The organism is Pseudomonas sp. Marseille-Q1929, from assembly GCF_017316265.1.
Classification (GTDB): Bacteria; Pseudomonadota; Gammaproteobacteria; order Pseudomonadales; family Pseudomonadaceae; genus Aquipseudomonas.
The window spans coordinates 1-55,503 of the sequence record NZ_JAFLWU010000033.1; the positions used below are offsets into that span (position 1 = coordinate 1).

At 62.0% G+C, this 55,503-nt stretch carries 39 protein-coding genes; 18 read left to right on the forward strand and 21 right to left on the reverse strand.

Annotated elements, in window-relative coordinates; translation table 11 throughout:
* Positions 1-269 precede the first annotated feature (269 nt).
* On the reverse strand, positions 270-1,175 hold the full coding sequence (locus J1G37_RS25145) for an AraC family transcriptional regulator (protein ID WP_207046087.1): 906 nt from the start codon (positions 1,173-1,175) through the stop codon (positions 270-272).
* A gap of 72 nt (positions 1,176-1,247) precedes the next feature.
* A complete protein-coding gene (locus tag J1G37_RS25150) occupies positions 1,248-2,537 on the reverse strand; it encodes a glycosyltransferase (protein ID WP_207046089.1) in 1,290 nt (429 codons plus the stop codon).
* A 159-nt stretch (positions 2,538-2,696) separates the two neighbouring features.
* Between J1G37_RS25150 and tpx the strand changes: the two genes are divergently transcribed.
* The 7 genes from tpx (at position 2,697) to J1G37_RS25185 (ending at position 15,564) form a co-directional block, all read left to right on the forward strand.
* Entirely contained in the window at positions 2,697-3,197 is a 501-nt protein-coding gene (gene tpx, locus J1G37_RS25155) for a thiol peroxidase (protein ID WP_207046091.1), read from the forward strand.
* A 232-nt stretch (positions 3,198-3,429) separates the two neighbouring features.
* Entirely contained in the window at positions 3,430-4,734 is a 1,305-nt protein-coding gene (locus J1G37_RS25160) for an MdtA/MuxA family multidrug efflux RND transporter periplasmic adaptor subunit (protein ID WP_207046093.1), read from the forward strand.
* Complete coding sequence (locus J1G37_RS25165; protein WP_207046096.1) at positions 4,731-7,832, forward strand: MdtB/MuxB family multidrug efflux RND transporter permease subunit; 3,102 nt, start codon at positions 4,731-4,733, stop codon at positions 7,830-7,832. Before J1G37_RS25160 ends, J1G37_RS25165 begins: the two co-directional genes overlap by 4 nt.
* On the forward strand, positions 7,829-10,936 hold the full coding sequence (locus tag J1G37_RS25170) for an efflux RND transporter permease subunit (protein WP_124529570.1): 3,108 nt from the start codon (positions 7,829-7,831) through the stop codon (positions 10,934-10,936). Before J1G37_RS25165 ends, J1G37_RS25170 begins: the two co-directional genes overlap by 4 nt.
* Positions 10,933-12,384 carry an efflux transporter outer membrane subunit gene (locus tag J1G37_RS25175; protein ID WP_207046098.1) on the forward strand — a complete coding sequence of 484 codons (1,452 nt, stop codon included), beginning with the start codon at positions 10,933-10,935 and terminating at the stop codon, positions 12,382-12,384. Before J1G37_RS25170 ends, J1G37_RS25175 begins: the two co-directional genes overlap by 4 nt.
* Positions 12,385-12,666: 282 nt before the next feature.
* On the forward strand, positions 12,667-14,763 hold the full coding sequence (locus tag J1G37_RS25180; protein WP_207046101.1) for an EAL domain-containing protein: 2,097 nt from the start codon (positions 12,667-12,669) through the stop codon (positions 14,761-14,763).
* Between the two features lie 54 nt (positions 14,764-14,817).
* Positions 14,818-15,564 carry an SDR family oxidoreductase gene (locus J1G37_RS25185; RefSeq protein ID WP_124529576.1) on the forward strand — a complete coding sequence of 249 codons (747 nt, stop codon included), beginning with the start codon at positions 14,818-14,820 and terminating at the stop codon, positions 15,562-15,564.
* Positions 15,565-15,686: 122 nt separating this feature from the next.
* Here the strand turns inward: J1G37_RS25185 and mapR are convergent, their stop codons facing one another.
* The 4 genes from mapR to J1G37_RS25205 all read right to left on the reverse strand — a co-directional run bounded on the left by mapR (position 15,687) and on the right by J1G37_RS25205 (position 20,191).
* Entirely contained in the window at positions 15,687-17,096 is a 1,410-nt protein-coding gene (mapR, locus tag J1G37_RS25190) for a GntR family transcriptional regulator MpaR (RefSeq protein WP_124529578.1), read from the reverse strand.
* A 159-nt stretch (positions 17,097-17,255) separates the two neighbouring features.
* Complete coding sequence (gene ccoG / locus J1G37_RS25195; protein WP_207046108.1) at positions 17,256-18,671, reverse strand: cytochrome c oxidase accessory protein CcoG; 1,416 nt, start codon at positions 18,669-18,671, stop codon at positions 17,256-17,258.
* A 214-nt stretch (positions 18,672-18,885) separates the two neighbouring features.
* Positions 18,886-19,830, reverse strand: coding sequence for a M10 family metallopeptidase C-terminal domain-containing protein (locus tag J1G37_RS25200; RefSeq protein ID WP_207046110.1), 945 nt, complete (start codon positions 19,828-19,830; stop codon positions 18,886-18,888).
* A gap of 202 nt (positions 19,831-20,032) precedes the next feature.
* Complete coding sequence (locus J1G37_RS25205; protein ID WP_207046112.1) at positions 20,033-20,191, reverse strand: hypothetical protein; 159 nt, start codon at positions 20,189-20,191, stop codon at positions 20,033-20,035.
* 204 nt (positions 20,192-20,395) lie between these two features.
* Between J1G37_RS25205 and J1G37_RS25210 the strand changes: the two genes are divergently transcribed.
* The 5 genes from J1G37_RS25210 (at position 20,396) to J1G37_RS25230 (ending at position 33,796) form a co-directional block, all read left to right on the forward strand.
* The gene (locus tag J1G37_RS25210) at positions 20,396-22,393 is read left to right on the forward strand and encodes an alpha-1,4-glucan--maltose-1-phosphate maltosyltransferase (RefSeq protein WP_207046113.1); all 1,998 of its coding nucleotides are present in this window, start codon (positions 20,396-20,398) and stop codon (positions 22,391-22,393) included.
* Between the two features lie 148 nt (positions 22,394-22,541).
* A complete protein-coding gene (treS, locus tag J1G37_RS25215) occupies positions 22,542-25,889 on the forward strand; it encodes a maltose alpha-D-glucosyltransferase (protein WP_207046114.1) in 3,348 nt (1,115 codons plus the stop codon).
* Complete coding sequence (gene glgB, locus J1G37_RS25220; RefSeq protein WP_207046115.1) at positions 25,886-28,117, forward strand: 1,4-alpha-glucan branching protein GlgB; 2,232 nt, start codon at positions 25,886-25,888, stop codon at positions 28,115-28,117. The genes treS and glgB overlap by 4 nt, the downstream gene beginning before the upstream one ends.
* A 217-nt stretch (positions 28,118-28,334) precedes the next feature.
* Positions 28,335-32,510 carry a hypothetical protein gene (locus tag J1G37_RS25225; protein ID WP_207046116.1) on the forward strand — a complete coding sequence of 1,392 codons (4,176 nt, stop codon included), beginning with the start codon at positions 28,335-28,337 and terminating at the stop codon, positions 32,508-32,510.
* A gap of 119 nt (positions 32,511-32,629) precedes the next feature.
* A complete protein-coding gene (locus J1G37_RS25230) occupies positions 32,630-33,796 on the forward strand; it encodes a sensor domain-containing diguanylate cyclase (protein ID WP_207046117.1) in 1,167 nt (388 codons plus the stop codon).
* Between the two features lie 4 nt (positions 33,797-33,800).
* Here the strand turns inward: J1G37_RS25230 and J1G37_RS25235 are convergent, their stop codons facing one another.
* The 6 genes from J1G37_RS25235 to J1G37_RS25260 all read right to left on the reverse strand — a co-directional run bounded on the left by J1G37_RS25235 (position 33,801) and on the right by J1G37_RS25260 (position 41,680).
* Positions 33,801-35,987, reverse strand: a complete 2,187-nt coding sequence (locus J1G37_RS25235) for a GAF domain-containing protein (RefSeq protein WP_207046118.1) — start codon at positions 35,985-35,987, stop codon at positions 33,801-33,803.
* Between the two features lie 143 nt (positions 35,988-36,130).
* Positions 36,131-36,979 (reverse strand): CAP domain-containing protein, encoded by an 849-nt coding sequence (locus tag J1G37_RS25240; RefSeq protein WP_207046121.1) that lies wholly within the window; start codon positions 36,977-36,979, stop codon positions 36,131-36,133.
* A gap of 82 nt (positions 36,980-37,061) precedes the next feature.
* Positions 37,062-38,387 (reverse strand): MFS transporter, encoded by a 1,326-nt coding sequence (locus tag J1G37_RS25245; RefSeq protein WP_207046123.1) that lies wholly within the window; start codon positions 38,385-38,387, stop codon positions 37,062-37,064.
* A 58-nt stretch (positions 38,388-38,445) separates the two neighbouring features.
* Positions 38,446-39,639: an L-2-hydroxyglutarate oxidase gene (gene lhgO, locus J1G37_RS25250; protein WP_207046125.1), complete on the reverse strand. Its 1,194-nt coding sequence runs from the start codon at positions 39,637-39,639 to the stop codon at positions 38,446-38,448.
* 103 nt (positions 39,640-39,742) lie between these two features.
* The gene (locus J1G37_RS25255) at positions 39,743-40,453 is read right to left on the reverse strand and encodes a FadR/GntR family transcriptional regulator (RefSeq protein ID WP_207046127.1); all 711 of its coding nucleotides are present in this window, start codon (positions 40,451-40,453) and stop codon (positions 39,743-39,745) included.
* Positions 40,454-40,507: 54 nt separating this feature from the next.
* A complete protein-coding gene (locus J1G37_RS25260) occupies positions 40,508-41,680 on the reverse strand; it encodes an MFS transporter (protein WP_207046129.1) in 1,173 nt (390 codons plus the stop codon).
* Positions 41,681-41,793: 113 nt separating this feature from the next.
* Here J1G37_RS25260 and J1G37_RS25265 point away from each other — a divergent pair, with 113 nt between their 5' ends.
* On the forward strand, positions 41,794-42,702 hold the full coding sequence (locus J1G37_RS25265) for a LysR family transcriptional regulator (RefSeq protein WP_207046131.1): 909 nt from the start codon (positions 41,794-41,796) through the stop codon (positions 42,700-42,702).
* 21 nt (positions 42,703-42,723) lie between these two features.
* A complete protein-coding gene (locus tag J1G37_RS25270; protein WP_207046133.1) occupies positions 42,724-43,401 on the forward strand; it encodes a GNAT family N-acetyltransferase in 678 nt (225 codons plus the stop codon).
* Positions 43,402-43,523: 122 nt separating this feature from the next.
* On the opposite strand, the gene J1G37_RS25275 is transcribed toward J1G37_RS25270, so the two are convergent.
* Positions 43,524-44,120: a TetR/AcrR family transcriptional regulator gene (locus tag J1G37_RS25275; RefSeq protein WP_207046135.1), complete on the reverse strand. Its 597-nt coding sequence runs from the start codon at positions 44,118-44,120 to the stop codon at positions 43,524-43,526.
* Between the two features lie 69 nt (positions 44,121-44,189).
* Here J1G37_RS25275 and J1G37_RS25280 point away from each other — a divergent pair, with 69 nt between their 5' ends.
* Positions 44,190-44,789: an NAD(P)H-dependent oxidoreductase gene (locus tag J1G37_RS25280; RefSeq protein ID WP_207046137.1), complete on the forward strand. Its 600-nt coding sequence runs from the start codon at positions 44,190-44,192 to the stop codon at positions 44,787-44,789.
* A 1-nt stretch (position 44,790) separates the two neighbouring features.
* Here J1G37_RS25280 and J1G37_RS25285 read toward each other — a convergent pair whose 3' ends face one another.
* The 3 genes from J1G37_RS25285 to J1G37_RS25295 form a co-directional block, all read right to left on the reverse strand.
* The gene (locus J1G37_RS25285; protein ID WP_207046139.1) at positions 44,791-45,180 is read right to left on the reverse strand and encodes a hypothetical protein; all 390 of its coding nucleotides are present in this window, start codon (positions 45,178-45,180) and stop codon (positions 44,791-44,793) included.
* Between the two features lie 32 nt (positions 45,181-45,212).
* On the reverse strand, positions 45,213-46,469 hold the full coding sequence (locus tag J1G37_RS25290) for a 3-phosphoshikimate 1-carboxyvinyltransferase (RefSeq protein ID WP_207046141.1): 1,257 nt from the start codon (positions 46,467-46,469) through the stop codon (positions 45,213-45,215).
* Between the two features lie 91 nt (positions 46,470-46,560).
* Complete coding sequence (locus J1G37_RS25295) at positions 46,561-47,115, reverse strand: UPF0149 family protein (RefSeq protein ID WP_207046143.1); 555 nt, start codon at positions 47,113-47,115, stop codon at positions 46,561-46,563.
* 171 nt (positions 47,116-47,286) lie between these two features.
* On the opposite strand from J1G37_RS25295, the gene J1G37_RS25300 reads away from it, so the two are divergent.
* Together J1G37_RS25300 and nudC are read left to right on the forward strand one after the other, a co-directional pair.
* Positions 47,287-48,099, forward strand: a complete 813-nt coding sequence (locus tag J1G37_RS25300) for a crotonase/enoyl-CoA hydratase family protein (protein WP_207046145.1) — start codon at positions 47,287-47,289, stop codon at positions 48,097-48,099.
* Between the two features lie 5 nt (positions 48,100-48,104).
* Positions 48,105-48,938 carry an NAD(+) diphosphatase gene (gene nudC / locus J1G37_RS25305; protein WP_207046147.1) on the forward strand — a complete coding sequence of 278 codons (834 nt, stop codon included), beginning with the start codon at positions 48,105-48,107 and terminating at the stop codon, positions 48,936-48,938.
* On the opposite strand, the gene J1G37_RS25310 is transcribed toward nudC, so the two are convergent.
* From J1G37_RS25310 to J1G37_RS25320, 3 genes are all read right to left on the reverse strand, one after another.
* On the reverse strand, positions 48,906-49,685 hold the full coding sequence (locus J1G37_RS25310) for a TSUP family transporter (RefSeq protein ID WP_207046149.1): 780 nt from the start codon (positions 49,683-49,685) through the stop codon (positions 48,906-48,908). The genes nudC and J1G37_RS25310 overlap by 33 nt on opposite strands.
* A gap of 184 nt (positions 49,686-49,869) precedes the next feature.
* Positions 49,870-50,586: a phosphatidylcholine synthase gene (pcsA, locus tag J1G37_RS25315; RefSeq protein ID WP_207046151.1), complete on the reverse strand. Its 717-nt coding sequence runs from the start codon at positions 50,584-50,586 to the stop codon at positions 49,870-49,872.
* Between the two features lie 148 nt (positions 50,587-50,734).
* Complete coding sequence (locus J1G37_RS25320; protein WP_207046153.1) at positions 50,735-51,649, reverse strand: class I SAM-dependent methyltransferase; 915 nt, start codon at positions 51,647-51,649, stop codon at positions 50,735-50,737.
* A gap of 190 nt (positions 51,650-51,839) precedes the next feature.
* Here J1G37_RS25320 and mdeB point away from each other — a divergent pair, with 190 nt between their 5' ends.
* Positions 51,840-54,500 carry an alpha-ketoglutarate dehydrogenase gene (mdeB, locus tag J1G37_RS25325; RefSeq protein ID WP_207046155.1) on the forward strand — a complete coding sequence of 887 codons (2,661 nt, stop codon included), beginning with the start codon at positions 51,840-51,842 and terminating at the stop codon, positions 54,498-54,500.
* A gap of 123 nt (positions 54,501-54,623) precedes the next feature.
* On the opposite strand, the gene J1G37_RS25330 is transcribed toward mdeB, so the two are convergent.
* A complete protein-coding gene (locus tag J1G37_RS25330; RefSeq protein WP_207046156.1) occupies positions 54,624-55,112 on the reverse strand; it encodes a DUF1289 domain-containing protein in 489 nt (162 codons plus the stop codon).
* Between the two features lie 149 nt (positions 55,113-55,261).
* A partial coding sequence (locus J1G37_RS25335) for a ribonucleotide-diphosphate reductase subunit beta (protein WP_021491295.1) occupies positions 55,262-55,503 on the reverse strand: 242 nt, incomplete at its 5' end.

Here is a 55,503-nt window from a genome sequence, read left to right on the forward strand (position 1 = left end):
GCTTGGGCGGGCCGGATACTGTCTTGGGCAAGTATTCGCCGTCGGGATTGGGTTCGCAGTGGTCGTGGTGGTGTTCGTGGTTATTCGGTTCTTGGGGTCGACGGGACATAACAATACGCTCCTCGCAAATGGGAACGCGTCAGAACTGCGGCGCGCGGTGGCAAGGAAATCAGACACTCGCGAGGGGGGGGCGTCTAGCTGTGAGAATTGACAGTGCCGACGAAAGGGGGCGGCTTTAAACGGCGGGTCAAGTGTTGCTGCAGATGCGTTCAGCCAATGTTTTGTTCGGTCAGGCGTTGTACCACTAATCGTCGGTAGTGGGACGGTGTCATACCTTTGAGCTGCTGGAAGCGCCGGTTGAAGTTGGAGATGTTGTTGAAACCGGACTCGAAGCACACATCCGTCACCGCTTTATCACCATCAGCCAGCAACTCGCATGACTTGCTGATACGCAAGCGGTTGACGAACTCGATAAACGTGCGCCCGGTGGCCTGTTTAAACACCCGTGAAAAATACGTCGGCTTCATTCCCAGGTATTCCGCCACTTCCTCCAGCGACAATTCCCGCGCGTAGTGGGCAAAGATGTAGTCCACCGCGCGGTTGGTGCGGTCGATGCTGTGCTCATCGGCCAACTGTGGCGTCGTCGCGCCCGACAGCAACTGGTAGTTCTCACACGCGCTCAACACTTCCAGCAGGATAAAGAAGTGCCCCAGGCGCGCCATGCCCTGGGCGTCCTCGATGCGTTGCATCAAGGTCATGGCTTGGGCGATGGTCTTTTTACAGCGGAATTCGATGCCGTACTGCGCGCGCTCCAGCAGCGGCGCCAGGCTTTTCAGTTCGGCGAAGATATGGCTGCCGCTCTCAAACAGTTCATCGGTGAAGTTCACCAGCATGTCGCGTTTGGGCACCACCTCGTCTTCTTCTACTTGGCTGATCCAGTTGTGGGGCAGGTTGGGGCCGGTGAGGAACAGACTTTCCGGGTAGAAGTTGCCGATATAGTCGCCGATAAACACCTTGCCGGAGCTGGCGACGATCAGGTGCAGCTCGTATTCCTTGTGGAAATGCCAGCGCACCAGCGGGCAGGGGAAGCCGTGTTGGCGATAGATGATGGACAGACCGTTGTGATCGTCCATCAGCTCGTAGGAAGGGTCGGTGATGCGCGCTGCTCGGGTCATGCTGGCGTCGCTTTATTGTTGGTTGCGACCCGAATAATGCCCCTATGCGTGTAAGGCTGCCAGCGCCGATGTTTATACAGCGCGGTTTTTTGCCTCGATCCACTGGGACATGTACTGCGTACTTTTATGGGCGTGGTGGCGCAGCATGCTGCCGGTGAAGTTGTCCCGGCGATGGGCGGCGAGGTTTTGCCGGCATTGCTCAAGGCACGCCACCAGCGCCGGGGCGTGGAGGGCGACGTCGTAGCGCCGCGCGAGCAAATGGCGGCCCTGTTCCTGGGCTTCGGTCCAGCGCTCGCGGTCCTGATACAGCGCCACGGCGGCGGTAGCCAGCGCCTCTACGCTCTGCTCAATGGCACCCGGCCACGGTTGCTCATCGCCCATGGCTTCGGCACCGATCGGCGTGGTGATGTTCGGCGTGCCGCAGAGCATGCCATCCGCGAGCTTGCCCTTGATCCCGGCGCCAAAGCGCAACGGTGCCAGGCAAATGCGCGCGGCACTCATGACCTGCAACGCATCCTCGGCCCAATTCATCACATGAAACCCCTGCGCCGGATTGTGCAGCGCAGTGGCCTTGGGCGGCGTGTAGGAGCCGTAAATGTGCAGCTGGGCGCCCGGCAGTTGCTGGCGGATCAGCGGCCACAGGCTGTTTTTCATCCACAGCACCGCATCCCAGTTGGGCGCGTGGCGGAAATTGCCGATGCTGAGGAAGTGCGCGCGGTCCTCAAACGGGGTGAAGGGCGCGGTGGGCACCTCCAGCATCAGCGGGCACCAGTGGAGCAGGGCGGCGGGCACCTTGAATTGTTCGGTGAGCAGGCGGATTTCCACGTCGGAAATCATCAGGCTGATATCACAGCGGTAAATCGCCGCGATCTCGCGCTTGGCGATGTCGGTGTCGGCCATCAGCTCGAATTCTTCTTTCAGGGCCGGGGCGAAAAGCGCGCTGAAGTCTTCGCTGTCGGGGTGGGCCTTGAGGTGCTGTTTCAGGCGCTGCTGGCGCGCGTCGCGCAGGCTTTGCAGGTCGCTGGTTTCCAGGACGCGCAGGGCATCGGGGCAGTGCTTTTCGACGCGCCAGCCGAACTGTTCTTCCATCATGAAACGGTCGAACAGCACGATATCCGGGGCCAGCTCGCGGATAAAGTCATCGAAGCTGCTGTTATTGAGTTCGATGGCGCATTCGGCGATGCCGAGGGCTTGCAAGTCGGCCTTGTGTTCGCCAAGCGCGGCGGGACTGCTGAAGGTAATGTCCCAGCCTTGCGTAAGAAACGTCTCGAGTATTTGCATCATATGCCCGCCCGCGGCCGAGGAACGGGGTTCCGGCCAGACATAACCAATGACCAGGACTTTGGTGGCAGGCTGATTCATCAACAACGGTTTCCTTGAAGGAGGGGGCGAAAAGCGCGCAATTAAACCACAACCACGTCGCATGACAATTTGTGTCTGGCGGTAGGTAGTCATCGCGCTTTGTGGTTAACTTCCGCCTCTCGAATTCGTTTAACCCAACACAGCAAAAGGATTCCGTTCATGGCTCAAGTCACTCTCCGTGGTAACCCTGTCCAGGTTGAAGGCGAACTGCCACAAGTCGGCACCCAAGCCGCTGATTTCACCCTGACTGCCGGCGATCTATCGGACGCCACCCTGGCCACTTTCGCCGGCAAGCGCAAAGTGCTGAACATCTTCCCAAGCGTCGATACCCCGACCTGCGCCACCTCGGTGCGCAAGTTCAACGCCCAGGCCAATGATGTGGCCAACACCGTTGTACTGTGCATTTCCTCGGACCTGCCATTTGCCCAAGCCCGCTTCTGCGGCTCCGAAGGCCTGGAAAACGTGAAGAACCTGTCGGATTTCCGCAGCGCTGCGTTCTCTGAAGACTACGGCGTGAACATCGTTGATGGCCCGCTGCGCAGCCTGACCGCCCGCGCGGTTGTTGTGCTGGACGAAAACAACAACGTGCTGCACAGCGAGCTGGTCGCCGAAATCGGCAACGAGCCAAACTACGAAGCAGCCCTGGCTGTTTTGAAGTAACTGTATCGGCGCATGACTGTCGTCTGACAGTAACACGCGTGCTACATGATTGCGGCCTGGCCTAGTCCAGGCCGTTTTCATTTAAGGGTCAAACGCTTAGCTGAATTAGCCAATGGACTAAGGTCAGAAGTTAAAAGTTGTAAGCCCAAGGTAAATAGCCGGTAAAGGCGCTTCTCTAAACGCGCTCCAGTGCTTATCTTTCAGCCTCCCAAAGAAGAAGCTCTCGCGCCCAATGGTTGATCAATCCATGCAATCGTCCCCCCGTAAGTCCCGCCGCTGGCTGTTTGGCCTGCTTGTGCTGCTGGTTATCGCCGGCCTGTGCTGGAAATTCTGGCCCGCCAGCCACAAGGACGCCGCCGCCCAGGCGCCGGCCGGGCGTGCCGGCAAGTCGGGGATGATGCGCCCGGGCTTCGGTGGTGCTGCTGGCCCGGTGCCGGTGCGCGTGGCCCCGGCGGTGCTCGGCGAGTTTCCGGTGTACTACAAGGCGCTGGGGACAGTGACCGCGCTCAACACCATCAATGTGCGCAGCCGGGTGGGCGGTGAATTGGTGAAGATCGCCTTTGAAGAAGGGCAGATGGTCAAGGCTGGCGACCTGCTGGCCGAGATCGACCCGCGCAGCTACCAGAACGCCTTGCTCCAGGCCCAGGGCACGCTGCTGCAGAACCAGGCGCAGTTGAAGAACGCCCAGGTGGATGTCGAGCGTTATCGCGGCCTGTATGCCCAGGACAGCATTGCCAAGCAGACCCTGGACACCGCCGAAGCGCTGGTCTTGCAATACCAGGGCACGGTCAAGACCAACCAGGGCGCGGTGGATGACGCCAAGCTCAACCTGGAATTCACCAAGATCCGCGCGCCCATCGGTGGCCGTGTCGGCTTGCGCCAGGTGGACGTGGGCAACCTGGTGGCGGCGAACGACACCACGTTTATCGCCGTGATCACCCAGACCCAGCCAATCAATGTGGTCTTCACCCTGCCGGAAAACACCCTGGACACCGTGCTCACCCGCTACCACGCCGGCAACAAGCTGCCCGTGGAAGCCTGGGACCGTGGCGACGTGAAAAAACAGGCCGTTGGTGTGCTGCAAAGCCTGGACAACCAGATCGACGTGACCACCGGCACCCTGAAATTCAAAGGGCGCTTCGATAACAAGGACCAGGCGCTGTTCCCCAACCAGTTCGTCAACGTGCACCTGCTCGCCGACACCCTGCACAACGTGGTGCTGGCGCCGTCTGCGGCGATCCAGTTCGGCAACACCGGCACGTTTGTCTACAAGCTCGATGGCGACAAGAAGGTCAAGATCCAGCCCCTGGTCATCGGTGACACCGACGGCGACAACACCGTGATCAAAGAAGGCCTGGTGGCCGGTGATCGCGTGGTGCTGGAAGGCACCGACCGCCTGAAGGACGGCACTGAGATCGAAGTGGTCAACGACAGCACCGAAGTGTTGACCACCCCGACCGAGCACCTGCAAGGCAAGCCTGCGGCGAAAGGGGAGACCGGCACCACCGCCGGCAAGGCGCAAAAGGTCGGTTCATGAATCTGTCGCGGCTGTTTATCCTTCGCCCGGTCGCCACCACGCTGAGCATGCTTGCCATTGTGTTGGCCGGCATCATCTCGTATCGCTTGTTGCCAGTGTCGGCGTTGCCCCAGGTGGACTACCCGACCATCCGGGTGATGACCCTGTACCCCGGCGCCAGCCCGGACGTGATGACCAGTGCCGTCACCGCACCGCTGGAGCGCCAGTTCGGGCAAATGCCCGGCCTTACGCAGATGGCGTCCACCAGTTCCGGTGGCGCGTCGGTGCTGACCCTGCGCTTCAATCTCGACGTGAATATGGACGTCGCCGAGCAACAGGTGCAGGCCGCGATCAACGCTGCCACCAACCTGCTGCCCAAGGATCTGCCGGCGCCGCCGGTGTACAACAAGGTCAACCCGGCGGATACCCCGGTGCTGACCCTTGCGGTCACGTCCAAGACCATGCTGCTGCCCAAGCTCAATGACCTGGTCGATACGCGCATGGCGCAGAAAATCGCGCAGATCAGCGGCGTCGGCATGGTCAGTATCGCGGGCGGCCAGCGCCAGGCCGTGCGTATCAAGGTCAACCCCGAGGCCCTGGCGGCCAATGGCTTGAACCTGTCGGATGTGCGCACCTTGATCGCCGCGTCCAACGTCAACCAGCCCAAGGGCAACTTCGACGGCCCGACCCGCGTGTCGATGCTCGATGCCAACGACCAACTGGTCTCGCCGCAGCAATACGCCGAACTGATCCTGGCCTACAACAACGGCGCACCGCTGCGCCTTAAGGATGTGGCACAGATCGTCGATGGCGCCGAAAACGAGCGCCTCGCCGCCTGGGCCAATGAAAACCAGGCCGTGCTGCTGAATATCCAGCGCCAGCCGGGCGCCAACGTGATCGAGGTGGTGGACCGCATCAAGGCGTTGCTGCCGAGCATCACCGACAACCTGCCCGCCGGCCTCGACGTGCTGGTGCTCACCGACCGCACCCAGACCATCCGCGCCTCGGTCACCGACGTGCAACACGAATTGCTCATCGCCATTGCCCTGGTGGTGATGGTGACCTTCCTGTTCCTGCGCCGGGTCAGCGCGACGATCATTCCCTCCATCGCGGTGCCGCTGTCGTTGGTGGGCACCTTTGGCGTGATGTACCTCGCTGGTTTCTCCATCAACAACCTGACGCTGATGGCCCTGACCATCGCCACCGGGTTTGTGGTGGACGATGCCATCGTGATGCTGGAGAACATCTCCCGCTATATCGAAGAAGGCGAGACGCCGCTGGCGGCAGCGCTCAAGGGCGCCAAGCAGATTGGCTTCACCCTGATTTCCCTGACCCTGTCGCTGATCGCCGTATTGATTCCATTGCTGTTCATGGCCGACGTGGTGGGGCGCTTGTTCCGCGAATTTGCCATCACCCTGGCGGTGGCGATCCTGATTTCCCTGGTGGTGTCGCTGACCCTGACGCCGATGATGTGCGCGCGCCTGCTCAAGCGTGAGCCCAAGGAAGAAGAACAAAGCCGTTTCTACAAGGCCAGCGGTGCCTGGATCGACTGGATGATCGAAGCCTACGGACGCAAGTTGCAGTGGGTACTCAAGCATCAGCCGCTGACCCTGTTGGTGGCCATCGGTACTCTCGGCCTGACGGTGGTCTTGTACCTTGTGGTGCCCAAGGGCTTCTTCCCGGTGCAGGACACCGGCGTGATCCAGGGCATTTCCGAAGCGCCGCAGTCGATTTCCTTTGCGGCCATGAGCCAGCGCCAGCAGGAGCTGGCCAAGATCATTCTGGCCGACCCGGCGGTGCAAAGCCTGTCGTCCTATATCGGTGTGGATGGCGACAACGCCACGCTCAACAGCGGCCGTTTGCTGATCAACCTCAAGCCCCACGGCCAGCGCGACTTGAGCGCGGCCGAGGTAATCACCCGCCTGCAACCGGAAATCGACAAGCTGGTGGGCATCCGCCTGTTTATGCAGCCGGTGCAGGATTTGACCATTGAAGACCGCGTGAGCCGCACCCAGTACCAGTTCAGCATGTCGTCGCCAGACGCCGACCTGTTGGCGCTGTGGAGCGACAAGCTGGTACACGCCTTGAGCCAGTTGCCGGAACTCACCGACGTTGCCAGCGACCTGCAAGCCAAGGGTTTGCAGGTGTTCCTGGTAATCGACCGCGATGCCGCCTCGCGCCTGGGCGTGACAGTGTCGACCATCACCGACGCGCTGTACGACGCCTTCGGCCAGCGGCAGATTTCCACGATCTACACCCAGGCCAGCCAGTACCGCGTGGTGTTGCAGGCGCAATCGGGCGAAACCCTCGGCCCGGATGCGCTGAACCAGATCCACGTGAAAACCACGGATGGCGGCCAGGTGCGCCTGTCCAGCCTGGCCCGGGTCGAACAGCGTCAGGCGCAGCTCGCCATCGCCCATATCGGCCAGTTCCCGGCGGTGATGATGTCGTTCAACCTGGCCCCCGGCGTCGCGCTGGGCAAAGGCGTGGAGCTGATCAACCAGACCCAGAAGGACATCGGCATGCCGGTGGGGGTGCAGACCCAGTTCCAGGGTGCGGCACAGGCGTTCGAAGCGTCGCTGTCGAGCACCTTGCTGCTGATCCTGGCGGCGGTGGTGACCATGTACATCGTGCTCGGCGTGCTCTACGAGAGCTATATCCACCCGATTACCATCCTGTCGACCTTGCCATCGGCGGCGGTGGGGGCCTTGTTGGCCTTGCTGCTCAGCGGCAATGACCTGGGCATGATCGCGATCATCGGCATCATTCTGCTGATCGGTATCGTGAAAAAGAACGCGATCATGATGATCGACTTCGCCCTCGACGCGGAACGCAACCAGGGTCTGGACCCGCAAACGGCGATCTACCAGGCGGCACTGTTGCGCTTCCGACCGATCCTGATGACCACGCTGGCCGCGCTGTTTGGCGCGGTGCCGTTGATGCTGGCCACCGGCTCGGGCGCGGAATTGCGTCAACCCCTGGGCCTGGTGATGGTCGGCGGCTTGCTGGTGAGCCAGGTGTTGACCCTGTTCACCACGCCGGTGATCTACCTGTATTTCGACCGCCTCGGTCGGCGCTGGCGCAAAGAGCCGCAAAGCCTGGAGCCGGTTGAGTCATGAACCTGTCCGGACCGTTTATTCGCCGGCCGGTAGCCACCATGCTGCTGAGCTTGGCGATCATGCTGCTGGGCGGCGTGAGTTTCAACCTGCTGCCGGTGTCACCGTTGCCGCAGATCGACTTTCCGGTGATCGTGGTCTCGGCGAGCTTGCCCGGTGCCAGCCCCGAGGTGATGGCGTCTACCGTGGCGACGCCGTTGGAGCGCTCTTTCGGCGCGATCGCCGGCATCACTACCATGAGCAGCAACTCCAGCCAGGGCTCGACGCGGGTGATCCTCGCGTTCGACTCCGACCGCGATATCAACGGCGCCGCGCGGGAAGTGCAGGCGGCCATCAATGCCTCGCGCAACCTGCTGCCCAGCGGTATGCGCAGCATGCCGACCTACAAGAAGATCAACCCGTCCCAGGCGCCGATCATGGTGCTGTCGCTGACCTCCGACGTGTTGCAGAAGGGCCAGTTGTACGATTTGGCCTCGACGATCCTCTCGCAAAGCCTGTCCCAGGTGCCCGGCGTGGGTGAAGTGCAGATCGGCGGCAGCTCCTTGCCGGCGGTGCGCATCGAACTGGAACCCAAGGCCCTCGACCAGTACGGCGTGGCCCTCGACGATGTGCGCAACACCATCGCCAATGCCAACCAGCGCCGGCCCAAGGGCTCCCTGGAAGACAGCGAGCGCAACTGGCAGATCCAGGCCAACGACCAGCTGGAAAAGGCCAAGGACTACGAACCGCTGCTGATCCGCTACCAGAACGGCGCGGCCCTGCGCCTGGGCGATGTGGCGAAGATCAGCGACGGCGTGGAAGACCGCTACAACAGTGGTTTCTTCAACAACGAACCGGCCGTGCTGCTGGTGATAAACCGCCAGTCCGGCGCCAACATCATCGAGACCGTCCGCCAGATCAAGGCCCAGCTCCCGGCGTTGCAGGCGGTGCTGCCGTCCAGCGTCAAGCTCAACCTGGCCATGGACCGCTCGCCTGTTATCACCGCAACCCTGCATGAAGCCGAGATGACCTTGCTGATTGCCGTGGCCCTGGTGATCCTGGTGGTGTACCTGTTCCTCGGCAACTTCCGTGCCTCGCTGATTCCGACGCTGGCGGTGCCGGTGTCGCTGGTGGGCACCTTTGCGGTGATGTACCTGTTCGGGTTCTCGCTGAACAACTTCTCGCTGATGGCACTGATCCTCGCCACCGGCCTGGTGGTGGACGATGCCATCGTGGTGCTGGAGAACATTTCCCGGCATATCGACGACGGCGTGCCGCCGATGAAAGCGGCGTACCTGGGGGCCCAGGAAGTCGGCTTTACCTTGCTGTCGATGAACGTGTCGCTGGTGGCGGTGTTCCTGTCCATCCTGTTTATGGGCGGGATCGTCACCAACCTGTTTCGCGAGTTTTCCATCACCTTGTCGGCGGCAATCATCGTCTCGCTGATCGTCTCGCTGACCTTGACCCCGATGCTCTGCGCGCGCTGGCTCAAGCCCCATGTCAAAGGCCAGATGACCGGCTTGCAGCGCTGGAGCCAGAAGGTCAACGATCGCATGGTCGCCAGCTACGCCACCAGCCTCGACTGGGTGCTGCGTCACCGCCGCCTGACCCTGCTCAGCCTGTTGATCACCGTGGGCGTGAACATCGCGCTGTACGTGGTGGTGCCCAAGACGTTCATGCCGCAGCAGGACACCGGTCAGTTGATCGGCTTTGTGCGCGGCGATGACGGCCTGTCGTTCAATGTGATGCAGCCGAAGATGGAGACCTTCCGCATCGCCGTGCTCAAGGACCCGGCGGTGCAGAGCGTGGCCGGCTTTATCGGGGGCAGCAACGGCACCAACAACGCGGTGATGCTGGTGCGCCTCAAGCCCATCAGCGAGCGCAAGGTCTCGGCCCAGGCGGTGATCGAGCGCCTGCGCAAGGACGTTCCATTGGTGCCGGGCGGGCGGTTGTTCCTGATGGCCGACCAGGACCTGCAATTTGGTGGCAGTCGCGACCAGAGCAGCGCGCAGTATTCCTACATCCTGCAAAGCGGTGATCTGGCCGCGTTGCGCCTGTGGTACCCGAAAGTGGTCAGCGCCCTGCGCGAGCTGCCGGAACTGACCGCTATCGACGCCCGCGAAGGCCGTGGTGCGGCGCAGGTCACGTTGATTGTCGACCGCGACCAGGCCAAGCGCCTGGGCATCGACATGGCGATGGTCACGGCGGTGCTGAACAACGCCTACAGCCAGCGGCAGATTTCTACCATCTACGACAGCCTCAACCAGTACCAGGTGGTGATGGAAGTCAACCCGAAGTACGCCCAGGACCCAATCACCCTGAACCAGATGCAGGTGATCACCTCCACTGGCGCACGGGTGCCGTTGTCGACCATCGCCCACTATGAGAACAGCCTGGCGGACGACCGCGTCAGCCACGAGGGCCAGTTCGCCTCGGAGAACATTGCCTTCGACATGGCGCCCGGGGTCACGGTGGAGCAGGGCACGGCCGCCATCGAGCGGGCGATTGCCAAGGTCGGCTTGCCGGAAGACGTGATCGCCAAGATGGCCGGCACCGCCGATGCCTTCGCCGCGACGCAAAAGGGCCAGCCGTTCATGATCCTTGGCGCGTTGGTGGCGGTGTACCTGGTGCTGGGCATTCTGTATGAAAGCTACATTCACCCGCTGACCATCCTCTCGACCCTGCCGTCGGCGGGTGTTGGCGCGTTGCTGTCGATCTACCTGCTGGGGGGCGAGTTCAGCCTTATCTCCCTGTTGGGCTTGTTCCTGCTGATTGGCGTGGTGAAGAAAAACGCGATCCTGATGATCGACCTTGCCCTGCAACTGGAGCGCCATGACGGTATGAGCCCGCTGGAGTCGATCCGCAGCGCCTGCCTGCTGCGCTTGCGGCCGATCCTGATGACCACCCTGGCGGCAATCCTCGGTGCGCTGCCGCTGTTGCTCGGCACCGCCGAAGGCGCGGAAATGCGCCAGCCCCTGGGCCTGACCATTATCGGCGGCCTGGTGTTCAGCCAGATCCTGACCCTTTACACCACCCCGGTGGTTTACCTCTATCTCGACCGCGCGCGCCATCGCTTCAACGCCTGGCGTGGCGTGCGTACCGATGCTGCCCTGGACACTGCGCTATGACCGATTTCCCTAAGACAAGCCAGAAACTGTTGGTGACGGTGCTGTGTGGCCTGTTGCTCAGCGCCTGCGCCATTGGCCCGGATTACCAGCGCCCGGACGTGGTTGAGCCGGTGCAGTTCAAGGAAGCCCAGGGTTGGCGCCAGGCCACGCCAAGCGACGCCCTGGCCCGTGGCGCGTGGTGGGAGTTGTACGGCGACCGCCAGCTCAACGACCTGGTGCTGCGCCTGAACACGTCCAACCAGACCGTGGCCCAGGCCGAGGCGCGTTTTCGCCAGGCCCAGGCCCAGGTGCGTAGTGCGCGGGGGGCGTTTTACCCCACGGTTGACCTGAGCGCCGGGAAAACCCGTGCCAGCCAGGGCACCGGCAGCAGTAACGCCAGCCTCAGCAGTTCCAGCAGCGGCATCCGCGATACCCTCAACGCGCAATTGGGGGTGAGTTGGGAAGCGGACGTCTGGGGCAAGTTGCGCCGAGGCCTGGAAGCCAACGACGCCACGGCCCAAGCCAGTTCCGCGGACTTGGCGGCGATGCGCCTGAGCCAGCAGTCGGAGTTGGTGCAAAACTACCTGCAACTGCGGGTGATGGATGAACAGACCCGCTTGCTGCAAGCCACGCTGGACACCTACCAGCGCTCGCTGCAAATGACCGAAAACCAATACCGCGCTGGCGTCTCCGGCAAGGATGCGGTGGCCCAGGCGCAAACCCAGCTCAAATCCACCCAGGCCAGCCTGATCGACCTGATCTGGCAGCGCGCCCAGCTGGAAAACGCGATTGCCGTGTTGATCGGCGAGGCACCGGCCAACTTCAAGCTGGCCGTGAGCAACGACATCCCGGCGCTGCCGCAGATCCCCGTGAGCCTGCCGTCGCAACTGCTTGAACGCCGCCCGGACATCGCCTCGGCCGAACGCTCGGTGATCGCTGCCAACGCCAATATCGGCGTGGCAAAAGCTGCCTACTACCCGGACCTGAGCCTGAGCCTGGCCGGTGGTTATTCCAGCAGCACCTACGCCGACTGGATCAGCCTGCCGAACCGCTTCTGGTCGGTTGGCCCGAAACTCGCCATGACCCTGTTCGACGGCGGCCAGCGCTCGGCCGAAGTCGATCGCACCGTGGCCAGCTATGACGAGACCGTGGCCAAGTACCGCCAGACCGTGCTGGATGGTTTCCGCGAAGTGGAAAACTACATGGTCCAGCTCAAGGTGCTGGAAGACGAAGCCGTGGTCAGCAATGAAGCGCTGGACGCTGCCCGTGAATCGTTGCGCCTGACTCAGAACCAGTACAAGGCCGGGCTGATTGCCTATCTGGATGTGGTGCAGGTGCAGGCGACCGCATTGAGTAATGAACGCACGGTGTTGACCTTGTTGCAGACACGTCTGGTGGCGAGTGTGCAACTGATTGCCGCGTTGGGCGGTGGTTGGGATGGCAAGACCGCCGTCGACGCAAAGGATTGACTGTAAACACGGACCAAAATGTGGGAGCTGGCTTGCCTGCGATAGCGGTACATCAGCCAACACCTCTGGTACTGATAAACCGCTATCGCAGGCAAGCCAGCTCCCACATTTGGACTCAAACAGGTCCCTAATTTGAGGGGCTTTTGAGTCAGCCGATTGGCGTCAAAAAGGCAGTGATGGCTATGCGCTAATTAATCAACTGTACAAGAATCTTTCTCGCTACAATCGCCCGCTTTGCCACCTGGCACGGGCTTTTCAGGCCCGTCAGTCTTGAGAAGCCCCATGCTTATCGGTAGTTATTCTCCCTCGCTGGTCGTGATCTCCCTGTTCGTTGCGATCCTCGCGTCCTACACCGCGCTGGACCTGGCCGGGCGCATTGCGACGGCCAAGGGCCGCGCGGTGTTCTATTGGATGAGCGGTGGGGCCTTGGCCATGGGCGTGGGGGTGTGGTCCATGCACTTTATCGGCATGCTCGCGCTGCGCTTGCCGTTTGCCCTGGGCTTTGATGTCGGCATCACCGCGTTGTCGTTGCTGATCGCCGTGTTGTCCTGCGGTTTTGCGTTATGGCTGGTCAACCAGCCGCGCTTGCCGGCCTGGCAGTTGGCGTTTGGCGCGCTGGTCATGGGCGCGGGCATCAGCAGCATGCATTACACCGGCATGGCCGCGATGCGCATGACCCCGGGTATCGATTACGACCCCACGCTGTTCAGCGCGTCGCTGTTGATCGCGGTGGTGGCCTCTGGCGCGGCGTTGTGGATTGCGTTCCACCTGCGGCGCAACACTCCGTACGTGCGCCTGATGCGCGGTGGTGCGGCGGTGGTGATGGGGCTGGCGATTGTCGGCATGCACTACACCGGCATGGCGGCCGCGCAATTTGCCGACGAAAGTTACTGCGGCGCAGCGCTGTCGGGCCTGAGTGGCAAGGGCCTGGACAACCTGGTGGTGGTCACCAGCCTCGCGGTCTTGGTGATTGCCTTGCTCACCTCGGTACTGGACGCCCGCCTGGAGGCGCGCACCGCGGTGCTGGCGGATTCCCTGAGCCTGGCCAATCAGGAGCTGACCCACCTGGCCCTGCACGACACCCTGACCGGGCTGCCCAACCGCACCTTGCTCGCCGACCGGATCCAGCAGGCCATGCAAGCGGTCAACGAGAAGGGCGGCTGTTTTGCCCTGATGTTTATCGACCTCGACGGGTTCAAGCCGGTCAACGATGCCTTCGGCCACCACATGGGCGACCAGTTGCTGCGTGAAGTCGGCCTGCGCCTGCGGGAAGACCTGCGCAGCCAGGACACCCTGGCGCGCATCGGCGGTGATGAGTTTGTGTTGCTGGTGCGCCTGACCCAGCCCGACGATGCGCTGCGCCTCGCGGAGCGCCAGGTGGGCCTGGTCAACCGCGCGTTCAAGGTGGCCGAACATGAGCTGAAGATTTCTGCGAGCGTGGGCATTGCGATCTACCCCGGCAACGGCGGCAACCCCCAGGAACTGCTGATGAACGCCGACGCCGCGATGTACCACGCCAAGGGCATGGGCAAGAACGGCTACAGCTTCTTCGATGTGTCGATGAACACCAATGCGCGCAAACAACTGCAACTGTTGCAGGACCTGCGCAACGCCGTCGAGCAACAGCAGTTCTGCCTGCATTACCAACCCAAGTTCGATGCGGTCAGCGGTATCCCGGTGGGCGCCGAAGCGCTGTTGCGCTGGGAGCATCCGCAGCAAGGCTTGCTGTTGCCGGCAACATTTATCGAGCTGGCGGAAAAGACCGGGCTGATCATTCCGATCGGCGAGTGGGTGCTCAACGAAGCCTGTCGCCAGATGCGCCTGTGGTATGCGCAGGGTTATGAAGACTGGCGCATCGCGGTGAACCTGTCGGCGTTGCAGTTCTGTCATGCCGGGCTGGTCAAGAGCGTGGCCTCGGCCCTCGACCGCCACCAGTTGCCGGCCAACAGCCTGACCCTGGAAATCACCGAAACCACCGCCATGAGCGACGCCGATGCGAGCATGACCGTGTTGCAGCAGCTATCGGACATGGGCGTCGACCTGTCTATCGATGACTTCGGCACCGGTTATTCCAGCCTGATGTACCTCAAGCGCCTGCCGGCCAATGAGTTGAAAATCGACCGTGGCTTCGTCCGCGACCTGGAGCACGACGGCGACGATGCGGCCATCGTCTCGGCCATCGTTGCCCTCGGCCACGCCCTTGGGTTGCGCATCGTCGCCGAAGGGGTGGAGACCGATGTGCAGCAGAATTTCCTCACACGCCTGGGCTGCAACTCCCTGCAGGGCTACTTGCTCGGCCACCCGTTGCCGGCGGAGCGTTTCATGGCCGACATCCAACGCGCCGAAGAACTCGCGGTGCCTGACAGAAGCCTGGGCTGACGGGTATTCTTGGATCCAACCTTAAACACCCGGTTGGATCAGGAGACCCCACCCATGGACAAAGTCGTCATCATCACCGGAGGCAGCCGCGGGATCGGCGCCGAGACGGCCTTGCTGGCTGCGCGCCAGGGCTATCGCATCTGCATCAATTTCCAGTCCGACGAGGCCGCTGCCCACCGCGTGCTGGAGCAGGTCCGCGCACTCGGGGCACAGGCCATCGCGGTGCGGGCCGATGTCAGCATCGAAGATGAAGTGATCGCGTTGTTCAATCGTGTCGATGCCGAGTTGGGGCGGGTCACTGCACTGGTGAATAACGCGGGCACCGTGGGGCACAAGTCGCGGGTCGATGAGATGTCCGAGTTCCGTATTCTCAAGATCATGAAAACCAATGTGTTGGGACCGATCCTGTGCGCCAAGCATGCGGTGCTGCGCATGTCGCCCAAGCACGGCGGGCAGGGCGGCAGCATCGTCAACGTGTCGTCGGTGGCGGCGCGCCTGGGTTCACCGGGGGAATACGTGGATTACGCGGCGTCCAAGGGCGCGCTGGACACCTTCACCATTGGCCTGTCCAAAGAGGTCGCAGGCGAAGGGATCCGCGTCAATGCGGTGCGTCCCGGTTATATCTTCACCGACTTCCATGCCCTGAGCGGCGACCCGGACCGGGTCAGCAAATTGGAATCCGGCATTCCCATGGCCCGTGGCGGGAGGCCGGATGAGGTGGCGGAGGCGATTATCTGGTTGTTGTCGGATAAGGCTTCCTACACCACCGGGACGTTCCTGGATCTGGGGGGTGGTCGCTAGTTTTGTAGCGCCAGGGCCGGCGCCATCGCGGGCAAGCCCGCTCCCACATTTGACGGTGTTCGCCATTCAAACTGTGGGAGCGGGCTTGCCCGCGATGGCGTCAGAAAGGGCGACTCAATGACTCAGAACGACCGCACAATCCGCCCCAACGTCTCCATCGCCTTCTCCGACGCTTCCGTCCACGGGCTGCCATAGTTCAAGCGAATGCAATTCCTGAAACGCTGGGTGGCCGAGAAGATCGGCCCCGGCGCGATGCTGATGCCTTGGGCCAGGGCCATCTGGAACAACTTCAACGAATCGGTCTGCTCCGGCAGTTCCAGCCACAGGAAGTAGCCGCCAGCGGGCTGGCTGACCCGTGTCTGTGCCGGGAAGTAGCGGGCAATGGCCGCGAGCATGGCGCTTTGCTGTTCTTCCAGGGCGTAGCGCAGTTTGCGCAGGTGGCGGTCGTAACCGCCGTGTTGCAGGTAATCGGCAATCGCCGCCTGGGCGGGCATTGACGGGCACAGTGAGGTCATCAGCTTCAAGCGTTCGACCTTCTGCGCATAGCGCCCGGCCGCCACCCAGCCCACGCGGTAACCCGGCGCGAGGCTTTTGGCGAAGGAGCCGCAATGCAGCACCAGGCCCTCGGTGTCGAAGGCCTTGGCGGGTTTGGGTGGGTGTTGGCCGTAATACAGCTCGGCGTACACGTCGTCCTCGATCAGCGGCACCTGATGGCTGCGCAACAGTTCCACCAGCGCCTGTTTCTTGGCTTCCGGCAGGGTCGCGCCCATGGGGTTCTGGAAACTGGTCATGGTCCAGCAGGCCTTGATCGGGTAGCGCTCCAGGCTTTGCGCGAGCGCGCCCAGGTCGATGCCGTCGCGCGGGTGCACGGGGATTTCCACGGCCTTGAGCTTCAAGCGCTCCAGCACTTGCAGGCAGGCATAGAACGCCGGAGCCTCGATGGCCACCAGGTCGCCCGGTTCGGTGACGGCTTGCAGGCACAGGTTCAGCGCTTCGAGGGCACCGTTGGTGATCAGCAGCTCTTCCATGGGCAGCATCAGGCCGCCGACCATGTAGCGCAGGGCAATTTGCCGGCGCAGTTGCGGGTTGCCCGGCGACATGTCGGTGACCACCAGGCGCGGGTCCATCTCGCGACTGGCGCTGGCCAGGGAGCGGGCCAGGCGGGGCAACGGGAACAGCATCGGGCTGGGGAATGCCGAGCCGAAAGGCACGGTGTTGGGGTCTTTGATCGAGTCGAGCACGGAGAACACCAACTCGCTGACATCGACTTCGGTGGACTCGTGCACCTGTTCGCTCACCACCGGCTCGGAAAACGGGCTGGGCGCATGGGTGTTGACGAAGTAGCCGGAGCGCGGCCGCGCACGGATCAGGCCCCGGCGCTCCAGCAGGTAATAGGCCTGGAACACCGTGGATGGGCTGACGCCGTAGGTCTGGCTGGCGTAGCGCACCGACGGCACACGCTGGCCGGGGCCCAGGACGCCGGAGCGGATCAGTTCGGCAATGTCGTCGGCGAATTTTTCGTAGCGTTTCATGGGGGCCTTAAACAAAATCTTCAGAATTTACACGGAGCACACTGTGGGAGCGGGCTTGCTCGCGAATGCGCTAGGTCAGCCAACTCATCCGGTACTGACCGACCGCCTTCGCGAGCAAGCCCGCTCCCACATTTGGATCTCCACCTATTCAGATAGGTATCAGCGGTTCATAGGCGCGACGAAGCGGCTATCGGCAGCACTGTAAACCCACGGTTCATCCACATCGGTAACCTTGAAACGCAACGTCTGCGAACTGCTGGCCGGTTTATCCGCCAACAACGCCACCGACACCGGCACATCGCTGATTTCTCCCGGCGCCAGGCTGATCTCGGTCTTGCCTTGCAGTTGGAAGCCCTCGGCGTCCACCAGCTCCAGGCGGTAGTCCTGGCGCTGCTGGGTCTTGTTGATGACCTTGAGGCTGTAGATGTTTTCGATCAAGCCCTGGGCGTTCTCGCGGAACATGCCGCGGTCCTTGGTCACATCCAGCGACACCATCGGCCGCTGCACCAAGGCCACCACCAGCGCTGCAATCATTACCAGCAGCACGGCACTGTAGCCGATCAGGCGTGGCCGTAGCAGATGGGTCTTGCCGCCTTGCAGTTGATGTTCGCTGGTATAACTGACCAGGCCACGGGCGTAGCCCATCTTGTCCATGATCGAGTCGCACGCGTCGATGCACGCCGCGCAGCCGATGCACTCCATTTGCAGGCCATCGCGGATGTCGATGCCGGTGGGGCACACCTGCACGCACAGGTGGCAGTCGATGCAGTCGCCCAGGCCGACGTCGGCGGGTTTCACCTCGCGTTTGCGTGGGCCGCGGTGTTCGCCACGGGCGGCGTCGTAGGAAATGGTCAGGGTGTCCTTGTCGAACATCACGCTCTGGAACCGTGCATACGGACACATGTGCATGCACACCGCTTCACGCAGCCAGCCGGCATTGATGTAGGTGGCGCCGGTGAAAAACAGCACCCAGAACAGGCTCACTCCGCCCATTTGCCAGGTCAGCAACTCGGCGGCCAGGGGGCGGATCGGCGTGAAGTAGCCGACAAAGGTCAGGCCCGTCAGTACGCTGATACCCAGCCATAAGGTGTGCTTGGCCGCGCGCCGCGCCAGTTTGTTCGGGCTCCAGGGCGCGGCTTGTAGCTTGATGCGCTGGTTGCGCTCGCCTTCGGTGACTTTTTCGCACCACATGAACAGCCAGGTGAACGAGCTTTGTGGGCAGGTGTAGCCACACCACACGCGGCCGGCAAAGACGGTGATCGCAAACAGGCCGAAGGCGCAGATAATCAGCAGCGCCGAGAGCAGGATGAAATCCTGTGGCCAGAACGTCGCACCAAAAATATGGAATTTACTTTCAGCCAAGTCCCATAGCACGGCTTGGCGTCCGCCCCAGTTCAGCCACACCGTGCCGAAAAAGGCCAGGAACAGAAAGCCTGCACCGCTCAAGCGCAAGGTGCGGAACAGGCCGGTGAAACTGCGGGTGTGGATCAGGTTGTCGCTGGATTTGGCCTTCACCTTCTTTGGGTGGATCGGCTCAAAGGTTTCCACGGTTCGGACGGGGATTCTTTCGCTCATGGTCGTTCGCTCATCAGCCTCCATCAGGCAGAGGAACTATGCGCGCCGGTCTGTTTGCATAACAGACTCAGGTCTATCGATAAAAAGCGGATCAGATGGGTTTGTGCGGGGTGCCTGCGTCAATGTGTTGCACCCCGTAGCGCTTGGGGTGCAGCTGGGTTTGAGGCGTGCTGATACAGATCAATTAAATCGCCGAAGCAGGCCCGCGTCGGGCTCAGGTCACCAGGTTGCTCTGGCGCACCTCACCAAAGACCTTGACTACAAACGGCGGCTCACCCGGGTTGCCGGAAACCGACACCACGCTGGTGTTGGTGCTCGATGAGTAATCAATTTTGACTTCCCCGCTGGCGCCCGTGAACTGGTTGACGACCTGCAGGGGTTTGTTCATCTGTTTTCGAATGCCCGAGAGGTCCACTTTGTCGTTGGAAGAGAAGTTTCGGATTTCGCTGGGCGCGTCCAGGGTAGATTCACTGAGTCGGTTATAACTGTAGGTATTGCCTGGAGCGCGACGTCGCGCGTTGTTGATGTTGTCGTCGCTCAGAGAACCGCCGATATCGTGCAAGCCGTTGGCGGCAGAGGTTGATTCGGAGAATTTTTTCTCCATGTCGGCTTTTTCATCCTGCCACCGCTTGACGTTGCCGACGAAACTTTCAATGCCGCCTCCCTCAAATGCCTGCATGATCATCTCGATATTGCGCGCCATCAACTCCTGGATTTTTCTCTCGGCCATCTGGTTTTTGGTTTCGGACAGGTTGGAATCAATCTCGTCTTTGTTCAGTGCCTTGTGGATGGCTTTGAGCTTCCTGGCGTTCGCTTCTCCGTTGGGGCCTTGCAGCAACGCTTCGATTTTTTCGGGTGTCAGTCGCGCGCGAAGTTTTTCAAGGATTGCCTTGGACTTTGGCGAGTTGGGGTCGCGCACGATCTCCTTGATGTTCTCTTTGCTCAGCAGTTCGGCCAGGTCGCCGGGGTCCTCCTGTGGCGTTGTGTTGTTTGTCGGCGGCGTCGGGTTCGGGGCCTTGGGCGTCTGGGACCAATTCGGGCCGGCGTCGAGCAGTGTTTTCACACGCGCATCTGTTTGTGCCGATGGGGGTGGGTTGTTGCCGTACGGCGCTGGCGTTTTGGGGGACTCGGCGGTGTGACGCGATTGGATAGTGGACATCGGGACTTCCTCGCAATAAATGGGGCAAACGCCCAATTAACGGAGCGCAAACAGGCGTTTGCGCGTGCGAGTATAGGAATCAGCCCTTGGGGCAGAGGAGGGCAATAGGCTATTGGGTCTGTAGGTGGTTTCAGTTTTTTTTGTAGCTGGCTTGTTGCTGAAAAAGGGCCAGTAGCGGACGAGTCCCAGGCTGGCCCGACAGTCAGACGATCACCGGGGGGTGGGGCGTCGGTGGCTCTTCAACTGCAGGTGGCTGCTGTTCTGGCGGCTCCTGCTCCGGAACCGGTTGGGGGGCGGTGGGTGGCAGGGCTGGTTTGTCGATATTCGGGTCTGGGGTTTCAGCCGGGATCGGGATATTCATCGGTATGGCCTCCTTTGTGCTTTGCTCTACCGGTGGACAGCTGCCGGGATCAATTGATTCCCAGCCCAATGGCTGTACATCCACCTGAACTTTTCGCGCGGGCACAGGCTCGGACCTATGACGGTTGCGCTCAGGGAGAGCGCTGGCGTGTCAGAACCCGGATCAAGCAAAGAGCGTCCACAGGGCGTAAGGGGAAGATGCTCGATGACTGCTGAAACACAGGTTCCCAATGCATCTGCATTAGCGCTGTCCCAGGCACTGTTACTGCCCAGGATCGCGATTGAAAGCACCATGCCGGTGATCGACGGCGGCGAATTTGCGGTCAAGGCCGTGGTGGGGCAGCGTGTCAATGTCACCAGCAAGGTGTTCGCTGACGGCCACGACAAGCTCGCGGTGCTGATCCGCTGGCGGCCGCTGCAGGACGAAAGCTGGCATAGCGTGGTGATGAGCGATGTGGGCAACAATGGTTGGGAAGGCGCGTTTACCGTCACCCATCAAGGCCCCCATGAATATTGCATCGAAGCCTGGATCGATACGTTCGCCAGCTTCTGCTACGAATTGCGCAAGAAACACGAGGCCGGGGTGCCGGTCAGTCTGGAATTGCAGGAAGGCCGCAGCCTGGTGCTGCAAGCGGCCGAGCGCAGTGACAACGCGTTGCGCGACCGGCTGATGCTGTTGCACCACGAACTGTCCGGCCTGCTGGAAACCGAGCAGGTCGCGCTGTTCCTGCACGAAGACAGTGCACACCAGATGACCCAGGCCGATCACCGTGCTTACCTGAGCATCAGCACTGTGTACCCGATCGATGTCGAGCGCCAGGCAGCGCAATTTGCCAGCTGGTACGAGCTGTTTCCTCGCTCGATCACCGACGATCCGGCGCGCCACGGCACGTTCAATGACGTGCATTCGCGGCTGTCGATGATCCATGACATGGGCTTCGACGTGCTGTACTTCCCGCCAATCCATCCCATTGGCCGCAGCCATCGCAAGGGGCGCAACAACGCCCTGACTGCCGGCCCCGATGATCCGGGCAGCCCCTACGCCATCGGCAGCGAGGAGGGCGGGCACGAGGCGATCCATCCGCAATTGGGCAGCCGCGATGACTTCCGTCGCCTGGTCAAGGCCGCCGCCGAGCACGGCCTGGAAATCGCCCTGGACTTCGCCATCCAGTGTTCTCAGGACCATCCGTGGCTCAAGCAGCACCCTGGCTGGTTCAACTGGCGCCCGGACGGCACGATCAAGTACGCGGAGAACCCGCCAAAAAAATACCAGGACATCGTCAACGTTGATTTCTATGCGGCAGATGCCATTCCCAGCCTGTGGACCGAGTTGCGCGACATCGTGCTGGGCTGGGTCGACGAGGGCGTGAAGACCTTTCGTGTCGACAACCCCCACACCAAGCCGCTGCCGTTCTGGCAGTGGTTGATCAGCGATGTGCGGGCCCGGCACCCGGAGGTGATCTTTCTCGCCGAAGCCTTCACCACGCCAGCGATGATGGCGCGCCTGGGCAAGGTCGGTTACACCCAGAGCTACACCTATTTCACCTGGCGCAACACCAAGGCCGAGCTGAGCGAATACTTCACGCAATTGAATGAATCGCCGTGGCGCGAGTGTTTCCGGCCGAACTTTTTCGTCAACACGCCGGATATCAACCCGCGGTTCCTGCATGAATCCGGCCGCCCGGGTTTCTTGATCCGCGCCGCGCTGGCGACCATGGGCTCGGGCCTGTGGGGGATGTATTCGGGTTTCGAGCTGTGTGAAGCCGCGCCGGTGCCCGGCAAAGAAGAGTACCTGGACTCAGAGAAGTACGAGATCCGTGTCAGAGACTTCACCGCGCCGGGCAACATCATCGCCGAGATCGCCCAGCTCAACCGCATCCGCCGGCAGAACCCGGCGTTGCAGACGCACCTGGGCTTGAAGCTGTACAACGCCTGGAACGACAACATCCTGTATTTCGGCAAGCGCAGCGAGGATGGCAGCAACTTCATTCTGATTGCGGTGAACCTTGATCCCTACAACGCCCAGGAAGCGAACTTTGAATTGCCGTTGTGGGAATTGGGCTTGCCGGACGATGCGCAGACCCAAGGTGAAGACCTGATGAGCGGCCATCGCTGGACCTGGTATGGCAAGACCCAGTGGATGCGGCTGGAGCCGCAGATGCCGTTTGGGATCTGGCGCATCACCGTTTCTCAAGCCAGTTAGAGATCAGAAATGTGGGAGCGGGCTTGCTCGCGAATGCGGTGAATCAGTCAATGAGTTCGCTGGCTGACACACCGCATTCGCGAGCAAACCCGCTCCCACAGTTTGATCGCATCCGGCCTGCAAAATATTAGTATTCCAGGAGTTTCCAATGGCGAAGAAACCCACCCCATCCCCCTTCACTCAAGACCCGCTCTGGTACAAGGACGCGGTGATCTACCAGGTTCACGTCAAATCCTTTTTCGATGCCAACAACGACGGTATCGGCGACTTTGCCGGGCTGATCGCCAAGCTCGACTACATTGCCGACCTCGGTGTTAACACCCTGTGGCTGTTGCCGTTCTACCCCTCGCCACGGCGCGATGACGGCTATGACATCGCCGAATACCGCGGTGTACACAGCGACTACGGCACCTTGGCCGACGCCAAGCGCTTTATTGCCGAGGCCCACAAGCGCGGGCTGCGCGTCATTACGGAGCTGGTGATCAACCACACCAGCGACCAGCACCCGTGGTTCCAGCGCGCCCGCAAGGCCAAGCCCGGTTCGGCGGCGAGGGACTTCTACGTGTGGTCCGATGACGACCAGAAGTACGCCGGCACCCGCATCATTTTCCTCGACACCGAGAAGTCCAACTGGACCTGGGACCCGGTGGCCGGCCAGTACTTCTGGCATCGCTTCTATTCCCACCAGCCAGACCTCAACTTCGACAACCCGCAAGTGATGAAGGCCGTGCTGTCGGTGATGCGCTATTGGCTCGACATGGGCATCGACGGCCTGCGCCTGGATGCCATCCCGTACCTGATCGAACGCGACGGCACGAACAACGAAAACCTGCCGCAAACCCACGACGTGCTTAAACAGATCCGCGCCGAGATCGATGCCCACTATCCCGACCGCATGTTGCTGGCGGAGGCCAACCAATGGCCGGAAGACACGCAACTCTACTTCGGCGACCCGAAGGGCGATGACGGCGACGAATGCCATATGGCCTTCCACTTCCCGCTGATGCCGCGCATGTACATGGCGCTGGCCCAGGAAGATCGTTTTCCCATCACCGACATTCTGCGCCAGACCCCGGAGATCCCGGCCAATTGCCAATGGGCGATCTTCCTGCGCAACCACGATGAACTGACCCTGGAGATGGTCACCGACAAAGAGCGCGACTACCTGTGGAATTACTACGCCGCCGACCGCCGCGCCCGCATCAACCTGGGCATTCGCCGCCGCCTCGCGCCCCTGATGGAGCGCGACCGTCGGCGCATCGAGCTGCTCAACAGCCTGCTGCTGTCGATGCCCGGCACGCCGACCCTGTATTACGGCGATGAAATCGGCATGGGCGACAACATCTACCTCGGCGACCGCGACGGCGTGCGCACGCCGATGCAATGGTCCATCGACCGCAACGGCGGCTTCTCCCGCGCCGACCCGGCGAGCCTGGTGCTGCCGCCGATCATGGACCCACAGTACGGCTATCAGTCGGTGAATGTCGAAACCCAGGCCCAGGACCCCCATTCGTTGCTGAACTGGACCCGGCGCATGCTGGCGGTGCGCAAGCAGTCCAAGGCGTTTGGCCGGGGGCGCTTGAACATGCTGTCGCCAGCCAACCGCCGCATCCTCGCGTACACCCGTGAGTTCACCGGGGAAGACGGCCGCACGGAAATCATTCTGTGTGTCGCCAACGTGTCGCGCAGCGCCCAGGCGGCCGAGCTGGACCTGTCGGCGTACGCCGGCATGGTACCCGTGGAGATGCTCGGCGGTAACGCCTTTCCGCCCATCGGCCAGTTGCATTTCCTGCTGACCCTGGCGCCCTACGGGTTCTACTGGTTCGTGCTGGCGGCGGAAAACCAGATGCCCAGCTGGCATGTCGAGCCGGCGCAGAGCATCCCGGACTTCACCACCCTGGTGCTGAAAAAACGCCTGGAAGAGCTGCTGGAGCAACCCTGTCGCGCCACGCTGGAGCAGGCCGCGCTGCCGGCCTGGCTGCCCAAGCGGCGCTGGTTCGCGGCCAAGGATGTCGCCATCGACACCGTACATATCGCCTACGGCGTGCGCTTCGGCGACCCGCAGCACCCGGTATTGCTCAGCGAAATCGAGGTGACCAGCGCCGGTCAGGTCAGCCGTTACCAATTGCCGTTCGGCTTCCTCGCGGAAGACCAGCTCACCAGCGCCTTGCCCCAGCAACTGGCCCTGGCCCGTGTGCGACGCGCGCACCAGGTGGGGCTGGTGACCGATGCATTCAGCCTTGAGCCTTTTATTCGCGCCGTGATCCAGGGCTTGCAGGCCGGCACGCGGCTCTCTTCCAGTGAAGGCGAGCTGCGATTTGACGCCACGCCCCACCTGGCCCAGTTGCAACTGACGGACGACGCGCCGGTGCGCTACCTGTCGGCCGAGCAGTCCAACAGTTCAGTGGTGGTGGGCGAAAGCCTGGTGCTCAAGCTGATCCGCAAGGTCGCCAGCGGCGTGCACCCGGAACTGGAAATGAGCGCTTACCTGACCGCCGCCGGTTACCCGAATATTTCGCCGCTGCTGGGTGCGGTGATTCGCCGCGACGGGGCAGGGCAAGACAATTTGCTGATGATCGCCCAGGGTTACCTGAGCAATCAGGGCGATGCGTGGGCCTGGACCCAGAACAGCCTGGAACGGGCGATCCGTGATGAATTGGCCGGGGCCATCTCCGAGCAGGAGCAACACTACAACGCCCTCGGCGAGCTAAAGGACTTTGCTGGATTGCTCGGCCAGCGCCTGGGCGAAATGCACGGGGTATTGGGCGCGGACACGGCTGATCCTGACTTCAAGCCTGAAGTCACCCGCGTCAAAGACACCCAGGCGTGGGCCAAGGATGTCGGTGCGCAGCTCGACCGCGCCTTGCGATTGCTCAGCCAGCACCAAACCCAGTTGAACCCTGCGGACCAGCTGCGGGTCACTGAGATGCTGGTGCAGGAAAAGGCCATCGCCAGGCATGTCCAGGCCCTGGCGAAAGCCACGGCCGGTGGGCTGCGCATACGCGTCCACGGTGATTTGCATTTGGGCCAGGTGTTGGTGGTGAAGGGTGATGCCTACTTGATCGACTTCGAAGGCGAACCGGCGCGGCCGTTGCATGAGCGGCGTGGCAAGCACAGCCCGTATAAGGACGTGAGTGGCGTGCTGCGCTCGTTTGATTACGCGGCAGCGCTAGCCTTGAACGGGCAAGGGCTGGACCACTCGCCCGCAGCCGAGCTGGCGCGCAAACGGGTGACCGATCGCTACCTGAATGACGCACGTCAGGCTTTTATCCAGGCTTATCAGGCAGCTACGTCTACACTGGCGCATGACTGGCAGGAAGCCACAGGCCAGGACGCTGCGCTGACGTTGTTCAGCCTGGAGAAGGCCGCGTATGAAGTGGCCTACGAAGCGGAAAACCGTCCCAGCTGGCTACCGGTGCCCCTGCAAGGGCTGCACCGTTTGTTGAGCGGGCTTGAACCAATATCGAAAACTGCACGCGGTGGGGAGACGTCATGAGCTTTACACATAAAGAACCGCTGCAGCCCAAGTTGACTGCATTGCCGGCGTCCAACGACATCGAATGGCTGGTGCGCGCCGAGCACCCTGACCCGTTCTCGATTCTCGGGCCGCACGATGACGAACAGGGCGGCCAGTTTATCCGCGCGTTCCTGCCAGAGGCGCTGAGCGTCCAGGTGCTGGCGCGCGACAACGGCGAGACGCTCGGCAGCCTGGACGCTACCCAGGTGCCGGGATTGTTTGTCGGGCACTTTGCGACGCGCCAGGCGTACCTGCTGAAGATCCAGTGGGCCGGGGGCGAGCAGATCACCGAAGATCCCTACAGTTTCAGCCAATTGTTGCTGGGGGAAATGGACCTGTACCTGTTTGCCGAAGGTAACCACCGCGACCTCAGCAGCTGCCTGGGCGCGCAAGTCACCACGGTGGATGGCGTGCAAGGTGTGCGCTTTGCCGTGTGGGCGCCGAATGCGCGGCGGGTGTCGGTGGTCGGCGACTTCAATATCTGGGACGGCCGGCGTCATCCGATGCGCCTGCGGCATCCGTCTGGCGTGTGGGAGATCTTTATCCCACGCCTGCAACCGGGCGCGGCCTACAAGTACGAGATTCTCGGCGCCAATGGCATCTTGCCGCTTAAGGCCGATCCCTGTGCGCTGGCTACGCAGCTGCCGCCCGACACCGCGTCGAAAGTCGCCGCGCCGTTGCAGGTGGACTGGCAAGACCACGACTGGATGCAATCACGCCTCGACAAGCACAAGACCACGGCGCCACTGTCGATCTACGAGCTGCACGTGGGCTCCTGGCAGTGCGAGCTGGACGAGGCCGGCGAGGTTGCCCGCCAGTACGGCTGGCGCGAGCTGGCCGAGCGCTTGATCCCCTATGTGCAGCAACTGGGCTTCACCCATATCGAACTGATGCCGATCATGGAGCACCCGTTCGGCGGCTCGTGGGGTTATCAGGCGCTGTCACAATTTGCGCCAACGGCGCGCTTCGGTTCGCCCGAAGATTTTGCCTACTTCGTCAACGCCCTGCATCAGGCCGATATCGGTGTGATCCTCGACTGGGTGCCGGCGCATTTTCCTACCGATACCCACGGCCTCGCCCAGTTTGACGGCACCGCGCTGTACGAATACGCCAACCCGCTGGAAGGCTTTCACCAGGATTGGGACACGCTGATCTACAACCTCGGCCGCACCGAAGTGCATGGCTTTATGCTGGCTTCGGCGTTGCACTGGCTGAAACACTTCCACGTGGACGGCCTGCGGGTGGATGCGGTGGCATCGATGCTGTACCGCGATTATTCGCGCAAGGCCGGCGAGTGGGTGCCCAATCGCCATGGTGGCCGCGAGAACCTCGAAGCCATCGACTTTTTGCGCCATTTGAACGATGTCGTCGCGCAGGAAGCACCCGGCGCGCTGGTCATCGCCGAAGAATCCACCGCCTGGCCCGGCGTGAGCCAACCGACCCAACAGGGTGGCCTGGGTTTCAACTACAAATGGAACATGGGCTGGATGCACGATTCATTGCACTACATCCAGCAAGACCCGGTGTACCGCGCCCACCATCACAACGAACTGAGTTTTGGCCTGGTGTATGCCTGGTCCGAGCGTTTTATCCTGCCGATCTCCCACGACGAAGTGGTGCACGGCAAACACTCGCTGATCGACAAGATGCCCGGCGACCGTTGGCAGAAGTTCGCCAACCTGCGCGCCTACCTGGCGTTCATGTGGATGCACCCCGGTAAGAAGTTGCTGTTCATGGGCTGCGAATTCGGCCAGTGGCGCGAGTGGAACCACGACCAGCAACTGGACTGGTACCTGCTGCAATACGCCGAGCACAAGGGCGTGCAAAAACTGGTCGGCGACTTGAACCGCCTGTACCGCGAGGAACCGGCGCTGCACGAACAGGACGATGCGCCCCAAGGCTTCCAGTGGCTGATCGGCGACGATGCAATCAACAGCGTCTATGCCTGGCTGCGCTGGAGCAAGGACGGCAAGCCGGTGCTGGTGGTGGCCAACTTCACCCCGGTACCCCGTGAGGCGTACGCGGTGGGCGTGCCATTTGCCGGGCGCTGGAGCGAGGTGATCAACACCGATGCCGACACCTATGCCGGTTCGAACTACGGCAATGGCGGTGAAGTGTTTACTCAGGATGAGCCGCGCCATGGGCAACCGGTGTCGTTGACGCTGAATCTGCCACCGCTTGGCGTGCTGATCCTGCGTCCTGAATAACGGCCGTATTCAAGAAGGGCTGACGTTTCTGAAAACCTGCGGGCGTGCAGTGGCGGCGCGCCCGTGGTAGCTGGACGCAAATTGTCATGTATTGCGTCGGAACAATTTCCTACGGGGTGTCCACACATGGACGTCAGCGATTGGGCGTAGGTCTTGCAACACACCTCGTTTCTTCGCTCGGTTTGTGCATACCACTCCCGGAGATGAAACTTCTGCCATGACGCCATTCCCAACTAACAACGTTCGTACTCCTGTGGCAGCGCTCAGCGCGCCAAGCGCCTATCTCTCAACCAGCCCCGTGGTCAAATCGGCCCCTGCGCTAGCGACGGCTCCCGTTCGTGCACCCGACTCCCCAGTTGCCCTGGTGCAGGGGAAGCTGCTTGACCTGGATGAAATGTTGAGCGCATTACGCGAGCTTCAGGCTCAGTCAGACCCCCCTGATGCCCAGAAGAAAAGCTTGTTCCTCAACAAGGATTCACCGCTTATCCCGCAAAACGGCTCGACTGAGCCGGGCAGCAACCGGCTCGACAATATGCTCAAGTACTACGGTGTTGTTCCGGCCAACCCCAGCACGCAAGCGCAAGTACAAGCGGCGATTGATGCGTTGGAAAATACCCGCAGCGAAATTGCCCTGGGCATAGGGAATGAGGCAAGCAAGGCTGATGCGTTGTTGCAGGACAGCAACGACGATTCAATATCCGCATTCGTGGGTGAGGCACAAGACAAGCATCAAAAGCCTTTGCTGAGTTATTTGACCGAGGGCATCTCGGCGTCCGTACTCGAAAAAGCCCAGCGCTCGCCGGCTACCTTATTGGAGCGGATCGCAAAAACACCCAAGGCTGAAGAACTGGTTCAAGCGCTACTGAAAAAGCTTGGCGGCAGTGACTTTCCTTTAACGGAGCTGATCTCCCCTCATGTGAAAGTCCAGTTATTGATCAAGGCCATAACCTTGAGTCTTGACCCCGTGCAAACGCGTAAATCCGGACATGTTGCAGGGTTTCACCTGGCGTCCAGCGAGCATGGCAACAAGGGCTACGCAGACATCGAGACGCAGTTCAGGCAACACCTGATCGCCGCAAATAACATATCTTCCGCCGACGCTGACCTGGCCGCCTATCTTCTGCGCCCGCAGTTCCCGGCAGACTTTGCCGTGCGCGATATCCCGGCGGAGTTGCGCTATCAAGGAAGCGCTGTGTGGGTCAATTTCAAGCATGGTGTGGCGCTGACAGAGGCGATTGAACCCGGTTCTTCGCGAAGCATGAGCTTTCAAGAGTTGGTGGACCTGCCCGGCAAGTTCGGCGAACAGGCGACGACAAGCGAGCAGTGGGCACTTATCGCGGCGACCCGTATTCCGGCGACGCTGGAATGGGCTGCTTTGCAGGGTGTGATTGAACAAAAAGAGGAGTATTCGCAGGCAGAGATCTCCAAGGCAGTGTCTGCTTTTGATGAGCATGTCAACGGCCTTGTAGAGGCGACTGCGCAACTTGCAGTCGATGTGCCCATGCGTAAGGACTACTTTGAAAAAATGGAAAAGGGCACCTCCCGGACCGAATTCTTGTCGTTGATAAGCCCGTTTTTTGCGCTGTACCGACACCTCAATGGCGAAAAGATCAGGCCCTCCGATCTCGTCTATCAATACCCTGTTTATGACGAAGATAGTTTCAAGTCTGCGTTTGATCAGTATTTGGCGAAGGCCAAGTCTGGTTATGACAAAGTACTGCGCAGCCTGTTATCGCAGTTGCCGACCCAGGACCGTGTAGCGATTGAGCAGGGTGCAGCCACGGTCTATGCACTGCGGGTCAAGCCCGATACAAAAAATGAGACAGAAGAACAGAAAAAGGCCGCCAAGACTCGCCCGGGGTTCATTCTCAAGGCGGAACACGAGGGGCAGACAAGCTACTATGAAATCAACCCGGTCAAGGGCATAGCCCGGCGACGCGACGACTTGAAGCCGGTCCTGGAGGCCTACGATCCGGCTGAAAAAAATTATGACAAAGACTTTATTTCCATTGAGCACACCAATGATGGCGTACCTTCCGAAGAGCTGGTTGTGCGCAATAGCCGCACCGGCAGGGCGGCGTTCAAGAAACAGTGGGACGAATACAAGGCTGGCAGAGGCCCGCGGCCCAAGAGCTTTTCGATAGTTGTTCCGCAACAGCTCGATCATTTTCCCGCCACTGGCCGCGTCGGTAGCGCTGCAGTGCCAAACACCCTGGAATCAGAACGCTCGGGAGCCATTGCCAAGTCCATTACCGAAAAATTGTTTTATGTCGATGAGGATAAATTGCGGGAGTGGGCAAAGTCGGACCCTGACAGGGAGAGCTCAGCGAAGAAAAATGACGAGAATTTCTGGGAGCGTATGAAAAGCGTGGCCCAGTTCTTTGTTCCTTTCTGGGGTGGGATCGAGGACCTCGTCAATGGCCGTACCAAAGATGGCATTGTCGGTCTGATCATCGACGGTCTATTTACGTTCGCAGGGCCGGCCGGCAAGCTGGCCGCCGGCTCGGTGCGAGTGTTGGCCAATGTTGGCAAGCTCAGCATGCGCGCGCTGCTGCCAAAATTCTTGCCCTTGATAAAGCAATTTGGTGTTTCTGTGGCGCAGAACCTGAACCCGCTTGAACCGGTAATGGCGGGCTTCAGCACCAAGGGAGGGAAAGGCCTTAAGTTCGGGAAAGGGCACATCGACAACATCCAGGCAGGCATTGCGCAGTTCAGGCGGTCATCGCCCTTCAAGCAACTGCCTGGAAAAGGGCGTTATGACGTCACCCCCAACATACCCTTGACCTCCAGAAACCTACCGGAAGGCGCAAGCGTACGCGTGCCCGAAGGCATCTCCAGCGATGAGGTGCGGGTGCTGAATAGGAAGAATCACACCGATGTGGTCGTTGGTGATGATGTCTTTCGGTATGACCCTGGCAAACCGGACAGCCTGACCAAACTGGGCGGCCCTGATCATGGCGGCCCGTTGGAAGGGTTTGCAACGACGTGTGGCGGCGGAGGACGCAGGTCCAGGCGTGACCTCAATGACCTCTGTTACACCAAAGAGATCGAGCCAGGTGGAACCCCCATCTTCCAGGACGCCCAAGCCCTCGACCACCGTCGGCTGATTCCTGGCCCTGCACAGGCTAACGGGCCGCGCACGGTGGTGCACGAGCACCGTTTATACCGAGTCAATGAGGCAGGTCAGCAGGAGTTGTTGCCTATTGCGACTTCGCAGCCTGTGACCTACAAGGCACAAACGACGGGCACGGTGATCAAGGAGCCAGATTTCGGGTTTGATGATTTCGGCGTACCTCGTTCGCTCAACAACGATACGGTGGTGGTGAAAGTGGATGCGATCAGCGACTTGAGCAATGACCAACGAATCGTCAGAGGCCACAAAATCGACCACAATGGCCGGCAATACGTGGTGGTCGAGGGCGATACCGGCGTTCATTACTACGCCGAACTCAACGCAACGGGCAAGCTCGACTTTTACCGCTTGGATCGCAAGAACCCCGTCAGCCGGAATTTTATTGAAACCCATGATCAATACCGAGACTTTCACGGATATGCTGCGCAGAAAAGTCCAAACAATCAGTTGATTGTCCTGCCTACCATGGACAGCCTGGTCAAGAAAATCGTGGCCGAGAACTCTCTATCCACCGCGGAAATCGAACACCTTGCCAAGGTATTGAAAGGTCTTACCCCCGAGAAGCAGCGCGAAGTACTCATGAGCGTTTACGCGTCTGGAACCAACCCGGGAAAGGTGGTGGTGGCGGCAAAACCGATTCGACTCGAACCCATCAAGAAGCCGGCAGATTTTTCCCAACTGCCGCCAGCGGATCAAAACCGGCTCTATGCTGAAGGGGGGAGGAAGGCCGTTGACGATCAGTTCCAGGCCACGGGTATCAGGTCCGCCAATCAACAAGTGCCGGGCCAACCCGGTGAGAAGATTCGCGCAGACGCTGCCGCCGAGACGGTAGGTTGGCTCTACACGCGCACAGGTGCGCCAAACTATTCCGAAATCGTGTTGAAGACCGGGGCCGGGAACTGCGACCAGATGGCCAAGGTTGCGGTTGATACCATCAACGCCAGTGGTGGCAGTGCGCGTATCGCGCAAGTCAAAGGGCACACTTTCGGCATTGTCGGCGGCCCGCCAGGCTATTCCAAGAGCAAGGGCTTTACCGGGCCGGAATGGGCCGATGCCTGGGTTGTAGATCCTTGGGCTGGCATCACCTGCAAGGCTTCGGACTATCCTGCCCTATTCAAGGCGCGCATGCAGGAGTGGAGCCAGGAAGGCCGGCTGATCCTGATCAGCGATGGCAATACACCACCGACCTCGGTGTGGAGTGACCCCATGGAGCCGCGCTGGATAGATGCAACCGTTAACGGGGAGGCCCAGGTTTTCTGACGGCGGGCCGCCAATCACAGCCAATGATTTGGCGCCGAGGGTTGTCTCATGCGCCTAGGGCCAAACAACGGCTCTATCTGGCTGGATTCAGTTGTTCAGATTGGTGGCAGGGTGCCACAATGGCGCCTTTGTCGTGGCAGTCGAAGCAGGCGGATTTCATGAATGGCCTTGGGCGTGGGCAGGACCAGGATTGCGTTATTGAGGAGCAGGTGCGGACCGACCGTTTGCACCAGCTGTTTCGCCAATCATTTGCCGCCATTTTCGGCAGTTTCCTCGGCGCGGCCATGTTGTGCTGGCTGTGCTGGGACCGGTTTTCCCACCAGGTCATCCTGATCTGGCTGGTGGCGCTGGGGGCGTCGTCGCTGCTGCGCATTCACCTGTTCATGGGCTGGTTTCGCTGCCCCCATGCCGAACGCACACCGGACCGCTGGGAACGTCGCTACTGGCTGACACTGATGTTGTCTGCGGGGATCTGGGGCGCGGGCGCATTGGCTGTGATGCCGACCGACGACCGCGTGTCACAGGTGCTGGTGATGTTGTTCACCGTGGGCATGTCGGTCAGTGCGGTGTCGTGTTATTCGGCGTATCGCTACATGACGCTGATGTCCATGGCCCTGGTGTTATTGCCGTGCACGGTGTGGCTGCTGTTCCAGCCGTCGCCCATGCAAGTCGGCGTGGCCGTGGCGGTGCTGGTGTTTTCGACGTTTGTGGTCAGCGCCACGCGCAAACTGTCGGATGCCCTGGAAAAAGCCTTTCGCCTGACCCGGCAAATGGAACGTGCCCACAATATTTCCACGCGCGCCGCCCAGACCGATGAACTCACCGGCTTGATGAATCGCCGCGCGTTCTTCGAACATGCCCACTTGTTGTACGCACAGTGCCGTCACAACAGCCAGCCACTGTGTGCGCTGATGTTGGACATGGACCATTTCAAGGAAATCAACGACACCTACGGCCATCAGGCGGGCGATCAGGTGTTGCGCCAGATCGGCGGGGTGATCAGCGCCTCGTTTCGCCAGACGGATGTGTACGGCCGATTAGGCGGCGAAGAGTTTGCCGTGCTGTTGCCCAATACGTCCCTGGAAACGGCGCGCTCTATCGCCGAGCAGTTGGTCCGCGCGATTTCCGGGCTGGCCGCCGAGCCGGTGCACGGTTTGACCGCCAGCCTCGGCGTAGCGTCGATCCGCAGTGTTGACCAGGATCTGCACAGCCTGATGAATACCGCCGACAAGGCGCTGTACCGTGCCAAGGCCCAGGGTCGTAACCAGGTCGCCGTGGCCGAGTAGACGCTCAGTCGCGCTGCATGGATTTGGCCAGCACCCGCGCCACCTGGTCGGCGGAGTAGGGCTTGGCGAGGAACTCAAACCCTTCATAGCCGCTGTCGGCCAGCTCTTCGCTGTAGCCGGAGGTGAGCACCACCGGCAGGTCCGGGCGGCGCTGGCGCAGCAGTTTGGCCATGGCCACGCCGGTCATGCCGGGCATCACCACATCCGAGAAAATACCGTCAAAGGCCATGGCGTCGGGGCCCGCCAGCGCGAGCGCCTGTTCGGCGTGGGTGGCCCAGGTGGTCCGGTAGCCGAGGTCTTGCAGGATCTGGTTGGCAAAGCGCCCGACTTCCAGGTTGTCTTCGACGATCAGGATATGCCGCTGCGCGGTGTCGAGGTGCAAGCCAGGCTCATGGGACGGGCCGGGCTGTTGTTGCGCTTGCGCGGCGACGGCGGGCAAGTACAGGGTGAACCGCGTGCCCTGGCCCAGGGTGCTGCTCACATCGACGTTGCCGCCCGATTGCTTGGCGAAGCCGAAGACTTGCGACAGGCCAAGCCCGGTGCCTTTGCCCACGGCCTTGGTGGTGAAGAAGGGCTCGAAAATGCGCTCGAAGGTGTCCCCGGCAATACCCACGCCCGTATCGCTCAACGACACCGCGACAAACGAATGATGTGCTTCGGCGTCGCCACGGATGCGCGGCAGGGTCGATACATGGGCCACCCGCAGGGTCAAGGTGCCTTGGCCGTCCATCGCGTCGCGGGCGTTGAGGGCGATATTGATCAGCGCCGTCTCAAACTGGCTGGCATCCACACACACATGGCACGGCTGCGCTGGTAACTCGACCTGGACGTGAATACGCGCACCGGTGAGGCTTTCCAGCATCTCGCCAATGTCTGTCACGCGCTGGCACACGTCGAAAACTTCCGGGTTCAATGGCTGGCGGCGGGCAAAGGCGAGCAATTGACTGGTGAGCTTGCTGGCCCGTTCGACGGTGTCGGAGACGGCGCCCAGGTAGCGTTGCCGGCGTTCTTCGGACAACCCTGGCTGGCGCAGGAAATCCACCGAGGAGCGAATGATGGTCAGCAGGTTGTTGAAGTCGTGGGCCACGCCGCCGGTCAATTGGCCGATGGCTTCGAGCTTTTGCGATTGATGCAGCGCGGCTTCGGCCTGGGTGAGGGCGGTGGTGCGTTCCTCCACACGCTGCTCCAGGGTCGCGTTCAATTCGCTGAAGGCCGCCAGCCCTTCGCGCACGGCGGCGTCGGCGCGCACGCGCTCGATATGGGCCCAGGAACGTTCGGTGACTTCCCCCAGCAGCGCCAGGTCATAGGGCGACCAGACCCGTGCCGATTTATGGTGCGCGGCCATCAAGGCGGTCAAGCGACCGTCCTTGATCAGGGGGAAACACACCGTCGCCGTGGCCCCGAGGGCCTGGTAGCTGGCGGACTCGTCGGGTGGGAACTCCACGCGGTTGTCGCGGATTACCAGCGGCTCGCCAGCGCGCAGGCGCTGCACCGCCAAGGCGCCGAACGACGCCAGGCTGTAACGCCCGACGATGCTCGGCGAGCCCGGCGCCGCCCAGTTACCGCGAATGGTGAAACCGTCTTCATCGGCGTCCATGTCCGCATACGCACAGTTGGAGACCTGCAGGTGCTGCGCCAGCAGGCGGGTGGTGCTGGTCATGATGGCTTCGGCGTCGGTGGCGTTGGCCACGGCATTGCCGATAGCGTCCAGCATCGCCAGGCGGCGCGCGAGGAACACGGTGGCGGTGGTTTCGGTGACGGTGTCGAGCATGCCGACCACCCGGCCATGGGGGTCGCGGATCGGGCTGTAGCAAAAGGTGAAATAGGCCTGCTCGGTACCGGCGCCGCGCTCGATCAGCAGCGGGTAGTTCTCGATATACGTCGCGTGCCCTTCAAACGCGGCCTTGGCGATCGGGCTGATGTCATTCCAGGCTTCGCTCCACACCTCACTGAACGGGCGCCCCAATGCGTAGGGCTTGTCACCGAGGATCGGAATAAACGCATCGTTGTAGAGCATGGTCAGGGAAGACCCCCAAACGATGGCCTGGGGGAAGCTTGAGGCAAAACACAGGGCGACGGTGGTCTTGAGCACGTCTGGCCACTGCTCCAAAGGGCCCAGCGGGGTGCTGGCCCAATCATGCAGACGCACCCGTTCGGCCATGTCGCTGCTGCTTTGCAGCCAATTCATCATTGCAAGAGCACCTTGTTTGCCGCCGTCTTTTTAATTGCCTGAAAGGTCAGGGCAACACGCTACAGACCGGAATGGCCGTTGGCAGTTCAACGCAATTATCGCGGAGATGGCATTTTGATGCTCTATCCATTTGAATGGATCTATTAGGTGCCGAACAACCCTGTCCAGTAGATCCCCGCATCACTCTTCGGGTCCATGGCATAGGCCGCGCCCAACTCGCGAAACTGCGGGTTCATCAGGTTGGCGCAGTGCCCGGGGCTGGCGAGCCAACCGTCCACCACCTTGCGCGGGGTGTCGAGGCCGGCGGCGATGTTTTCGCCGATGTTTTTTGCGATATACCCAGCCAACTCGGCACGATCGCCTGGCGTGCGGCCGTCATGGTCGAGGTGATCGAAGAAATTGCCGTTGGCCATGTTGCGCGTGTGGCTGTTGGCAGCGCCGGCCAGGTCGTCGTTCCAGCTCAACGGCGTGGTGGCGTTGAACGCTTGGGTGCCACATTGGCGCGCTTGTTCGCGGGCGGCGTTGACCAGGTTGAGCAATTGCTTGCCTTCGGTCTGCCAGTCGCCCAGGCCGCTGGACAGCAGCGGGCGGGCGAGCACGATGCGCCAGTCCTGGCCGCTGTTGCTCACGCCGATATCGACAAATTGCGGGTCCAGCACCACGCGGCAGAAGCTTTCGCGCACGGCCTTCATGGCGGATGCAGCATCCTTGGGCCCGGACAGGCTGATGGCCTGCACGTTGACCATCGGGTACGCCGCCCGCGCCAGTGCCTGTTGCAGGTCGCCGACATTATTGGCCGGCAGCACCAGCCGCGTGTCGCTGGTCAGCGGTGGCAGTTCCTGGGAACCCTGGTCGCCGCAGCGCTGTAGCTGGCTGCGGTATTGGTTGATCTGTTGTACCAACTGACTTTCTTCATTCGCCATCGCGCTGGCGCAGAACACCGTAGTGGCGGCCAGCGTCGTCAGACCCATCATCAATGACAGCACGCGCATGGACATTACCCTTGAGCTTGTAAAGTGCCCATGATGCGCGATGTAGGTGCGTCCATGCACCCGTTGGTCTGATCTTTTTCCTTCAGTTCTTGAAGGCCGAGTGTTTGCGGCCCTGGTCGCACAGGGCAAACACCACCACCAGCAAGGCCGAAATGCCGAGGATGATCACCACGCCATCGGTGGAGTGGGTGGCCGAGGCCGCGACCATCGACAGCGCACCCAGCGGCGCCAGGCCACCAGCGATGGCCGTGCCGATTTCACGCCCGGTACCAAAGCCGGAGGAACGGGTCTGGGTCGGGAACTGCCGGCTCAGGAACGAGCCCTGGGGCGCAAACATCATCGGCGCGAGGATGCCTGTGCCGACGCCGATGGCGATGTAGATCATCAGGCTTTCACCGGTGTTGAGCAGGGCCAGGAACGGGTAGGCGAACAACAGCGAACACACGCCGCCGAGCATCAGTACGGTCTTGCTGCTCCACTTGTCGCACAACCAGCCGAAGCACGGCACGGCGACGATGGCGATCAGGCTGGCAATGGTCACCGACAGCGAGGTGACGTGCACATCCACGCCTTTGAACTGGGTCAGGTACGCCAGGGAGAAGGTCTTGAAGATGTAGCTCAGGGCGTTGTAGCCAATGGCCACGAAGAACACCACGGCCAGGCCTTTCATATCGTTCTTGAACAGGGTTTTCAGCGGCGAGGCCTTGGCCTTGGCGGCTTCCTTGCTCAGCTCGTTGAACTGCGGGGTTTCCGGGATGCTGTTGCGCACCCACAGGCCCACGCCCACCAGCACGATGCTGCACACGAACGGGATGCGCCAGCCACCGGCCAGCAGGAACTCGTTGCCGTTGATGGTCAGCACGTACACGGTGAGCGACGACAGCAACAGGCCCAGGTTCAGGCCCAGTGCGGGCCATGCGCCTTGACTGCCGCGCTTGCCTTCCGACGCGTGCTCGTAGGACGTCACCGCCGCCCCCGACAGCTCGGCGCCCGCGCCCAGGCCCTGGATGATGCGGATAAACACCAGCAGGATCGGCGCCCAGATGCCAATCGAGGCGTAGCTGGGGATCAGGCCGATCAGCGTGGTGCACACGCCCATCAGGCAGAAGGTCAGCACCAGCACTTGCTTGCGGCCGAACTTGTCGCCGAGGTAGCCGAACAGGATGCCGCCGAACGGGCGGGCGATAAAGCCGATGGCAAAGGTGGAAAAGGCCATCAGGGTGGCGGTTTTCGGGTCGCTGTTATCGAAGAAGATCTTCGCGAACACAATGGCCGCCATGGTGGCGTAGAGGTAAAAGTCGTACCACTCCAGCATCGAGCCAAAGATCGTCGCGGCGGCGACTTTGCGTAGGCGCTTGCGGGTTTGTTCGGGTGTTTCAGTGGACGGAATGGAGGCAGGTGCCGACATGCTGGACTTCCTTCTGGGTCTTTATAGTTATTGTCAAATGGACGCGTATTGCGGGGTGTTACTCGGGCTGGAACAGGCGGTCGGCGATCATCGCGCCGATGGGCATGGCTGAGGTGGCGGCCGGCGAGGGCGCGTTGCACACGTGGAGCATTCGTGGGGTCTGGGCGAACAGGAAATCGTGCACCAGGCTGCCGTCGCGCATCACCGCCTGGGCGCGGATGCCCGCTTCATAGGGCAGCAGGTCGTCGAGGTTCAGCGACGGGCAATACTTGCGGCACTGCTCCAGGTAGCCGGACTTGAACAGTGAGTTCTTCATCTCGGTGGTGCCGGAGCCGAGGTTTTGCCAAATGGTTTTCCAGAAGCCGGGGAAGCTCGCGTACTGCGCCACGTCGCGCCAGTTCACCGAGAACTTGCGGTAGTTCTCGCGGCCCAGGCCCAGTACGGCATTCGGGCCGACGGTGACGCTGCCGTCGATCATGCGGGTGAGGTGCACGCCCAGGAACGGCAGCTCCGGATCGGGAATCGGGTAGATCAGGTGGTTGACGATGTTGTTTTTCGCCGCTGGTAAGCGGAAGTATTCACCGCGAAACGGGATGATCTGGTGGTCGATGGGAATGCCGGCAAGGGTCGCCAGGCGGTCCGACTGCAAACCGGCGCAGACCACCAGGTGACGGGCCTGCCAGGTTTCGCCACGGGTGTTGATGGTGACTTTGTCGGTGTCTTCGTGGATCGCGGTGACGGTGCGCTCCAGGCAAATCTCGCCACCGCTGCGGCGGATCACCTGGGCCATGGTCTCGCAGACCTGGCGGTAATCGACGATGCCGGTGGCATCGAGGAACAAGCCGCCGAGGCCGACGATGTTCGGTTCACGCTGGCGCAGTTGGTCGGCGTCGAGGCGTTCGACCTTCATGCCGTTGAGCTGGGAGCGTGCGTACAGGGCTTCCATGCGCTGCATTTCCAGGGGGCTGGAAGCCACCAGCAACTTGCCGCACACCTCGAACTTGATCCCGTGCTCCGTGCAGAATTGTTTTGTCTGTTCGGCGCCGCGCTTGCACAGGTCGGCCTTGAGGCTGCCCGGTGCGTAGTAGATGCCGGCGTGGATCACGCCGCTGTTGTGACCGGTCTGGTGCTTGGCCAGCACCGACTCTTTTTCCAGGATCACCAGCGAGGCGCCCGGCTGGCGCTTGAGCAGCTCCATCGCGGTGGCCAGGCCGACGATGCCGCCGCCGATAATGCAAAAGTCGTGAATCATTGTGTGAGGTACCTAAAGGTGCACATTTCGGTCTGCTTATCAGGTTGTCAGACTAATGTTTTTGTTAAAAAAATGGCGTGTCGAGGACACGCTACTTAAAGGATCAATGGGTGGCTGGCAGCTCCAGGCTCAGGCGGCGTGCCGCTGCACGCAAGTGCGCCTCGGCACTGGCGGCGGCGCGTGGGGCGTCGCCGTCGGCGATGGCCTGGTAGAGCGCTTGGTGTTCCTGGGTTGCATCGGCGGAGCCGGTGGCAAAGCGTGACGCCGAGTTTTCCCAGGCGGTTTTGCGGGCGCTGGCCAATTGGCTGCGCAGGAAGTCGTGGAACGCGACGAAGTAGTCATTCTTGCTGGCGTCAGCGATGGCGCGGTGGAATTCCACGTCGGCGAGGGCGGCGGCTTCGAAGTTGTCGCGGTGGTCCTGCATGGCCTGCAGCGCGCCTTTCATGCGTTGCAGGTCGGCCTCATCGCGGCGTTGGGCAGCAATCGAGGCGGCTTGGGTTTCGATCCACAGGCGCACTTCGAACATCTGCGCCAGGTCCGGGCTGCGGCCGTTGGGCTGGGGGAAACGGAACACCGTGCCCGCGGGCGTCTGCGAAATGAACGAACCCAGGCCCCGGCGGGCGGTGATCACGCCGTCTGCCTTGAGCTGGGCAATGGCTTCGCGCACCACGGAGCGGCTGACGTTGAGTTGCTCGGCCAGTTGCTGTTCGGTGGGCATGCGCGACTCCGGCGGCAATTGGCCGGAATCGATTTCTGCGCGGATCGCACTGACAACCCGCACGACAAGCGAGTCGGGACGCTGGAGCTCAAGCATGGGTCAACCTTGGTGATCAGGTTGTCAGACAATAGTCGCTGCGATTTTATCTTGTCAATGTTTGTGTTGCAGCGCGCCGGCCAACAGGATCAGGCCCACCGCCACCGCGAAGGTGGCATGCAGGCCAAAAGCCACGGATTGCGGGGTGGCGCGGATGATATCCGGCGTGGCCCAGGCGAACACCGCACCGAGGGCCGAGGCGCCGAAAATCAGGCCGACATTGCGCGACAGGTTCAACAGGCCCGACACCGTGCCCCGGCGCGGGCCTTCGACATCTCGCATCACCGAGGTGTTGTTGGCGGCCTGGAACAGGCTGTAGCCCGACGTCAGCAAGACCAGTGCGCCAAGGTAGGCCAGCAACCCGCCGGCCAGCGCCAGTGACAACGCGCCGACGGCCATGATGGCCAGCCCGAGGAGGGTCATGCGCGGGCTGCCGAAGCGGTCGGTGAGGTGGCCGGCAGGCACGCCGGTGACGGCCGCGACACAGGGCCCCACCGCCATGACCAGGCCCATCCACGCTGGCGCGAGCCCCAGGCCACGGGACAAGTAGAACGGGCCGACCACAAACGTCGCCATCATCACCGCCGACACCAGCGCGCTCATGCCCAGGCCGGCGCGCAGCCCGGGGCTGGCCAGTGCCGACCAGAACGGCGCTGCCGCCCGCGCGCCGGGTTCATTCGGCAGGTAGCGGTAGGCGAGGGCGGCCGCCAGCAGCCCCAGTGGCGCGCCGAGCAGGAACAACGCGCGCCAACTCCACAGGCTCAGCAACACGCCCCCGACGCTGGGGCCCATGGCGGTGCCGACGGCCGACAGCGTACCGAGCAAGCCCATCACGCGCCCGGTGCGTTCCTTGCTGACCGTGTCGCCGACCATGCCCAGGGTCATCGCCATCATGATCGCCGCGCCGAGGCCTTGCAGCACGCGCGCGGCGATCAGCCAGGGCAGCGACGGCGCCATGGCACACAGCCCGCAAGCCAGGGCGAACAGCAACAAGCCGGCGAGCAACAGCCGCCGCCGCCCCAGGCGATCGCCCAAGCGGCCCGCGCTGACAATCACGGCGGTGATCGCCAGCAAATAGGCGAGCACCACCCACTGCACCGCCTGAAACGACGCATCAAACGCCAGCACCAGGCTGGGCAGGCCGACATTGGCAATGCTGGTGCCGAGGGAGGCCAGCAACATGGACAGCGACAGGCTGAAAAGGGCGCCGCGTGTGGATTTGTGCATCAGAGAATCCTTGGATGATCGCTACTGTCACAAATCTACGGGCTCGCCTAACATGGCGGAAGACGCAGGGGTTGCAGTTAATACCTGCACAAGACGCCTGATTAGGAGCGCGAATGCCTGACCTTAATCTGCTGATTACCCTGGATGCCTTGCTCGCCGAGGGCAGCGTCGCTGGCGCGGCCAAGCGTTTGCGCCTGAGCCCCTCGGCCATGAGCCGCGCCTTGGCGCGCTTGCGTGAAACCACCGGTGACCCGTTGCTGGTGCGTGCCGGCCGTGGCCTGGTGCCGACGCCACGGGCCTTGGCGCTGCGCGAACACGTCGGCCGCCTGGTGCTGGACGCCCATGCCGTGCTGCGCCCCGCGCAAACCCTGGACATGGCCCGGGTCGAGCGCACCTTCACCCTGCGCACCAGTGACGAGTTCGTCGAAAACTTCGGCCCGGCCTTGCTCGCGCGCATCGCTGAGGACGCGCCTGGCGTGCGCCTGCGCTTCGTCAACAAGACCGACAAGGACAGTGCCTGGCTACGCGATGGCAGCGTTGACCTGGAAACCGGCGTGGTCGATGCCAACGCCAGCCCCGAACTGCTGACCCAGGCGCTGTTTCGCGATCGCTTGGTCGGCGTGGTGCGCAGCGGCCATTCCCTGAGCCTGGGTGAGATCAGCGTGCAACGCTATGCCGAGGGCCAGCACGTCTACGTGTCCCGGCGCGGGCAAGACCGTGGGCAGATTGACGACGCGCTGGAAGCCCGGGGCTTCAGCCGGCAGATCGGCACGATTGTCACCGGCTTTTCCACCGCCATCGCCCTGGCCCGCGCCACCGACTTGATCGCCAGCGTGCCCGAACGCTACACCGCCCACCAACGCGAAGGCCTGCACAGCTTTGCGCTGCCCTTGGCGTTACCGGCCTTTACCGTGGCGATGCTCTGGCACCCGCGCCTGGACGCCGACCTGGGCCATCGCTGGCTGCGTGGATGTTTGCGTGAGGTCTGCGGGCCGCAGCAGGTACAATCCCCGCAGCCTTGACGCGAAACCCCAGGAATTTGCATGTTCATCCTTACCCGTTACACCGCGCCGTGCCCTGCGCCCATCAGCGACCAGATCCTGCAGATGGTGGTGGACAACCTCACCGACATCAGCAGCGTGGCACTGCCGCCGAGCAACCTGCTGTACAACATCTACCAGTACGCCACGGGCTTTGAGGTGCATCTGTACCTGGAGGCCTTGAATGGGGCGAAGGGGATTGCGGTCGAGTTGATTGTGGCCACCGCCACGCTGGACCCGGAGAAAGTCATCGGTTTTGTGCTGTGCTTGCCGGTGAAGGATGACCCCCAGGCCTGTGGCATCGCGTTTATGGCGGTGCAAGCCGGTTTCCGGCGCCAGGGCGTGGCGCGCACCCTGATGGGCGATGTGCTGGAGCGTTATCCTCACGCTGAATTGAACTGCGCCGTAGAAAAAGTCCCGGCCTTCGAAGCCATGGGCTTCCAGGTGCGTGGTGCGCGGGACACCCAGGTGGTGATGAATACCCGCAGCTACGGTACCGACGGGTTGATGGGTGTGCTGGATGTGGCGGCGATCTACAGCTCGCTGGAAGTGCGGCAGATTCATACCTACCTGCTGCAAAAGCACGGCAAGCGCGCGATGGTGGATGCGGAGAAGCAGCGCGACCGGCACCTGGATCAACTGGCGCGCAAGGTACTGTTGTTTGTGCAGGGGCGGGGCTGAAATCTAGTTTTCTGTGGGTGATTGGTTGTTTGGGCCACCGCTATCGCAGGCAAGCCAGCTCCCACATTTTGACCGTGTGAACCCGATCAAGTGTGGGAGCTGGCTTGCCTGCGATAGCGCCCTCACTGCCTACCCACCATCCCCAGAATCATCTCAAACAACTCCCGCTGCGCCTCTTCCCGGCTGAGTTCACCACTGGCCGCCGCCTGGGACAAGGCTTCCGCCGCCCCGAGCATCGCCCGCAAACCAGCCCGGGACACCTTGCCACCGGGTGCAAACGGTGACAACGCGGCGCTGCATTTATCGAGGAAGATCGCCTCGTACTGGCGCTTGAGGGTTTCCAGCTCCGGCGAGCTGCTCAACGCCGCGATCACCCCAGGGATTTCCCGTCCCTGCAACAGCACGCAATCGACATAGGACGCGGCAATCACCCATGCCCGGTCCTCCAACGTCGCATTGCTTGCTTCGATAGCCTCGGCAAACACCTGGTTCTGGCGCCCGTCGAAATCGGCATACAGCGCGGCCAACAACCCGCCGCGGGTGACGAAGTGATCGTAGACCACCGGCTTGGTGACACCCGCCAGTTCCGCCAGGCGGCCCAGGGTCAGGGCGTCGGTGCCTTCATCGCGGACCAGTTGCCAGGCCACGTCCAACAGTTGACGCAGGCGATCTTCGCGCGACAGGCGACGACGTGGGGCAGGGGATTCACTGCTTGACATGCTTATATACCAAAAGTAACTTACCAAAGGTAACTTAAGCCCAGCCTAAACCGAAATGGAGTCAATGTCATGCACGCCTTGATCGTAGTCTCTCATCACGACCCGCAATCCCTGACCCACAGCATCGCCCTGCAAGCCGCCGCAGGACTGACCGCTGCCGGCCATACCTTTGAAATCGCCGACCTCGCCGCCGAAGGCTTCGACCCGCGCTACGGCGCCGCCGACCAGCGCGTGCATCGCGCCCGCGCCACGCCGCCGGCGGATGTACTGGCCGAGCAAGCGCGTATCGACCGCGCCGATGCGCTGGTGCTGGCGTTCCCGATCTACTGGTGGTCGCTGCCGGGTCTGCTCAAAGGCTGGGTCGACCGTGTGTTCGTCAACGGCTGGGCGATTGATTACGGCCCTGACAGGCCGGTGGTGAAAAAACTGCGGCACTTGAACGTGCACCTGCTGGCCGTGGGGGCGGCGGATGAAAGCGCGTTCGATCGCCACGGTTATGCCAAGGCCATGCGTACGCAGATCGACCACGGCATCTTTGATTACTGCGGGGCCAAGGTACTCACCTCCGAGTTGTTGCTGGAATCGGAAAGCGGCACTGCCGAGGCGCATCTGCGCAAAGCGCACGTGATCGGGCAGGGCTTGTTTCAGCAGGAGACCGTCGCGGGCTGATTCAGCCTTCGCGAAACAGGTCGTGGGCGTCGAGCAGGCGGTAGGCAATTTCCGGGCGGTTTTCCATGCCCCGGCGAATCGCTGCTGGAATCGCTTGGCGGGTCTTGCGACACAGGCCCGGAAACGGCTCGATGTCGATCTGGATACCGCGCATGCTCTTGACCTCGGTGTGCCCCGGCGCCACCTGCACGCGGATGCCCAGTTGCTGGTACATCAGCTGTTGCATGCGCTCCAGGTCTTGCAGGCTCTTGAGGTCTTCGAGGCGCGCGATCAGCTTCTTCTCTTCCTGACGCGTGAGGGTGAGGATGCGCGCGTCGGCGCCAGGAGTTTGCAGCAGTTGCTCGCGGTCGCAGTCGCAAGCGCCGGGTGGGCAGGGTTGGCGAATAGTCATGTGCATGGCCTCCCCATTCCGACGCTGCCGGCTCAGTAGCTGAGTTGCACCCCAAGACTGCCCAGGGCCTTCCAGTATTCAGGATAGGTCTTGGCCACGCAGTCCGGGTCCTGAATGCGGATGCCCGCCACTTTCAAGCCGGCCAGGGCAAAGCACATGGCGATGCGGTGGTCGGCGTGGGTGTCGATCAGGGCATTGCACGACGTGCCGGCCAGCGCCGGGTCGCTGGCGACGAGCAGGTCGTCGCCTTCGATGGTGGCCAGGCCCGGGCGGATTTCATTCAAGCCGTCGTGCAGCGCCTGCACGCGGTCACATTCCTTGACCCGCAGGTTGGCCAGCTCGGTGAAACGCACCGGGGTGTTGTTGAACGCGGCCAGCACGGCCAGGGTCGGGATGGCGTCCTGCATCTGCGAGCCCACCACTGTGGCCTGCATGTCTGGGAACTGGGCGATCACGGCCTGGGCCTTGGCGTCCGGCTGGGTGAAGTCCTGCGCGGCCACGCCGATGTCGATGCGGCCAGCGGTCAGCACTTCGGCCGCCCACAGGTAGGTGGCGGCGGAGGCGTCCGGCTCGATCAGGTAGTCGTGGGCGGTGTAGCCGGTCGGCGCGACGCGCCAGGTGGTGTCGTTCACGGTCTCGACCTGGGCACCGAAGGCGCGCATGCAGTCCAGGGTCAGGTCCACGTAGCCACGGGCGCCGATGTCCTTGCCGGTGAGTGCCACTTCAATCGGCGCTTCGCCACAGGCCGCAAGCATCAGCAGGGCCGACACGTACTGGCTGGACAAGCCGCCGTCGATCTCGAAACGCTTGGCCTGGACCTTGCCCACGCCGTGCACGGTCACCGGTGGGCAACCGGTTGGGCTGTCGACCTGGATGCCGTTTTCGCGCAGGGTCGCCAGCAGCGGGCCGATCGGACGCTTCTGCATATAGTCGTCGCCGGTCAGCACTACGGTGCCTTCGACGGTGGCGACGGCGGCGGTGAGAAAGCGCATCGCGGTGCCGGCGTTGCCGAGGAACAGCGGTTGGGCGGGCAGTTGCAGCTTGCCGGAACCGGTGACCACAAAGGTGGTGTCATCCGGCTCGTCGATGGTCACGCCCATCTGGCGCAGGGCCACCGACATATGGCGGGTGTCATCGCTCTTCAACGCGCCGCTCAGGCGGCTGGTGCCCTTGGCCAGGGCGGCCAGCAACAGGGCGCGGTTGGTAATGGATTTGGAGCCGGGGGGCGCGACCTTGCCATTGAGGGGGAAATTGGGCGGTGTAACGGTCACGGTTTTCTGCGAACTCAAGGTACAAGGCTCCTGATTCAAGGCAAGGTGGTACGGAGTGGCCGACGGGCGGACCCGAATAATCGGCCAAACCAGCAGTACTTGTCGAGGTTTAGCGCTGGCTCAGCCAGTAATCGTGCAGGGCACGCGCGGCCGGTTCGATCTGGCTGACACGCTGTTGGTGCGCTGCTACGTCCAGGTCGGCCGGCAACTCGAAATTGTCCTGCTCGGCACACCAGGAGATTTTCTCCAGTTCGCCGGCCTGCACTGCAGGCAGTGGCGGCCAGTTGCCGATGGCTGCGCCACGGATATAACCAAAGCACCATTCTTCGGCGAGGGTCACGGTTTGGCCCTGGTGTTCGGTATCGTCGAAACGTGCCTTGAAGCCCTGCGCGTCGGTCGCCAGTTGCCCGGCCAGGGTATTGATATGGCGCACGCACAGTTCGAGGAAGCGTTGCGCCTCGTCCATGCTTTCCCACTCGGGGTTCTGCCCGCCCCAGATCGCCGGGAACCACTCGGCCACGTCCACCTGTGCCGGGCTCGACACCAGGGCGGTGAAGTAGCCGTCCAGTTCGGCGAGGTTCAGCACCGAATGGTCGTCGCCGTACTTTTGCAGGGTGTCTTCGACAAACTCGAATTCGGCCGGGGTGAGGGGTTGGGCGTGCATGGGCATATCCTTTAAACGTCGAGCGCCGCTGATGGGGCGGCTTAAAGCGCGAAGGATGGCGTGTGCGCCGGGTTTTATCCAGCGTTTTCCAGTCCCGCTTTTGGCCGATGCGCCGTGGCGCACCCTTGTTATAGTTCGGCCCTTATCACTCGCCAGTCAGGGATCACTGCCATGTCCGAATACCAAGCTTTCGTCGTCGAACTCACTGGCAACGTTGCCCATGTGCAGATCAATCGCCCGGAAAAGATCAACGCGATGAACGCGGTGTTCTGGACCGAGATCATCGAGATCTTCCAGTGGATCGAAGACACCGATGCGGTACGCGCGGTGGTGCTGAGTGGCGCCGGCAAGCATTTCTCGTCGGGCATCGACCTGATGATGCTGGCCTCGGTGGCCAACGAGTTCGGCAAGGACGTCGGCCGCAATGCGCGCCTGCTGCGGCGCAAGATCCTTGAGCTGCAAGCCTCGTTCAACGCCGTCGACAACTGCCGCAAGCCGGTGCTGGCGGCGATCCAGGGCTACTGCATCGGCGGTGCCATCGACCTGATCAGCGCCTGCGACATGCGCTACGCCGCCGAGGGCGCGCAGTTCTCGATCAAGGAGATCGACATCGGCATGGCCGCTGACGTCGGCACCCTGCAGCGCCTGCCGCGTATTGTCGGTGACGGCATGCTGCGGGAACTGGCCTACACCGGCCGGCAGTTCGGCGCGGAAGAGGCGCGCAGCATTGGCCTGGTCAACCGTGTCTACCCCGATCAAGAGAGTCTGCTGGCCGGTGTGCTGGAGATCGCCCATGAAATCGCCGCCAAGTCGCCGATTGCCGTGACCGGCACCAAAGCCATGATCAGCTACATGCGTGACCATACAGTCAATGATGGTCTGGAATACGTTGCCACCTGGAACGCGGCTATGTTGCAATCCAACGACCTGCGCGTGGCCATCGCGGCCCATATGAGCAAGCAGAAACCCGAATTCGTGGATTGACTGATATGACCCCAGGCTGGATTACCACAACACTGCTGGACAACGAAACCCCTGGCGGCTGGGCTGTCGCCCGCAGCCGCGAGGGTTTTTTGCATGACAGCAATGGCCCGCTGTTCCCCCGCGAATGGCTCAAGCGCCAGGACCTGTCGGTGTTTGCCGAACATGGCATCGGCCACCTCGACGGTGAGCCGGTGTATTTGCTGGAGCTGAACGCGCCGGCCGACGTGCCGGGTTGCAGTTGGCAAGGCCTGCGCGCCTTTATGCTGCAAGGCGATCATACCTTGTACAAAGTGTTGGGCTACGCCGCGCAGATCGGCACCTGGGCGCGGGAGCACCGCTTTTGTGGGAGTTGTGGCCAGGCCATGGTCCAGGTGCCACACGAACGCGCGATGTTTTGCCAGGCCTGCGACCTGCGCAGCTACCCACGGATCTCGCCGAGCATGATTGTGCTGGTGACCCGTGGCGACGAGATCCTGCTGGCGCGTTCGCCGCGGTTTGTCACTGGCGTGTACAGCACGCTGGCGGGGTTTGCCGAGCCGGGCGAGTCGGCCGAAGACTGCCTGGTGCGCGAAGTGCGAGAGGAAGTGCAGGTGGAGGTCAAGAACATCCAGTACATGGGCAGCCAGTGCTGGCCGTTTCCCCATTCGATGATGCTCGGCTTTCATGCCGAATACGCTGGTGGTGACATCGTGCCCCAGGCCGACGAGATCGAAGACGCGCAGTGGTTCAACATCCACAACCTGCCGCCGTTGCCGGCGTCACGTTCGATTGCGCGCTACCTGATCGACCTCTACCTGGCGCGGCGCTTAGGCCACGCTGAACCAGTGCTGCCAGGCTAGGCGCACCGTCAGGCCCAGCACCACGGTGATAAACACCGGGCGAATGAACTTGGCGCCGCCGCTGATCGCGCTGCGTGCGCCAAAGAATGCGCCGCCCATCACGCAGACGCCCATGGTCAGGCCGACGATCCAGTCCACGGTGCCGTTGAAGATAAACACCGACAGCGCTGCCGCGTTGCTGACAAAGTTCATGCTGCGCGCCACGCCGCTGGCCTTCACCAGGTCGACCGGGTACATCAGCATCGTGCTGACGGTCCAGAACGCGCCTGTGCCGGGGCCTGCGACGCCATCGTAGAAGCCCAGGCCGAAGCCCTGGGTGGATTGCCATTTCTTCTTGATCGGTGCGTCCGCAGCCGGCGGCGCCTTGGGCGTGCCGCCGAACAGCAAATACAGGCCGCAACCAAAGACGATCACCGGCAGCATCTTGTTCAGGGTTTCGGCGGGCAGGTAGTGCGCGACCACCGCCCCGGTCAGCGCGCCGATAAAGGTGCCGACGATGGCGTGCACCCACTGGCGCGGATGAAACAGCTTGCGGCGGTAAAAGGTGAAGCTGGCGGTGGCCGAGCCAAAAGTGGAGCTGAGCTTGTTGGTGCCCAGTACCAGATGCGGCGGCATGCCGGCGGTGAGCAGGGCGGGCGTGGTGAGCAAGCCGCCACCGCCGGCGATGGCGTCGATAAAACCGGCGACGAAGGCCACGGCGGCGAGAATGGCGAGGGTGGTGAGGTCAACGCTGAGTTCGAAGGGCATGGGCAGGGCTTATTATTGGCAGGGCGCTATGCGGAGGGCCGCCATCTTACTGCCAGATGTACATAGATCCAAATGTGGGAGCTGGCTTGCCTGCGATGGCGGTCTGTCAGCAAAAAATCTGGGGCTGACCCACCGCTATCGCAGGCAAGCCAGCTCCCACATTTTCAGACCGTGCCCGCTTGAATCAGCGGCGTGCTTCGATCCACTCCAAAGCCGTACGCCAGATGCAAATGCCAAGGAAGTACGCCGACATCAGCGACCACAACCCAAACGTCCACGGGTTGGTGTTCGGATAATCCACCACCATCAAAAAGCTGCACAGCAACCAGATCGTGGTCACCGCGATATTGATTGGCATAAAGCGCTTCACGCGGAACGGGTGCAAGAACTTCATCGGCGTCACGGTGAGCAGGGCCAGGCCGATCACCGTGAGCAAGGTCACCCAGGCATCTGGCTGGATGATGTACACGCACAGCGCCACCACGTTCCAGGCAGCGGGGAAGCCGACGAAGTAGTTGTCCTTGCTCTTCATGTTCACGTTGCAGAAGCAGAACAACGACGACACCAGGATCACCGACACGGTGAACAGGTGGGTAAAGTCCGGCAGGTCGATGTAACGATAGATAAACAATGCTGGGATAAACACGTAGGTCAGGTAGTCGATCACCAGGTCCAGCACCGAGCCGTCAAAGCTCGGCAGCACTGTGCTGACGTTGACCCGTCGCGCCAGGGAACCGTCGACACCATCGACCACCAGCGCCAGGCCCAGCCACAGCAGGCAGGCCTTGGGCGAGTTTTCCAGCAGCGCCAGGGTGGCCAGGAAGGCCAATACCACACCGGTGGCGGTAAAGCCGTGGGCGCCCCAGGCTTTGAGTCTGGCTACATGCAGGGTCGATATCACGGGCGGTTCTCCAAAAGGTGAAACGGGGCAGCCGACAACGTGACGCCGTCGAGTCTGGCCAGGGAATGCAGGTATCGACCGGCAAGGGGAGGATATGGTTCACCACCCGGTGCAAGTCTAAGCGTAGCAAGCGCGGGCCGTTTCGGCATCAGCCTTGACGGAACACCAGGGCTTTCAAGCCACTTTGCGCATCAATATCCGGAAATTCCGGTGGGTTTTCCAGACGTTCGACAAAGCGCAGCCCCGGTGCTTCGCGGGTCACACCGTCGATCAGGAAGTCTTCACCGAAGGCCGGGTCGTTCATGCAGGCCAAGACCGTGCCTTGCGCCGTCAGCAGATCCGGCAGGCGGCGCAGCACGCGCTGGTAGTCCTTGGTCAGCAGGAAGCTGCCTTTCTGGAACGATGGTGGATCGATGATCACCAGGTCATAGGGGCCGCTGTGGGTGACTTTGGCCCAGGACTTGAACAGATCGTGGCCGAGGAACGTCACCTGGCTCAGGTCGTGACCGTTCAGGCGATGGTTGTCGCGGCCTCGGCTGAGGGCGCCACGGGCCATGTCCAGGTTCACTACATGGTCGGCGCCGCCTTCGATGGCCGCCACGGAGAAGCCGCAGGTGTAGGCGAACAGGTTGAGGACGCGCTGGCCCTTGGCCTGTTCACGCACCCAGTTGCGCCCGTAGCGCATGTCGAGGAACAGCCCGCTGTTCTGTTTTTTACCCAGATCGATCAGGTAACGCAGGCCGCCTTCGGTGATGGTCAACTCATCGACGGGATTGCCCACCAGCCATTCGGTGGTGCTTTGCGGCAGGTAGCGGTGTTGCAGGGCGACGGTGTGGGCGCTCAACTGCGTTTGCAGCAACTGCTTCAGGGCATCCAGCTGTTCAGCTTCCGGCTCCTTGAACAGCGAGACCAGCACCACGCCTTGCAACCAATCCACCGTCAGTTGCTCCAGGCCCGGCCAGCAGCGCCCACGGCCGTGGAACAGGCGCCGGGTTTCGCTGGGCGGGGTCGCCAGGGCGGTGAGCAAGTGGGCGTGCAGGGTGGCAAGGGCGTCTGGGTTCATCGTTTAACGTCGTTCGTTGAGCGGGCGGCATTTTAAACACAATGCCGAGGGTTCGGGGGACTTGAGCACAACGTGCTGAGGAAAGGCGGATTGCCAGTGAATCATGCTCAAACTTCAGATTTTTGCGCCTGATATCAGGCAAAAAATCCTCTGGCACCGACATAAACTGGAAAAAAGCCTGGAGGTGCCCATGAACGGTTTCGCAAGCGCGGTGAATCACACAGCCCTGGATCAACAAGAGTTGGATGAGTGGCGCGACGCCCTCGCGTCCCTGGTCGCCAACGCCGGCCCCGCGCGGGCCCGGCAGATCCTCGACTTGCTGGCCCGTGAAGGCAGCGCGCCGCACATCGACTGGAAGCCGCGTCACGGCACGCCCTATATCAATAGCATCAGCGTCGAGCAGCAACCGGCGTTTCCTGGCGACCTCGCCACCGAAGAGCGCCTGGCCTCGCTGGTGCGCTGGAACGCCCTGGCCATGGTGGTGCGGGCCAACCAGGCCTACGGCGAACTCGGCGGGCATATCGCCAGCTACGCCAGTGCGGCGGATTTGTTCGAGGTGGGCTTCAACCACTTCTTCCGTGCGCGCAACGCTGGTTTTGGCGGCGACCTGGTGTTCTATCAGCCCCATTCCGCCCCGGGCATCTACGCGCGGGCGTTTCTGGAGGGCCGCTTGAGCGAAAACGACCTGGCCCACTATCGCCAGGAAATCGGCGGCCCAAGGGCCAGCGCACGCGGGTTGTCCAGCTATCCCCATCCGTGGTTGATGGCGGACTTCTGGCAGTTCCCTACGGGTTCGATGGGAATCGGCCCCATCAGCTCGATTTTCCACGCGCGTTTCATGCGCTATCTGCAACATCGCAATTTGCTCGACACCACTGACCGTCACGTCTGGGGCGTATTCGGCGACGGGGAAATGGACGAGCCGGAAAGCATGTCCGCCCTGACCCTGGCGGCCCGCGAAGGCCTGGACAACCTGACCTGGGTGGTCAACTGCAACCTGCAACGCCTCGACGGCCCGGTGCGTGGCAATGGGCGGATCATCGACGAACTGGAAGCCTTGTTCGCCGGCGCGGGCTGGAACGTGATCAAGCTGGTCTGGGGCTCGGATTGGGACGCCTTGCTGGCCAAGGATAGCGATGGCGCGCTGGTCAACACCTTGTCGCAGACCGTGGATGGCCAGTTCCAGACCTTCGCTGCCAAGGACGGGGCCTACAACCGCGAACACTTCTTCGGCCAAAGCGAATCCCTGGCCAAACTCGTGGCGGGCATGAGCGACGAACAGATCGACCGCCTCAAGCGCGGCGGCCACGACATGGTGAAGATTCACGCGGCCTACCATGCGGCGCGCCGGGTCAAGGGCAAGCCCACGGTGATCCTCGCCCAGACCAAGAAGGGCTTCGGCATGGGCGAGGCCGGGCAGGGCAAGATGACCACGCACCAGCAGAAGAAACTCGACCGCGAGGCGTTGATCGCCTTTCGCAATCGCTTCCAACTGCCGCTGAGTGATGAGCAGACCGAATCCCTGAGCTTCTTCAAGCCGGCCGATGACAGCCTGGAAATGCGCTACCTGCACCAGCGCCGTCACGCCCTGGGCGGCTATGTGCCGAGCCGTAGCCAGCACGCCGCAACGGTCAGCGTGCCGCCCATGGCGGGCTACGGCGGGTTTGCCACGGCGGCCGACGGCAAGGAAATGTCCACCACCATGGCCTTTGTGCGCATGCTCACCCACTTGCTCAAAGACAAAGCCTTGGGCCCGCGCATCGTGCCCATCGTCGCCGACGAGGCGCGCACCTTTGGCATGGCCAACCTGTTCAAGCAAATCGGCATCTATTCCAGCGTCGGCCAGCGCTATGAGCCGGAAGACATCGGCTCGATCCTCAGCTACCGCGAAGCCACCGACGGGCAGATCCTCGAAGAGGGCATCAGCGAAGCCAGCGCCATCAGCTCCTGGGTCGCGGCGGCCACCAGCTACTCGGTGCATGGCCTGCGCATGCTGCCGTTCTACATCTATTACTCGATGTTCGGCTTCCAGCGGGTGGGCGACCTGATCTGGGCCGCCGCCGATCAGCGCGCCCGTGGCTTCCTGCTCGGCGCGACGGCAGGGCGCACCACTTTGGGCGGCGAAGGCTTGCAGCATCAGGACGGCAGCAGCCATCTCATGGCCGCCACGGTGCCCAACTGCCGCGCCTACGATCCGGCGTTTGCCGGGGAATTCGCGGTGATTCTCGACCACGGCATGCGTCAGATGCTGGAACGCGAGGTGGATGAGTTCTACTACGTGACGCTGATGAACGAAAACTACCCGCAGCCCTCGCTGCCCCAAGGGGTGGACGCGGCGATCATCAAGGGCATGTATCGCCTCGAAGGTGCGGATGATGCCAAGGTGCGCCTGCTCGGTTCGGGCACGTTGGTGCGCGAGGCGCAAGCGGCGGCACAGTTGCTGGCGGACGATTGGCAGGTGACCAGCGAAGTGTTCAGTGTCACCAGCTACAGCGAACTGGCACGTGATGCGCGCGAGGTGGAACGGTGGAATCGCCTGCATCCGCAAGCCCCTGCACGCATCAGTCATGTGACGGAGTGCCTGCCCAAGGGTGCACCAGTGGTGGCTGTGTCGGACTATGTGCGGGCGGTGCCGCAGATGGTCGCGTCATACCTGGATTCCGGCTACACCGTGCTGGGCACTGACGGGTTCGGGCGCAGTGATACGCGGGCGGCGTTGCGGGATTTCTTTGAGGTGGATCGGTATCACATCGTACTGGCGGCGCTGACGGCGTTGGATACGCGGATGGGTCAGCAGGCGATTGAGAAGTACGGCTTGCAGACAGAGCGTGATCCGTCCTGGATCTCCTGAACAAACGAGATCAACTGTGGGAGCTGGCTTGCCTGCGATGGCGGTGTACCAGTCGATAAATGTGCTGACTGACACTCTGTCATCGCAGGCAAGCCAGCTCCCACAGGGGTTTTGTGCTGTGGCTTAGAAGGTGGCGATCAGGGCCGGCCCAAACGCTTCCTTGAGGAAGCCTGGGGCGATATAGCGCTCGTAGTGCGCTTCGGACAACAGGAAAAACTCGCGGTCGATGGCATCCCGCAAGTCAGCCAGCTGCCGCTCACGAAACTCCGGCAGCAACGCCAACCCATACGCATCCAGCCTGGAAATCACCCGCGCCCCCCGGGCGATCAACTGGTACGCCCAGCAATACGGCGACTGGTGCGGCATAAAGCGGATCTTGCGGTTCTCCAGTTGCTGGCGCAGCAGGTGCGGATCAAACACCTCCAGCTTGCTGGCCATCACTTGCACCAGCAATTGCTCCAGGCGCAGCCACACCGCCTGTTTTTCCTCGGCGTTGTAGCCGTTCCACTGGATCACTTCGTGGTGATAACGCTTGCAACCCCGGCAGACCAGGTCACCGTAGACGGTGGAGCACAGGCCGATGCAGGGGGTCTTGATGGTTTGGTTGGGCATAAGTGGCTTGCTTGCAAAATCTAGAGAACACCGCGGACCCAATGTGGGAGCGGGCTTGCCCGCGATGGCGGTCATTCAGTCAATACATCGCTGACTGATCCACCGCTATCGCGGGCAAGCCCGCTCCCACAGGGTGTCCGCGTGGTTGATTAGTCCCAGCTCAGCGCGCCGCCAGTCTGGTACTCGATCACACGGGTCTCGAAGAAGTTTTTCTCTTTCTTCAAGTCCATGATCTCGCTCATCCATGGGAACGGGTTAGTCGTCCCTGGGTATTCTTCCTTCAAGCCAATCTGCGACAGGCGACGGTTGGCGATGAACTTGAGGTAGTCCTCCATCATCGCCGCGTTCATGCCCAGTACACCGCGCGGCATGGTATCGCGGGCGTATTCGA

Bases quoted from the DNA above. Each gene is read 5' to 3' on its own strand.
- J1G37_RS25240 (WP_207046121.1), bottom strand. From the start codon at position 36,979: ATGCGCGTGCTGTCATTGATGATGGGTCTGACGACGCTGGCCGCCACT.
- J1G37_RS25205 (WP_207046112.1), bottom strand. From the start codon at position 20,191: ATGAATATCCCGATCCCGGCTGAAACCCCAGACCCGAATATCGACAAA.
- J1G37_RS25310 (WP_207046149.1), bottom strand. From the start codon at position 49,685: ATGCCCTTCGAACTCAGCGTTGACCTCACCACCCTCGCCATTCTCGCC.
- J1G37_RS25300 (WP_207046145.1), top strand. From the start codon at position 47,287: ATGTCCGAATACCAAGCTTTCGTCGTCGAACTCACTGGCAACGTTGCC.
- J1G37_RS25245 (WP_207046123.1), bottom strand. From the start codon at position 38,387: ATGTCGGCACCTGCCTCCATTCCGTCCACTGAAACACCCGAACAAACC.
- J1G37_RS25210 (WP_207046113.1), top strand. From the start codon at position 20,396: ATGACTGCTGAAACACAGGTTCCCAATGCATCTGCATTAGCGCTGTCC.
- J1G37_RS25180 (WP_207046101.1), top strand. From the start codon at position 12,667: ATGCTTATCGGTAGTTATTCTCCCTCGCTGGTCGTGATCTCCCTGTTC.
- J1G37_RS25255 (WP_207046127.1), bottom strand. From the start codon at position 40,453: ATGCTTGAGCTCCAGCGTCCCGACTCGCTTGTCGTGCGGGTTGTCAGT.
- J1G37_RS25185 (WP_124529576.1), top strand. From the start codon at position 14,818: ATGGACAAAGTCGTCATCATCACCGGAGGCAGCCGCGGGATCGGCGCC.
- ccoG (WP_207046108.1), bottom strand. From the start codon at position 18,671: ATGAGCGAAAGAATCCCCGTCCGAACCGTGGAAACCTTTGAGCCGATC.
- J1G37_RS25270 (WP_207046133.1), top strand. From the start codon at position 42,724: ATGTTCATCCTTACCCGTTACACCGCGCCGTGCCCTGCGCCCATCAGC.
- mapR (WP_124529578.1), bottom strand. From the start codon at position 17,096: ATGAAACGCTACGAAAAATTCGCCGACGACATTGCCGAACTGATCCGC.
- mdeB (WP_207046155.1), top strand. From the start codon at position 51,840: ATGAACGGTTTCGCAAGCGCGGTGAATCACACAGCCCTGGATCAACAA.
- J1G37_RS25200 (WP_207046110.1), bottom strand. From the start codon at position 19,830: ATGTCCACTATCCAATCGCGTCACACCGCCGAGTCCCCCAAAACGCCA.
- J1G37_RS25145 (WP_207046087.1), bottom strand. From the start codon at position 1,175: ATGACCCGAGCAGCGCGCATCACCGACCCTTCCTACGAGCTGATGGAC.
- J1G37_RS25235 (WP_207046118.1), bottom strand. From the start codon at position 35,987: ATGATGAATTGGCTGCAAAGCAGCAGCGACATGGCCGAACGGGTGCGT.
- J1G37_RS25150 (WP_207046089.1), bottom strand. From the start codon at position 2,537: ATGAATCAGCCTGCCACCAAAGTCCTGGTCATTGGTTATGTCTGGCCG.
- J1G37_RS25175 (WP_207046098.1), top strand. From the start codon at position 10,933: ATGACCGATTTCCCTAAGACAAGCCAGAAACTGTTGGTGACGGTGCTG.
- J1G37_RS25165 (WP_207046096.1), top strand. From the start codon at position 4,731: ATGAATCTGTCGCGGCTGTTTATCCTTCGCCCGGTCGCCACCACGCTG.
- J1G37_RS25320 (WP_207046153.1), bottom strand. From the start codon at position 51,649: ATGAACCCAGACGCCCTTGCCACCCTGCACGCCCACTTGCTCACCGCC.
- J1G37_RS25230 (WP_207046117.1), top strand. From the start codon at position 32,630: ATGGCGCCTTTGTCGTGGCAGTCGAAGCAGGCGGATTTCATGAATGGC.
- J1G37_RS25260 (WP_207046129.1), bottom strand. From the start codon at position 41,680: ATGCACAAATCCACACGCGGCGCCCTTTTCAGCCTGTCGCTGTCCATG.
- glgB (WP_207046115.1), top strand. From the start codon at position 25,886: ATGAGCTTTACACATAAAGAACCGCTGCAGCCCAAGTTGACTGCATTG.
- J1G37_RS25170 (WP_124529570.1), top strand. From the start codon at position 7,829: ATGAACCTGTCCGGACCGTTTATTCGCCGGCCGGTAGCCACCATGCTG.
- J1G37_RS25275 (WP_207046135.1), bottom strand. From the start codon at position 44,120: ATGTCAAGCAGTGAATCCCCTGCCCCACGTCGTCGCCTGTCGCGCGAA.
- tpx (WP_207046091.1), top strand. From the start codon at position 2,697: ATGGCTCAAGTCACTCTCCGTGGTAACCCTGTCCAGGTTGAAGGCGAA.
- J1G37_RS25285 (WP_207046139.1), bottom strand. From the start codon at position 45,180: ATGACTATTCGCCAACCCTGCCCACCCGGCGCTTGCGACTGCGACCGC.
- J1G37_RS25265 (WP_207046131.1), top strand. From the start codon at position 41,794: ATGCCTGACCTTAATCTGCTGATTACCCTGGATGCCTTGCTCGCCGAG.
- J1G37_RS25225 (WP_207046116.1), top strand. From the start codon at position 28,335: ATGACGCCATTCCCAACTAACAACGTTCGTACTCCTGTGGCAGCGCTC.
- J1G37_RS25330 (WP_207046156.1), bottom strand. From the start codon at position 55,112: ATGCCCAACCAAACCATCAAGACCCCCTGCATCGGCCTGTGCTCCACC.
- J1G37_RS25280 (WP_207046137.1), top strand. From the start codon at position 44,190: ATGCACGCCTTGATCGTAGTCTCTCATCACGACCCGCAATCCCTGACC.
- J1G37_RS25160 (WP_207046093.1), top strand. From the start codon at position 3,430: ATGGTTGATCAATCCATGCAATCGTCCCCCCGTAAGTCCCGCCGCTGG.
- treS (WP_207046114.1), top strand. From the start codon at position 22,542: ATGGCGAAGAAACCCACCCCATCCCCCTTCACTCAAGACCCGCTCTGG.
- J1G37_RS25295 (WP_207046143.1), bottom strand. From the start codon at position 47,115: ATGCACGCCCAACCCCTCACCCCGGCCGAATTCGAGTTTGTCGAAGAC.
- lhgO (WP_207046125.1), bottom strand. From the start codon at position 39,639: ATGATTCACGACTTTTGCATTATCGGCGGCGGCATCGTCGGCCTGGCC.
- nudC (WP_207046147.1), top strand. From the start codon at position 48,105: ATGACCCCAGGCTGGATTACCACAACACTGCTGGACAACGAAACCCCT.